Raw genomic sequence first — 55,588 nt, 5'->3', positions numbered from 1 at the left:
CGTCGTGCCGCAGCAGCTCGGCGGCGGCGACATCTACCCGGCGCTCGAGAAGGGCACCATCGACGGCGCCGAGTGGGTCGGTCCCTATGACGACGAGAAGCTCGGCTTCGCCAAGGTCGCGCCGTACTATTACTATCCGGGCTTCTGGGAGGGTGGACCGACCGTCCACGCCTTCGTGAACCTCGAGAAGTGGAACTCGCTGCCGAAGACCTATCAGGCCGCGCTCACCGCCGCCTGCACCTATGCGAACACCCAGATGGCGGCACGCTATGATGTCGTGAATCCGCCGGCGCTGAAGCGACTGGTTGCGGCCGGCACGCAGCTGCGCCCCTTCCCGCAGGACGTGCTGGAAGCGAGCCTCAAGGCCTCGAACGAGCTCTATTCCGAAATTTCGGCGAAGAACCCGGACTTCAAGAAGGCGATCGAGACCATGGCCGCGTTCCGTTCCGACCAGTATCTCTGGTGGCAGGTGGCGGAGCTGAGCTTCGACGTCTTCCAGGTGCGCACGCGCGCACGCTGAACGGCGGACGCCAAATCGTTGTTTCGAAGGCCCGGCATCACGCCGGGCCTTTTTTATTTGGCTGGTTGCCGCGGCGAGCGATCCATTGCGGATTATCGGCCCTGCCCCGCAATCCATGACGAAATTGCATGATTGCCATGCAAATACATCTTGCGCCGACAACCAGACCTGCTTTGCTGGCGTGCGTCAGCAACGACCGGAAAACCGGCGTGCATGCCTCTGAGGGAGAGCAAACTGGATGAAGCGTCGTCTATTCCTGAAGACCGCAGCAATCGGGGCAGCTGCGGGAACTATCGCGAGCCCGGCCATTGCGCAGCCGATGCCGGAGATCAAATGGCGGATCACCTCGTCCTTCCCGAAATCGCTCGATACGATCTACGGCGCCTCGGAAGTTCTGGCCAAGGCCGTTTCAGAAGCGACTGACGGCAATTTTCAAATTCAGGTTTTCGCAGCTGGCGAGATCGTGCCGGCTCTGCAGGCGGCGGATGCCGTGACGAACGGCACCGTCGAGATGTGCCACACCGCCTCCTACTACTATGTCGGAAAAGACCCGACCTTCGCCTTCGGCACGGCCGTGCCGTTCGGACTCAATTCCCGCCAGCAGAACGCCTGGTTTTACCATGGCGGCGGTATGGATTTGCTGAACGAGTTCTACAAGAAGGCGAACATCTACGCCCTGCCCGGTGGCAATACCGGCTGCCAGATGGGTGGGTGGTTCCGCAAGGAGATCAAGACCGCCGCCGACCTGCAGGGCGTGAAGATGCGCATCGGGGGCTTTGCCGGGCAGGTGATGAGCAAGCTCGGCGTCGTGCCGCAACAGATCGGCGGCGGGGATATCTACCCGGCGCTGGAGAAGGGAACCATCGACGCGGCGGAGTGGGTCGGCCCCGCCGATGACGAGAAGCTCGGCTTCAACAAGGTTGCGCCCTATTACTACTATCCCGGCTGGTGGGAGGGCGGAGCCTCGCTCCACTTCTTCATCAACACGGCGAAGTGGAACGAACTGCCGAAGGTCTACAAGTCGCTGCTCACGACAGCCGCCGCCCAGGCGAATATCGACATGCAGGCGAAGTACGACGCCCGCAATCCGGCCGCGCTCAAGCGCCTTGTCGCCGCCGGCGCGCAACTGCGCCCGTTTTCGCAGGAGATCCTCGAAGCCTGCCTGAAGGCATCGAAGGAAGTCTACGCGGAAACCAGCGCCAAGAATCCGGACTTCAAGAAGATCTACGATTCGATGTCGGCCTTCCGCGGCGACCAATATCTGTGGTTCCAGATCGCGGAATACACCTACGACAACTTCCTGATCCGCTCGCGCGTTTCGAACCTGCTCTGACCCAACGGAGCTTCCAGCGCGAGCGACACTTGCCCCGGCGCAAGCCGGGGTTTTTCATCGCATTGCGCCAAGCCACTCCCGCGGCAGCGCGCGCCATGCTAGACGGGATGCCATAGCCGTGCCTTGCTTTAGGGTTAGCAGGCATCGTCGCTCGGAAATCGCCATGCCCCGCACCGTCCTCGCCCTGCTCCTGACCTGCCTTGCGACCGCTGCCACAGCGCAATCGCTCGGCGAGCCCTTGCCGGGGCGCGCCGCTCCTCGCGAATCCTTCAGCAAACCCGCCCCCGCGGCCAGCAAGGGCGCCCGCCCCTGCCCCGAATACGGCGCCGGCTTCGTCCGCCTCGAAGGCTCCTCCCTCTGCGTCCGGGCCGGCGGCTCGGTCCGCGCCGAATTCGGGAAGAGCTCGCGCAACGGTTATGGCAGCCGCGCGGACGGGATGGCCTATCTCGAAAGCCGTGGCCAGACCGCCCTCGGGCCTGTCCGCTCGGTCCTCAGCGTTCGCGGCGGGGTCGATCGCGGCCTGGATTCCGGGCCGTTCCGCTACTGATCTCTTTATTTTCTACCGCGTTGTCGTCACGCGAGCCGGTGTCCGCTGCTCTCAAGGACGCTCTCGCCCTGAGGCTTCAGTAGCCGCGCGACCTCCGCCTGAAGCACGGGAACCAACTCTCGCTCGAACCAGGGATTGCGCTTGAGCCAGGCGTTGTTGCGCCAGGACGGGTGCGGCAGCGGCAGCACGCGCGGATGCACCGGCCGGGCCAGGATCTCACGCCAGTTCGACACCGTCCCCGAGAGATTGGCGGCCTCCTTTGCACCCAGATGCCAGCCCTGGGCATAGCGCCCGATCGCGAGCACAAGCTCGATCCGCGGCAGTGCCGCGAAGACCCGTCCGCGCCAGGCCGGCGCGCATTCCCGCCTCGGCGGCTTGTCTCCGCCCTTCGCGTCCAGCCCCGGAAAGCAATGCCCCATCGGCACGATGGCGACCTTGGCGGCGTCGTAGAACGCCGCCTCGTCGATGCCGAGCCAGCTCCGCAACCTCACGCCGGAAGGGTCGGTGAACGGGCGGCCGCTGGCATGAACGCGCGTGCCTGGGGCCTGCCCGGCGATGCAGAGCCGCGCCGTCGCGGAAGCCTGGATCACCGGGCGCGGCTGGTGCGGCAACGGCGGCAGGTAGAGCGGCGCGTCACGGCAAATCCGGCAGGCCCGCAGTTCCGCCAGCACCTCGTCGAGCGTTTCCGGCGCGCTCATCGCCTTGCCAGCCTGGAACGTCCGGGAGCCTGCGAGATTAGCCCATCGCAGACCCAAGCGGGCTGCTTCGCCGCATAGTCGTGCGGATCGCCTTTCTCGATCCGGGCGAGACCGTTGATGCGGCCGCTCGGACGGTTGCGGATGACATAGAGATCGCCGCTGACCTCGATGGTGAAACAATAGGTCCGGCGCGTTTCCTGCGGACCGTAGTAGTAGCAAACCGCGTCCGCGGTCGTCGTCCAGCAGGCATCCTTGTTCGACACGCCGCGGTTGTGACCGCTCGCGCGACCGTCGGGATGGTGAAACTCGCTGAAGGGCAGGTTGGTGCCGGTATAGACACCGGAGACGGTGTTGCCTTCGAACAGCCGCCGGATCTGCTCACCGTTCAGCCGCTCGGCCGCGCCGGCACCGGTCGCGGCGAGAAGCCCAAGGACCGCGACCGCGATGCCCGAGCACCGTCGCATCAGCGTTGCGCCAGCTTCCGGCTCATCGGCGGCGCCGGGGCGCGCGAGATCAAACCGTCGCAATACCAGGGCGTGCCGTTGTCGGTATGGTTGCGCGGATTGCCGAGTTCGACCTTGGCCAGCGCATTGACCATGCCGTTGCCGACGTTGCGCAGCACGTAGAGGTCGCCGCTCATCTCGACGGTGAAGCAATGCACCGTGCGATCGCTCGGCGGGCCGTAATAGTAGCAGATGCGGTCCGGCTTGGTGATCCAGCAGGCATCGGTATTGGGTTGCCAGCCATTATGGCCGAGCGCCTGCCCGTTCGGATCGTGATACTCGGTGAAGAAGCCGCCATTGGTGTAGCGCCCGGACACCGTGTTGCCGCGAAAGGCGCGTTCGATCGCCTCCCCGCTCAGGCGTTCGACCGCCTGCGCCGCGGTGACCGGAACCAGCAGAGCCAACAGGAACGGGAACAACCGGCGCATCACGCCTTCCAGCTCGGGCGCGTCGACAGCTGATCGTGCCAGCGGCGGATATGGACGAAGTCCTCGGCGAGCGGAATGCGTGAGGGCTTCATGAAGTCGATGGCGATGCCAGCGGTAATATCCGCCACGGAGAGGGCTTCGCCGCAGACGAAGGCGTTGCCGGCAAGCTGCAATTCCAGCAGCCAGAGATGGTCGTCCACGTGGTCCCGATTGGCCTCCGCCCATTCGGGGACCTGGTCCTCAAGCTCTGCCATGGACGGATGGCTGTGGCGGAAGACGGCGGCAACGCTGGCGAACAGCCCGAGCTCGATCCGCCGGTTCCACATCTCGATGGTCGCCTGCTCCTTCGGATCGCGGCCGAACAGCGCCGGCTGGGGATGAAGCGCCTCGATGTAGCGGCAGATCGCGATGGTCTCGGCAAGCGCGGTGCCATCGTCGAGTTCGAGCACCGGCAGGCGCTGCGCCGGGTTGATCCGGGCGAAGGCTTCGGTCCGATGCTCCTTCTTGGCGATGTCGATCGCCACCAGATCCGGCAGCGCCACGCCCTTTTCCGCGAAGAAGATGCGGACCCGCCGCGGATTTGGCGCCCGCCCGCCATCGTAGAGCTTCATCAGATGTTCTCCGTCTCCGGTGCACCGGATCACGGCCCGCGCCGGAAGGTCAACCACATGCTGCGGTTTCGTGACGCCAGCAAGGCGGGCGATGCCGCATCCGGCCGGGAGGGCCCGGGCTCAGCGCGGATGGGCGCGACGCCAGGCCTCGGGCCGCTCGAACTGCAGCGCCCAGAGTCCGCGCCGCGCGGCCCGCGCCTCCTCCTCCTGGGCCCGATAAGCACCATAGGACACCGCTTGGCCGTCGCGGACCATGCGGGCATTGACGTCCTCCTCGCCGACCCGGCAGCGGGCCAGCCCGCGGCCGTAGCGATCGACCTTGCCGATCTCGCAGGTCGCCATCCCCCCGGCCAGCATGGCCTGCAAGGCACGCCGCGCCTCGCGCCCGCAGGCAACCTGCCGGCCGGCCCGGTCGGTGCAGCTCTGGCGATATTCGGGGGCGTCGATCCCCTCCAGCCGCAGCTCCTCGCCGAGCAGCCTCAGCGAATCGCCATCGATCGCCTGCGCCGCTCCGACCAGCGTCCGGGCGGGGCCGAGGCGGTATTGCAGGATCGCACCAGCGAGCGCCAAAAAGCCGAGAAAGCCGAGCGCCACGGCGAAATCCGTGACGCGGCCGACACGGCGCCAGCCGAAGGGGCCGGAACGAGAGCTGCTAAATCCGAAGGGAGCCATCAGGAAGAGCTTAACGATTTGGTGTCCATGATGGCGAGCCGTTTGCGCATCCCGCGCGGCGGCACGAGGATACATCTTTCCGACCATGGCGGAAGTGACGGCCGAACAGGTGCAGCGCGGGCGCGGGCCCGATCCTTCCGTCGTGGCGCGCCGCAAGCACGTTTCACGGGAAGTGAAATCCGTGCGCGAGCGCCTGACGTCCTCGACCGGGCTCGAGCGCGCCTTCGATTCCGAATTGCTGCGCGTCTTCGCGCAATACCGCCTGACCGGCTCCGCCGGCACGCTGGTGCTGGTGATCGGCATCGCCGCAGCCGCCTGTCTGTGGCTGCCGACCATGTATGTCGCGCTGTGGAGCGCCGCGGTCCTCGCCAGCACGCTCATCATCGTCGCCCTGTCGCGCCGCTATCTGCGCAAGCCCGCCGATACGGTCCGGCTGAAACGTTGGCGCCGGCTCTTCACCCTGGCAGAGGGCATTCACGGCTTCTCCTGGGCGCTTCTCCTGCTGCTGTTCGCGCCTGTCGAGGCTCCCGGCGCGAAGGTCTTCGTCACCACGGCGCTGCTCATCGTCAGCGCGCTCACGGTCATGCTCTCCGCCACGATTCCGATCGCGGTCTATGCCGGGCTGACGCCGATCATCGCCGGCATCATGGCGTTCTTCTGGGAACGGCGCGACATGGACAGCGTGACGATGGCGCTGATGGCGGCCTCGGCACAACTCTTCTTCATCTTCCTGGCCAACCGGCTCTATGCCAGCTCGGTCGACTCGATCGGCTTCCGGGCCGAGAAGGACGCGCTGATCGCCGAACTCGAAACCGCGAATGCGAATTCCGACGAGGCCCGGCGCAAGGCGGAGGAAGCCAATCTCGCCAAGTCGCGCTTCCTCGCCACGATGAGCCACGAGCTGCGCACGCCGCTCAACGCCATCCTCGGCTTCTCCGAGGTGATGAAGAGCGAGATCTTCGGCGCGCACGCCAATGCCGCCTACAAGGAATATTCGGCCGATATCCACGGCTCGGGCCAGCACCTGCTGAACCTGATCAACGAAATCCTCGACCTGTCGCGCATCGAAGCCGGCAAATACGAGCTGAACGAGGAGGCGCTGTCGCTCGTCGACATCGTAGAGGACTGCCGGCACATGCTGGCAATGCGCGCCAAGGCCAAGGGCCAGAGCATCCGCACGCTTGCAGAGCCGCAGCTGCCGCGGGTCTGGGCCGATGAGCGCGCCATCCGCCAGGTCGTCCTCAACGTGCTCTCGAACGCGATCAAATTCACGCCTCAGGGCGGCGAGATCACGATCAAGGTCGGCTGGACGGCGACGGGCGGGCAATATGTCTCGGTCGCCGATACCGGGCCCGGCATCCCCGAGAACGAGATCCCGATCGTGATGCAGAGCTTCGGGCGCGGCTCGCTCGCCATCAAAACCGCCGAGCAGGGCTCGGGGCTGGGCCTGCCGATCGTCAAGGGACTGATCGATCTCCACGGCGGCAGCTTCAACCTGAAATCGAAGCCGCGCGCCGGGACGGAAGTGACCATCACCCTGCCGGCCGAGCGCGTGATGGACACGCTCGCCGCCTTGCCCGAGCCGAAGTCGCGGGCGGCATGAACTGCAAATCCGCGGCGGCAACGCCCGAATCTCGCCCCATCGATCGGCAACATCCATAGACGCCTCGCTCGGGGCGCCCACACTCTCCTCTCGGACCCTCGCATCATGAACCGGAAAACGCGCGTCGCCGTGCTCTATGGCGGAAAGTCGGGCGAACACGAGGTCTCGCTGAAATCGGCGGCCTCCGTCCTGCGCTATCTCGACCGGGACCGGTTCGAGCCCGTGCCGATCAGCATCGACAAGCAGGGCCGTTGGCAATGCCACGATCTGCGGCGCATCGAAGCCACGAACAGCGACAGCCTGCCGATCCCGGCGGATTCTCCGGCTATCCGGCTGGAAGCGCGGGGCACGCAGACCGCAATTCTGCCCGCCGACAACACCGCGCCTGCCATCGCGCCGGTCGATGTGGTGTTCCCGGTAATCCACGGCCCGCTCTGCGAGGACGGCGCGATGCAGGGCCTGCTGGAGCTTTCGGGCGCGGCTTATGTCGGTTCGGGCGTGCTGGCCTCCGCGGTGGGCATGCACAAGGACATCGCCAAGCGCCTCGCCGCGCTCGCCGGGCTGCCGGTCGCGCCATATCTTGCCCTGTCGCGCCGCGACTATCGCCGCGACCCCGAGGGCTCGGCGAGTGCGGCGCGCGAGGCACTGACGCTCCCGATCTTCGTCAAGCCCTGCAATATGGGCTCCAGCGTCGGCGTCCATAAGGTCAAGCGCTGGGAGGATCTTGACGCGGCGCTCGCCGATGCCTTCCTGTACGACACCAAGGTGCTGATCGAGCAGGGCATCGATGCCCGCGAGATCGAGGTCGCAGTGCTCGACGGCGATCCGCCGGTGGCGAGCGTCGCGAGCGAGCTCAACGCCGGCCCGCAGCACGAATTCTACTCCTACGAGGCCAAGTATATCGACCAGGACGGCGCAACCGTCGACCTGCCGGCGAAGCTCGATCCGTACCAGATGGCACGCGTGCGCCAGCTCGCCATCGACGCCTTCGTCGCACTGGAATGCAGTGGGCTGGCGCGGGTCGACTTCTTCCTCGACCGCCAGAGCGGCGCCTTCTACTTCAACGAGATCAACACGCTGCCGGGCTTCACCGCGATCAGCATGTATCCGAAGATGATGGAGGCTTCCGGCCTGCCCTACCCCGCGCTAATCACCCGCCTGATCGAACTGGCGCAGGAGCGACACGCCGAGCGGGCGGGGCTGAAGACGGATTATACGGAGTGAGCGGAACGTCATTCTCGGGCGGAGCGAAGCGCAGACCCGAGAATCTCAGAACAAGAGAAGACTGGTTTCCGAGATGCTCGGGTCAAGCCCGAGCATGACTGCTCATCTCAATCCTTCCGCGCGACCTGTGCCTGCTCGAAGGTCGCCATGCCCGAATGGACCGCCGCCGCCGCCTTGACGAGGCCTGCGGCGAGCGCCGCGCCCGTGCCCTCACCCAGCCGCATGTCGAGCGCGAGCAGCGGCACCTTGCCGAGACGAGCGAGCACATCGGCATGGGCGCCCTCAGCCGAGAGATGGCCGGCGATGCAGTGGTCGATCGCGGAGGGCTCGATGGCATGCAGGATCGCCGCGGCAGCCGTCACGACGTATCCATCGAGGATCACCGGGATGCGCTGCGAGCGCGCGGCGATGATCGCGCCGCAGATCGCCGCGACCTCGCGCCCGCCGAGGCGACGCAGCACTTCGAGCGGGTCCTTGAGATGGGCGCGATGCAGGGCCAGCCCCTTCTCCACCGCCGCGACCTTGCGCTTGAAGCCGGCTTCATCGACGCCGGTGCCGTGCCCGCACCAATGCGCGGCGTCGCCGCCATAGAGGGCGGCGTAGATCGCCGCGGCCGAGGTGGTGTTGCCGATGCCCATCTCGCCGAGGCAGAGCAGATCGGTGCCGCCGACAAGCGCTTCCATGCCGAAGGCCATGGTGGCGACGCAGGCGCGCTCGTCGAGTGCATCGGTCTGGGTGAAGTCTCCCGTCGGCAGGTCCAGCGCGAGATCGAAGACCTTGAAGCCGAGATCATAGGCCGCGCAGATCTGGTTGATCGCAGCGCCGCCCGCCGCGAAATTCTCCAGCATCTGGCGCGTCACCGTCTGCGGGTAGGCCGAGACGCCCTGAGCCACGACGCCGTGATTGCCTGCGAAGACGCAGACCAGCGGCCGGTCGACGCGCGGCGGCGCCTTGCCCTGCCAGGCCGCGAGCCATTCCGCGATCTCCTCCATGCGGCCGAGGCTGCCGGCCGGCTTGGTGAGATTGGCGTCGCGGGCGCGTACCGCGTTCGCCGCCGCCATGTCGGGGCCGGGCATCGCGGCGATGAGTTCGCGGATATCGTCGAAGGGCAATCCGGAGGCGGCCATGGGCAAATCCATTACGCAAGGAACCGCATCAGCGCATCGGCATGGCGGCAGGATTGAAGCTGCTGCTATAGGGTCGGGAGCGTGAAGACAATCGAGCAGAACAACGCGGCAGGCATGGCTGAAGCCGAGACGACGACGGAGACGCCCCCGCCGGACTGGCCGGGCTGGACGATCGCGACGGCGATCTGCCTGCGCTTCTGGTCGCGCCTGCCCGTCCCGCCATTGCCCGGCGAGGCCGGCAGCCACGGCATCCCCGACTTCCGCAGCGTGCCACGCGCTCTGCCCTTCGCGGCCCTCGTCATCGCGCTGCCGGCGTCGCTCATCACACTCGGCGCCGGGCTGGCGGGCCTGAGTGGTTTCGTCGTGGCTGCGCTCTCGCTGACCGTGCTGGCGCTGACCACCGGCGCCTTTCACGAGGACGGGCTGGCGGACACCGCCGACGGGCTGTTCGGCGGACACACGCCGGAACGCCGGCTCGAGATCATGAAGGACAGCCGCATCGGCTCCTATGGCGCGCTGGCGCTTGGCCTGTCTCTGCTGCTGCGGGCGAGCCTCATCGCCTTGATCCTCGACCGCTCCGGCGCCTGGGCGGCGGCAGCGGCGGTGCTCGTCGCGGCCCCCTGGTCCCGCGCCGAAGGGCTTTTCCTGCTCGCGACGCAGCCGGCGGCGCGCAGCAGCGGCGCCGCCGCGGCTGTCGGCCAGCCGTCGATCGTCACGGCGCGGATCGCGCTCGCCCTGAGCCTCTTCCTCGCGACCGGGATCGCGCTGTTGGCGCAACTCCCGGTGGCCGGGCTGCTGCTCGGTTTCGCGCTGGCGCATGGTGCCGCAGCCGTGCTGTCGCGGCTGGCGCAACGCCTGATCGGCGGGCAGACCGGCGACATCCTCGGCGCGGCGCAGCAGCTCGCCGAGATCGCGATCTATCTCGGGCTTGCGCTCATGCTGCATCCGAGCGCCTGACCAGCCGCCGCGCCCCCACGCGGACCGCCGCCAAACGTCATGGCGGGAGGCTCGAATGCGCAACGGGACTTGACGGCAACGATTTGTGAGCGCTCGCTCTGCTTGCCTCCCGTCTGCTTACGTTAGGTGACAATGCCATGCGCAAAGCTCTTCTTGGATTCCCGGCCGGACTGTTCGCCGTTGCCGCCGCCTATGCGGTGTCGAGCCTCGTTCTTCCGTCCACGGCCTCCGCCGTGGTCTGTGCCAAGGGCGTCTACCGGGCTGGATGCGCCGGGCCGAACGGCGCTGTCGTCGCACGGCGCGGCTATGTCGCTCCGCGCTCGCACGGCGCCGTGTGCCGACGCTACGGGGTCGTCGGCGGCGTACGCCGCTGCGTCGCCTGGTAGCAGCGGCGTCAATCTTGATCTGAAAGGCATCCGCCCTCCTTGCGACAGGGGCGGAACTTCAGACCGACCAGCCTGTCGCGGGAACAGAACTCAGCTCTTTGATGGCGGATGCATTGCACCGCCCGGAGTAGTCCCGGCTTGCCGCCGGTCCAAGGCGGCAAGAGCCTCTCCGCTCAAACGAAAGAAGAGCTTCTTCGGCTGTGCGGTCGCACCGAGGCTTTCATAGAAGCGCAGCAGGTCCGGGTCGTCGGCATCGGCAGTCCAGTCGATGCGGCGGTGGCCGCGTTCGAGCGCGAGGTCGGCCAGCGCCTCCATCAGCGCGCGCCCCAGGCCGCCACCGCGCGCCGCATCGGCAACGTAGATCTCCTTCAGGAAGAAGCCGGATTTCAGCCCCGGACCCGGATAGAGATTACAGGCAGAGGCGAAGCCGAGCACCGCCTCGCCTTTCACCGCGACGAGGATGTCGACGCCGGCCGGTAGTTGCGCGAGACCGACAAGGATCTCATCGGCCGGCGGACACGGCACCGCGTAGTGGCCCTGCATCTCGACCATCAGCGCGGCCAGCGCCGGATGATCGGCGGGCTGGAGCAGCCGGATCGCGGTTTCGCTCATCGGCCGCCCCACCTGCTCAGTGCAGCAGCGACCAGATGAAGCGGCTGGCGACGAAGAGCAGGAACAGACCGAATGCGACCTCCAGCCGCCGCTTCGAGAGCCGGTGCGCCATGCGCGCGCCGATCGGCGCGGTCCAGATCGAGGTCGGGATGAACAGGATCATGCCGATCAGCGAGACATAGCCGAGCGAGAGCGGCGGCAGGATGTCCATCTTCGGCCAGCCGGCATAGATGAAGCCAAGTGCGCCGGGGATCGAGATCAGCACGCCGAGGCCGGAGGAGGTCGCGACGGCCTGATGGATCGGGCGGCCATAGAAGGTCATGAACAGGCTGGAGAGCTGGCCACCGCCGATGCCCATCAGCGCCGAGAGCACGCCGATGACGCCGCCATAGGCGACCATCAGCGGCTTGCCCGGCATCTCCTCGCCGAACTTCCAGCGATCGGCAGCGAAGAGCAGGCGGATGGCCGAAATCAGTGCCACGACGACGAAAATGATCTTGAAGAGATCGGCCGGCGCGTAGCGGGCGATATAGCTGCCGACGATGACGCCGACCACGACCGGAACGGCCCAGATCTTCAGAATCGAGAGATCGACGAGTCCCTTGGCGCGATGGGCGTTGAAGGAGCGGATCGAGGTCGGGATGATGACGGCCAGCGAAGTGCCCACCGCAAGCGGCATGCGCACCTCGTCGGCCACGCCGATGACGCGGAAGACCTCATACAGCACGGGCACGATGACCGCGCCGCCGCCGACGCCAAAGACGCCGGCAAGAAGCCCCGTGGCCGCGCCGGCGAGCACGAGGGAGACGGCGAGGAAGGCGAGATCGCCGAGAGGAATGCCAGCAAACATGAAAACTCGATCCGGTTGGGCAGCCCGATCTCTCGGCCATTTGCGCGGCCGGGACAAGATGCCACCCCGCATGACGGCTGCGAGAAATCATAGCGCCAAGCCGAACCTCTCCTTGACGCGGTGCGTAGGGATCGACCGTGCCGGCGTTTCTGCTGAGCGTCCCCCTGTTTCGCGGAGGAGACCGAGCGACCGGCAATGTCGGCCGCCGGCCTGACGGCTCACCCCTGCCACAAAACCCTCATTCCAGGGCGAGCCCGGAACGAGGGAGGCTTTCATCCGCCGCGATCACACATCCAGCAGCGGCGCGAAGCCGCCATAGACGACGCGCTTGCCGTCGAAAGGCATCTTGAGCTCCCCCATGCGCGGATCCGCCATCATCTTGCCCCAGGCAGCGGCGCGCGCCTCCTTGGACGGCCACTCGACCCAGCTGAAGACCACCGTCTCGCCGGCTTCAGCCTTCACCGCTCCCTTGAAATCGGTGACCTTGCCATCCGGCACATCGTCACCCCAGGCGTCGACGACGCGGCGGGCGCCGAACTCCTTGAACAGCGCCGCGTGCCCGGCGGCGAAGCTGCGATAGTCGGCCTTGCGATCATTGGGCACGGCAACCAGGACGCCATCGAGGTAGCCCATCGCACCGCCCTCGCCTTCATCGATCAGCGAGGCGAAGCCGCCATAGATCATGCGCTTGCCGTCGAAGGACATCTCCTGGCCCATCATCTCCTTCATGCGCGGATCGCTCATGATCTTCTCATTCGCGGCGTCACGTGTGGCCCGGTCGGGGTATTCGAACCAGGAGAAGACCACGACCTCGTCGGGCGTCGCCTTCACGGCGCCCTTGAAATCGGTGACCTTGCCGTCCGGGACATCGTCGCCCCAGGCCTCGACATGGCGCCTGACGCCGAATTCCTTGAACAGCGGCGCCGCGGCGGCGGCTTGCTTGCGATATGCATCCTTGTTCGCGGCCGGGACCGCGACGACGAAACCATCGACATAAGCCATAGCGTTCTCCTCACTTGCGGCTGCCCGTGCGGCCGCGTCTCAAAACTTTGATATCGACCGACGCTTCCTGCTGTTCGATGCGGAAAAGCGCGCTCAAGCGCAGCAGGAGCCGGTTGCCAGCAGAGGCTGGAAGTTCGCTGCGCCCTTCGGCTCGTCCTCGTAGCGATCGTGGTGACGCATCCAGTCCATGATCCCGTCCTCGTTGCGGCCCTTCGGCATCATGTCGAGGAAGTTGTAGGCACCGATCAGCAGGTCGCCGCCGCGCGCATAGGTCGAGTAGGTGTGGAAGATCTCGCCGGCCGCATTGCGGTAGAAGACACTGAAACCCGGCATCTCGCCGCCTTCGCCTTCATGCGTCTCATAGTTGTATTCGTAGCGGCCGGCCGCCTTCTCCGCCGGGCTCGGCGAGACGTGAAAGTCGTGGTTGAAGTCGCTGCCGGCTGAGGACACCCAGGGGAAATCCCAGCCCATGCGGCGCCGGAACGGCTGGAACTCGGCATAAGGCGCTCGCGAGACCACCACTAGGCTGACGTCGTGGTGTTTCAGATGCTGGTTCGCGCCGTCGAAATGATCGGCGAGCAAGGAGCAGCCCGGGCAGCCTTCCTTGGCGCCCGGCCCGAACATGAAGTGATAGATGAGCAGTTGGCTCTTGCCGTCGAACAGATCGGCCAGCGACAGCCGCCCGTTCGGACCGGCGAAGACATAGTCCTTGTCGATTCTGACCCAGGGCAGCGCGCGCCGCTCGGCCGAGAGCGCGTCGCGTTGGCGGGTGAACTCCTTTTCATGGGCGAGATGGGCCTTGCGGGCCGCAAGCCATTCTTCACGGGATACGATCCTGTGTTCCATCGTCTCCGCTCCCTGTGTTTCCGCCGGCCCACGCCGGCAGCTCTTCCACGCGCTTGCCCGGCGGGGCAGCGCCGCGCTCCTTTTTCAGGCGAAGTAGGCCTCGAGCTTTTCCATGGTTCCGGTCCAGCCATGGGTGTGGCCGCGCACGGCCGCACCGTCGAACAGCTTCTCGTGCAAAAGCGTCAGGATCGTGCCCTCACCATCCGGCTTCAATGTGACGGTGACGCGAGAAACGCGCTCCGGCGTCGTCACCCAGGACCAGCTGAAGACGAGACGCTCGTTCTCGACGACTTCTAGATAGCGCCCGGACACCTCGTGGCGCTGGCCCGTATTCTCGATCATCACGACGCGATAGGCCCCGTCGACGCGCGGATCGATTTCGGCCTCCTGCGCAACGACGTTCTCGGGCCCGAACCAGCGCACGAGCAGCTCCGGATCGGTCCAGGCCGTGTAGACCTCGGCCGGCGACGCGTTGAGGCGGCGCTTCATCGTGAGGCTCGGTGTCACCTGTTGATGCATGTGCCCATCCCTTCAGCCTTCGCCCTTGCGCCGCGCCTCGAGCAGCGCCTCGAGCGCATCGAGCCTTTGGGTCCAGAAGCGCTGATAATGCGCCAGCCAACCCATCGCTTCCTCCATCGGCTCGGCGTTGAGACGACAGGACACGGTGCGCCCCGTCTTCGTCCGCGTGACCAACCCTGCATCCGACAACACTTCGAGATGCTTCATGATCGCCGGCAGCGAGACCGGGAACGGCTTCGCCAGCTCGCTGACGGAAAGCCCGTCTTCCCGCTCCAGCCGCGCCAGCAAGGCCCGCCGCGTCGGATCCGCCAGCGCGGAAAACGTCCTGTCGAGCTGAGCGGCCTGAAACTTAACCATTGAGTTAAGTTTAAAAGCAACCCGTCGACGCCGTCAAGCCCTGCTCGTTCGATGGAAACGGAATGCGCTGTACGGAAAGCTTGTCGGCTGGAGCGGGTGGTTTGTCGAAGCCGCCCGTAGCGGACTTCAACCGCCTTTTCAGATCAGACCAGCCGGCCTCGTCGATCGCCTCGACGCCGGGCTTGGACGCGTCCTTGAGCTTGGGACCAGCACCGGATCCAGCGCGAGCCGATCGGTATTCCACGAGACCACACCCGCGACCTTCGCGCCGAGCGGTTCGGCCATCGCCCTGGCCTCGTCGCGGATCATCCACTCCAGCGGGCCGGTGAAGACCAAGATCTTGCCGGCGACGGAGCTTGCCAAGGGGGCCGCTTCCAGTGGCTGCCGCGAGTCGACGTCAATCGCATGCGAGAGGTTGGTCACATGCGGCCTTTCTCGCGCCCTCCTGCAATCAGCCCTTCCCACTCAACGCCAACGGTTCTTTGATCTTTCCAGATGTGGCAAGCTCGGCGCCCATTGCGGCGTGCGCGCCCCGCTTGCCACTCAGATATCGTCCCAACGCGATCGAAGGCTGCTCGACAAGCCGATACATCATTTCGGCTGCGGGAAACACGATTGCCAGGAACAACAACGCTGTCATCGGCAAACCGATCCTGTCGGCTCCGAGGTGAATGGCCGCGAGCCAGAGAGGCATGTGGATCAGGTAGAGACTATACGAAACCCGGCCAAGCCACTGAGCTGGTGCCGAGAGAAGCAAACGCCAGCGATCGCCATAGGCGACGGTCGTCGCCACGATCCCGACCGCACCCACACCGATGACCCAATCCGACAGATAGCTATGCGTGCTGGGAGCCAGCAGGAGGATCACGGACAGCCCGACGACAACGTGACGGCGGGCCCCGCTGAGCTCCGCGAGCCGGCCGCGCCAGATGGCAAGCGTCTCCGCCATCACGATACCGATGATAAAAAAGATCAGATAGCGGGCGGTAACGATGACGTTTCCCAGCATCGTTGTGGACGATACGTAGATCTGCTGGCCCTCGCCAATCGCCGGCATGAGAAAGCTCGATCCAAGCAGGAGGAGTCCCCCGCCGATCAAAGAACCGACGCGCCAGCGTGTCGCGAGGAGTATCAGGACCGGAAAAATCAGCGCCACGCGAATTTCGACGATGAGACTCCAGATCGGGCTATTGAGACTGATGTCATCAGCTCTGCCGGTGCCGATCAAATGCAGCAGAACGAGCGGCAAGGACAGATCGACATTCCAATTCTCATGCAGCCAAGCGCTGGCCGTCGTCCCGCCGCGATTGCCTGTGAGCCAGAACAGCAAGGCCGCCAATAGAACCGCTACCGCAAACGGCGGATAGAGCCGGGCGAGCCGCTTCACGATGAAATCCTTGAAGACCAGCGACCGGCCGCCAGTGAACGGCAGAGCGACAACGAAGCCGCTCATGACGAAGAATACCAAAACTGCTGCGTGCCCCGCGATGAAAATGCGCAGGGGTGAGTACTTGATAATATTCACCCACTCCGCGCCACTCCCCGTCGGAAACGACAGGTAGATATGCTGGATGACGACGACGGCGGCCATGAGTCCGCGCAACGCATCTATCTGATGTATACGCATTATGGCCGATCTTTCTCCAGGCACCTGTGGTGAACACGAGAGCTCATCGAGTCTTTATGGCCCTGACTTGATCACTGCATTTTCCGGAAATTTGCCTCTCGAGGAACGCCCGGACGACGTGCGTCTTGCGCTCCGTGAAGAGGCTGAAAGCGAAGGCATAGAGGACAAGCGCGACCGTCAGCCCCACGCCCCAACTCACACCCTCCCAGCCGCTGGGCTGCAGGCTCAAACGCGAGTCGGCACGGCCGTTTGCCAGCGCCAGGATGAAGTGCAGTGCGGGAGCATGAAGAACATACAAGCTGAATGAAAATGATGCCAAAAGCGCATTGATGGGTGCAATCTTCAGCAGCACTGGAGAGTTGCTGAACCGCGCGGCAAGAAGGGCGTTCGCAAAAGCCAGACCGAGAACGATCTTCGCGCCTCCCCCCAGCAGCGTGGCCAGAGCCGGAAAACTGAAGCAGGCGGCCACTGCGGCAGCCCAAGCCAAGATCGGGGACGCAAAAATAAGCCTGGGCATGAATCGGACAACCGCCCCAAGCACCCAAATGAAGAAATAATTTATGACTGAAGGATTATTTTTGAACACTATTACAAAATATAATGCAATTATAAATGTGATCCTCAGATCTAAACGCCCCCTCCAGAAAGCGATAAATATGAATGGAAAGGTTAAGTAATAAAACATTTCATATGCGATGCTCCACAACGGGATATTGCTTCCAATCGTCGGCGCAAGAATGGTCTGCAGATTCAAGACATTCAGAATAACCGTAAGAGCGCTATAGCTGGCGACTGTTTCGCCCCCCGCATTGAGGCTAATGCCGAATTGTCCCACCCTGATCAGATCGAGCGTGAAACCCAACGCGAGCGCCGGCAGATACACGGCGTAGATCCGCGATATCCTATTGACCAGATAGTGCCTGCCCTCGAAGCGACCCGAGACGATATCCGAGACCGCACTCCCGCCGACCAGGAACCCGCTCGTGATGAAGAACCAGGTAACCGCTTGGTCGCCACAATTGGTCACGAGATAAACAATCGAAACCAGCGCTGACCGCAGGCTTTCCGATGTGTCGGCGGCCGGAACGAGAACGTTCTCCCGGACGTGGTAGATAAGAACAAGCAGAGCTGCGGCCCAGCGCGTCAGGTCGAGCGCCGAGGCCATGGACGGGCTGATTTCCTTGCTCGACACCGCATGTTCGATGCGACGTCTTGCGGTCCGGGCGATTGACGCTGGCCCTAGCAAGTCAGGCTCCTTCCGCCATGCCACGGCCGTTCACCGGGAACGCGCGAACGATTGAATTGCTCGGCGACGATACGGAGTTCAGCCATCCGACTGCTCCCGCCAACCGCGCCGGCCACGCCAGAGCGCGAGCGCGAAGGCGATTTCGCCCAACAGGATCCCGACGACGGACCAGAGCGGACCGCCGGTGAAGAGCAGGGTTGGAACAGCGATCATCGAGACCGCGGCGGAGACAATACTCGCATGGGCCAGGAGTCGGAACTTGCCCGCCGATTGCAGCAAAGCGCTGTCGGGCGCGCGCAGCATCCTGACACCGACGATAAGCATCCAGAGGGCGACACCCTGCGAGAGATAGCTCAGATCGTACTCGCGCGGGAAAACGAGCCAGGGCGCATAAAACAGCAGCAAGACCGCCGCCATTACCACCAACAACCATGCCGCCACGAGAATATAGCGGAAGAAGGTCACTGCGCGCTCCGCCTCCTCGCTCTGCCTCTCGTTGATGAAGCGCGCGATACGCGGCCGCTCGAACTCCGTCAGAGCATTCATGACCACGGTCAGCGGGCGCGTCAGCAGAGCGCTGGCGGCGATGGCGGCAAACGCGCCCGCGCCGCTCACGAGGGTCACGACATAGGCATGCGCGTTGCCGGTCGCCTCCGTCGTGACGACGCCCAGAAGCGACCAGCCGGAATGCTCCCGCCAGATCCCACTGTAGCGAGACAATTCGGCTCGTGCAGGCCAGCAAAACTGCTGCCGAAGGTAGTCGCGGCCCAACGGGAGCATGCCCAGCGAGCCGCTCAGCAAAAGCGCGAGATAACCAGAGACCGAGTCCGCACGGCCGGCAACCCAAATCGCAAGCATGGCAATGGCGAGCGCCGCACCAGAGACGATATCGGAAGCTGTTGCCCGTAACGGGCGACAAACTGCATAGGAATAGGCGCGACCGAACCAGCGCAGCATCGTCGCCGCTGAGAAGCTGGCGAAAACCGCAGCCTCCAACATGCTTGAGCCGATGGCCAAGGCAATGCCGCCAATCGTTGCGAAAGTGGCTGCGGTGAAGACCAGGTTCATCGCGAACAGGCTCCGCGCCATATTCCGCCGCTGCGCCTCCTCGCCTCGCAGAATCAGCACGGCGATCGGCGCGCAGAACAAGGCGTTCGACAGCCCCATGGCGAGCTGGCTCACAACGAGGAGAAAGGAGAACGTCCCGAAATCGGCCGGCGTCAGCAGGCGAAGCATCTGCAGCGAAAGCAGAAACTGCGTTGCTGCGAGAGCGATCGGCCCGAAGGCGGCGATGCCATAGCGCGAAAGCTGACCCAGCGAGCGCGAAACCCCACCAGCCGCGATGCCGGATCTCCTGAAGCCGTTCACCACACGCGACTCGGTCATGGCCTCGAAACCTCTGGACCATGCGGAGTGGCGCAATCCCGCATCGCCGGCGCCGTCATCGCTCGCCCACCGGCTGTGCAAGGCCGCTGCTTTTCGCGTGGACGCTGACAATCACGATCACCAGCATCAATTGCAGGAACTGGTCGCGGTCCATGATCGTCGTCTCCGTGGCGTTGTGTCCCAGGATGAACACCATCAACGCGAAGAGCAGACAGCCTGATCGGGATCGGAACACCGGATTGCCCAGAAGCGTGACGAATGGCCCTAAGATCAGGGCATAGACGGCCAGGATGATGCCAGGGATGCCGATTTGAGCGGCGAGATCGAGATAGCCGCTGTGGCCGCTGGCCAATGCGGTCAGCCAGCTGCCAGGCTGCGCGTATTCGAAGATCGGGCTGTTCGGGCCGATATTCCAGAACGAGCCATATCCAGACCCCAACAGCCAGTTCTCACCGATATAGCTGAGCAGCGGGCGCCATATCTGTGAACGGCCGGTCAACGTGTCCTGGCGATCGAGAGGCGCGATGATCTGCTCCCAATGCCACATGCCGTAGGCCGTCAGAGCGAGCACTACGAGGCAAGCGGCGATCAGCACGACCCCGCGGTCGCGCTGGCTGTAGAGGGAGAAGAGATACCCCGCAGCCAGGGCGATGACCGTCAGGCCAAATGAGGTTTTCGAATTCGTGAACCAGAGGAAGATGAACGAAAGCAAAATTATAGACAGACGATAGGCGCCACCGGTTCGCGAGAACGAAAACAGCAGTATGGTGATCGCGCAAATCATTCCCGTATAATTTTTCTCAGGAAATATTCCGCGCCAGTCCCCAACCAGAGCTATGGCCCGAAAACTGTCGGCCTGGTGAACGCCGATCGACGGAAGGGCGAATACGGCCGAGAAGTTCAGGAGGCAAACCGCGCCAAGGATCAGGCGAAGTTGCGCGAATGCCCGGTGCGCGCCCAGATGCACCAGACCGAGCGACAGCGTCACGACCACGATCGTCGTCAGCACCAGCCTGCGCACAGCGACATCGGGCTCGATCGCCCAGGACAGGCTCAGCCAGCAATAGCCCAGCACGAGCAGCAGACCGGGCGGAACTGCCTGGAGCTGCCGAAGATCGCGGTGCATCCCGACACCGAAGGCGGTCGCACCGAAGATCGCCATATAGACGAGCTGACGCCACAGCGTGCCCTGCCCCGTCAGGCCGGGGTTCGAAGCCGAAACGGCCAGATCGCTCATATCAGTCGCGATTGGCGCCGTGATCACCATGATGAGAAGAAGGAAGAACGAGATGTCGACGAGTTTGAGACGAGACATCGTGTCCGCCTCGCCCCCCCGCCTGCCGTCCGAGATGTGCGGCATCGCACCAGTCCTAAATCCGGCGCGACCGCGATCTAACAGGTCCATTGAAGTACCAGCCTCTCGTCTCGCCCCAAAAGCAGCGGCACTCGTCGGCGCCCTATTCGTAAGTGATCGATAGGGCATTGATTTTCATCGAGCCCGAGCCCCGCGTGACTTCAACTCCGGTGCCAAGCCCGTTGAACCACTCCTCGCCGGTTATCACGCCCTGCGCGCGCAGCCACAGGAGCATGGCCCGGATATCGACCGATGAAATCCGGACATCCGTCGAGGGCAGCAGGAGGATGTCCGGCACCTGACGGGTGCGATCAATGCTGACCTGCCAGTTGCGACCGGTCTCATCGCGGTATGCCCCGATGGGCGTCGAGGAGCGAACATAGAGTTTCGCGAGATCAGCGGCATGAAAGAAGACCTGCACTTCGAATAGCTGCTGATCATGACGGCCGGCTTCCCGGGTCAGCCATATATTAGTCATGACATTGTACTGATCGAGATTCCCGGCCAGAGCGAAATCGTGATTGTGCTTGAGGACAGCGATGTCTCGCACCTTGCGAGCGCTAATCGGGACAGGAGGCTTGGTGTTATAATAGTTTCCGAAATTGATCGCCAAGAAATTGAACACTCCGGACGCAGGAGGCGTACTCGGCCACGCCCACTCAATCGAAGTCTCTGCCGGAAAGCGATCCGGAAGGATCTTCATCGCGTTCGTATAGTCCTTCCCTTGGATCAGAGCTCCGGCGCCCCAAGGTTCCAGCCACGCCAGCCAGGGTCCCTTCGCGAAAGCCTGACGATCATGCAGTTCAACCACATGCGGTGGGCTCTGCTGGGCCGCTGCCTCGCCGACGGCGAAGCTCGACATCAGAAGTATGGGTGCTGCCCGACACCAGAATTTTTTCAATCGCATCGTCACTCCCTTACGGCACCATGAGACGCTGAACCGACAAACCGAGAGCCTGCCCGAGCCGCAGCTGGTCGAGCGAGCCGAACGACACACCTCCCCGAGACAGACGCCCGAACGCCGCGCGCCTCACCGCGGCCGTGCCCAGGTGCGGCGGCTTGAGTTGAAGATTCCACCCGCTGCAAGCGACCTGACGCAAGATTTGCGCCTGGCATGAGCCTTCGCGACAGGAAACCCTGAAGCCACTCACCCCAGAACCAGCAAGGGTCACATCATCTCGCGCACCCTCGCATCAATCTTCGTCTGCAGGCGCGTGGAGCCCAATATGATCGCCGGCAGCTCGACACCGACCGGCTCCGGCTTGCGGCTCTCGAGCAGGAGCGACAAACCCACGCCAAGGATCAGCCCCGCGGCCGCTCCCAGAATCAAGAACTGGATGCCGTTTGGAAACGTCGCCCGCAGGGGAATTGTCGCCGCCTGCACGACCCGCAGATTCGTCAGCTTGGCAGCTCGCAGATCCGCGTTGATCTGTTCTTCGACGGCGCGCTTAGCGTAGGTTTCAGCATTTAGCGTGGCCAGCGACAGCTCGCGCTTGAGCCGCTCGAATTCAGCCTCCTTGGCGGAGAGCGTGCGCAGCTCGGCATTGAGGCTGCCCATCTCAGTCTGCTGCTGAGCGGAAAGTCCCTCCAGTCCGGCAATCTCTGAATTGACTTTGAACAGCGCAACCATCGCCTCCTGATAGACCTTCACCATCAAGAGCGGCGGATCGTTCGAGGTCGCGTCGCGCCGGGCGCCCGGCCGTGTGGGCGCACTCGCGTCCGAGCCGAGGCTCTCGACGAGGTTGGAGACGAAAGGCGATTGCGTGACAGGCTTGAGAAGCCGAAGCTGTTCCGTCAGCCCCGAGCGTTGTCCCTGCTTCTCCGCGACCGCGATCCGCGTGGCGCTTAAGGAGGCGGAGAGTTCGCTGGCCCGACGCAGCAGCAGACTGCGCTGATCCTGGACCGAGTAGATGGCCTCCCTCCGGGCGAAATCTTCCAGCGCGGCCGAACGGCGTTCGACTTCGGCGTCGAACCGGCCACGCTGACTGCGGAAGAAGTCGGCCGCGCCTGGCTTTTCCGCCAGGTTGAGCTGGCGCGCGATAAAGGAGTCGGTGATCGCATTCGCGAAATCAGCCGCGAGTGCAGGATTGCTGTGTTTGAACGAAATGCGAATAATCTCCGAGTTCGGCTCGGTCCTTACCGTGACGTTCCGGGCCAGCTTCGCTGCGGCCACGTCGACATCGGGAATATTGATCGGAGCCGGCTCCGACTTTCCGTGAACGACAGCCCTTAGCGAGCCGCCAAGACCGTCGAGGATCGATGGTCTTGCGGTGCCGAACCTGTCCAGCCCGACCCGCGTGATCGCATCGCTGATCACTTCCTGGCTTTCCGCGACGCGCGCCTGAGAGCTGACCATCTCGATGGGCCGATTGCCGCTCTCCGGGCCCCCTCCCTGGCTGACGAGCACGGTGCTCGTAGCCTCGAAGACCGGCGTGATCAGCAGATAGAGCGCCACGAATGCGCCTAAACCGACGATCACCGACGTGATCATGATGAGCTTGTGCGACCAGACAGCACGGAGCAGCGCCGCAAACGAGGGGTCCTGGGACCTGAATTGAGCCATTAAAACCCACTCCGCGTTAGAAGTTCCGACACGCGCTCACCAGCAAAGGTCATGCCTGAAGGTAACTTCCAAAAGAAATTGCCCCTGCCGCAAAGGGAACTGCGCCGCATTACCGAAAAATTCCGACACCTCGGTGACGGGGCATGCACCGATTCACGGTGGTGCGGATTGCATGCGTTCAGTCGCGCGCGCGCTCGCCCGCTCCACGAAGCCATTTTCTGCTCCGTTGCGTTCATCCGAGCGAATCCGCCGATCTGCAGGAAGCGGCCGCCGACAGCGCCCAGGCAGCGGGTGGCGGCGCCTTCACGACGACCGCCGAAATCGGCGCGAGGGGCGGTTTGCGTTTGCTTGCCAGCCCGGCCAACAGCCCGAATGCCGTCAGATTCCACGCGACAAACGAGTAAGCTGCTCCCGCGAGCGTGCCGCGGCGAAACCAGAGAAATGCGATGGGTGCGACCAGCGCCATGACAGCGACGATCAGCCAGCCAGCCCGGAACGAACCCGCAATCAAAGCTGCCGCAATGAGCAACCACCAGATCATGATCAAGGCTCCGTTGCGGATCTGACTCAGCCGGGAAACAACCCGGCCGAGATGAGCTCGTCCGAGTGCGCCGCGCAGGACCTCGCCCGCCGCATTTGTGTGTTTCGACCGGATCCTTTTGCGCAGCAGGGCGTAGCTCGCGATGGTATGGCCGAAGTGGCGGACGGCGGGCATGTCAAGCCGTGTGAGCTCCCAGCCACGGCTCGCAAGCCGCGCCGCCAGTTCGAACTCCTCGAAGGCATGCAGATTGCGATCGGCGAAGTAGCCGACCTCGCGAACAGCTGAGCTTCGATAGAGCCCGCCGCAATCCAGCCGGTCGATGCGCGCCGGGTAGAAGGCGCTGTCGGATTGCAGGGCCTGGCGCCGTACGCGGAACTCGTGGTTTGCGGCGTTGACCTCCTCGATCCGCCCGCCCACGCCGGCAATCCGCGGATTGCGCTCCATGAAAGGGATTGCCGCCTCGAGGAACGCCGAATGCAGCTCCATATCGCCATCGAGGATGTAAAAAAATTCACCCTGCGCGTGCTGAAAGGCCAACTGTGCGCCGGCTCCGCAGGACCGGTCGGAGAGGTCGGAGAATTGCACGATTTTTACCGGATAGCGTGCCGCGATTTGCAGCGTGTCATCGGTCGACCCACTATCGGCGAGTATGACCTCACCCCCGAAACGCTCGGCGGCCGCAAGCGCACTCTGCAGCGCTCGCTCGATATGCCGCTCCTCGTTGAGCGCCTTGATGCCTATCGTCAGCTTCATCGAGCGCGTCCCGGGTTCTCCAGCTTTGACGCAGAATTCATCACAACTATACGCCACGATTCTCCGCTCCAACGATTAATCAGGAAAGTAATCGCTGATATTCGAATATTACGCGGTCGAACGACGCAGTTTTTCCCAGCCGCGCCGCGCGCTCGCTCATCTCCTCGTAGAACGGATCATCGTGGAGGAGCCGCCTGATGGCGGCGGCAAGGCCCGCGGCATCGTCCAGCCCCAGAAGAACGCCGCATGCGATCCCCCGATCATCGGTGATGCCTTCGACCTGGACCGGAATATCGGAGACGACGAGGGGAATGCCGAGTTTGGCAGCCTCGATCAACGCCAGGCTGTGCCCTTCAAAGCGGCTCATCTGGACGAAGACATCAGCCGAGGCCAGCGCAGCCAAGGCCTGCTCACGCGCCATGAAGCCATGCAGAGTCACGCGATCGGCGACGCCGCTGGCGTCAATGAAAGCGCGAAGCTGGCCTTCCTCCGGGCCTCCCCCCACGATGCTAATCCGAACGCCCGGCAGTTGCTGTGCCGCGCGGATCAGCACCTCGTAATTCTTCTGCTCCGAGAGGCGTCCTAACGCGACGACATGATCGCGTGGGCCCACGCCCCGCCGCGCGTCGCGGCGCACCTTGAGTGCAGCAAGACAACGCTCGATGCGCGGCGGCAGCGCATTGTGGATGACCCTCTGTTTCGTCGACAGCAAGCTGCCGGCTTTTGCGTAGGAATGCGCGACGGCGGTCGACACGCTGACGGCGGCGGCAACATTGGGCAGCAACCGGACGTAACGGTCGAGCAGCCCCACGGCACCGCTCAAGGTGTCGGCAGGGGTATGATGCGTCGATACGACCCGGATTTTCAGATCCGCGACGCACGCCGCAAGCGGAACGACCAGATTCGCCCCCGGCATGGCGGTGATCACCCAGTCCGGGCGCGTCTCGCGAAAATAGCGAACGAGGTGAAAGAAAAACGCCGTCAGTTGGCCAAACGTCCGGGGCTTGCCTGCGCAGATATGGGTCCATGCGACTGCGCCGGTCGTGGCACTCGCGGCTTCGGGCAGCGGCCAGAACGCGGCGAGCCCACTGTCGTGACCATTTCTGGCGAGCGCACCCGCGAGATCAGCCCAGAGCTCGCCGACGCCGCCCGCCGCCGAATGATTGACCATGAAGCAGACACGCCGCCTTGAGGCTTGTTGAAGGTTCAGCGTCACCAGTCGCCTCTCTCGCCAATCAGCCCTTGTCGCCCACGCACGCAGATCGCTCTGCTTCCGCGTTCCACAGCGCCCCGAGGTCATGCTGCACGCGCGGGCCGCGGCCCGCTCTCGCTGCCTCGCGGTCCCTGCCAAATATGCATCATCCTGGCGATCATCGCGTCATGGCTGAGCTCGCGCCGAAAGGTGCGGTAAGCATTCTCCGCAAGCAATTGCCGCAGAGCCTCATCGGATTCGAGCCGCGCGACAGCATTGGCCAGCGCCGCATGATCTCCGACGGGGACGAACAGACAGTCAAACCCGTCCTTGAGCGTTTCTGGGATCGCCCCCACCGGCGTGGTCACCACTGGCAGATGCGCGGCGAATGCCTCGATGATCGACATCGGGAAGCCCTCTTGATGCGAGGGCACGATCATGATGTCGGCTGCGTCGATAACGCTCCACATCCGCGTTCTGTCGATCCAACCGAGGAAGTCGCAGCAGTCTTCCACGCCAAGTTCGCGGGCCATCTGCTCGAAATGGGCGATCATTCCTCCGCCAGCGAGGGTCAGCCGCACATTGAGGCCGGCCTTCCGTAGCTCCGCAAGCGCAAGCAGAGCCTCCCGGACGCCCTTTCGCGGCGTCAGGTTCGCGAGCAGTACCAGTTGGAGCGGCTGCCCCGGCTCGCGCCGAATGTTGCGCGGCTTTCGCCCAGCAAGCCTGATAGCATTCTGAACGAGCGCGATCTTGTCGTCAGCGATATTAAGTTTGTCCCTGAGAACGCTTTTCCAGACATTGCCGAGAACGACGTTGACGCTTGCCGCCTGACAGACCTTTCGGGCGATCCGCTTCCACAGCGGCGAAGCCGTCTCGATGAAATCAGGAAACTCGGCACCGTGATGATGCAGGATGACACGCGTTCCGAACGCCCTGGCCAGCAGCACAAACATGCCTTCGCGCAGCACGCTCAGCCTTTGCGTCAATTGGACATGTACAACGCTTCGCCGATTGACCATCAGCAATGCGGTGAATGCTGCGGCAGCTGCAGGTGTCTCGTAGAGCGACTTCAGGACGGTCCCCTCGCTGCGCGTGTTGAGAACATGCGTGCGCTTGCCGGCCGCGATCAGCCCCGCTTCCATTTCACGCGTCATCGTGCCGAGCCCCCCGCCTTGGAGACGCCCGCCCGGCGACACGAAGATCACCTGTTGAAACTCTGCCACGCCACGGGCTCCCACACGTAAACAAAGCATCTTCGATAAGCTGAAGGACCGCGCGCCCCCAGCTCAGGCGCGGGTTTTGGTCAGCAAATGAAATGCCGCGATCGGGTTCGTCGAAAGATAGCGCGGCCCCAGGCGACGCGGCTCCTGCCGCATTCGATGGAGCCATTCGAGGCCGGCCCCCTGCATCCAGATCGGCGCCCGTGGAACATTGCCTGCGACATGATCGAACAGACCACCGCAGGTTCTGATCCAGGCCAGCCCGGCCAGCTTGGCCTGCCAGCGGGTCGCAAGACGCTCTTGGGCAGGGCTACCCAGACCGAGCCAGAGGATATCTGTGCCTGCATCCGTGATGGACCGACGGATCGCTTCCTCATCCCCTTCGCCAAAGTATCCCTGACAACAGCCGACGACCCGCAGTTGCGGGTATTGGCGCGTAAGCCGCTCTGCCGCCTGCTCCGCGACCCCGGGCTTTCCGCCTAGGAAAAAGAAGCGGATGCCGTTTTTGGCTGCCAGTGCAGCGCAGTCATGGATCAGGTCCGTCGTCGCAACACGCTCGGGCAGCGGGCGATTTGTCAGCCACCGCGATGCGATCACGAGGGGGGCGCCATCGGCATCGACGATGTCCGCCTGCGTGACGAGCTGCCGGAACTCCCCGTCACCGTGATAGCGCGCGATGACCGATCCATTTGACGCGATAACGACTCTGGGATGCGCCAACGAACCGGCTCGCGCCGCGCCGCAATCGCGAAGCATCAACTCAGCGAGCTCCTTGCGCGTGACGCGTGCTGTCGGAATCCCGCCGACGACCATCGTGTCGAGCGGCTTGGCACCCCTGGTCGCTCCCAAGTGGATCGGAATGCGATCGCTTGCCGGCTTCAACCATTTTTTTCTCTGCATTCCCTCACCTCGAGAAGTCAGAACCCAATGTCGATCGGAGAATCGAATAGATTCTCTTGAATTCAATGATATTAAATCGAGTGATTGATCTGATTCCTTAGTAAGCATCAGATTTTTGACTTATCTCCATGGAGATCGTCGTCAGAATTATACGTATATCCAGCCAGATAGACCTGTTTTCGACGTACCATATATCGAGATTTACGCGCCGCTCCATGCTCTCGACGGTTGGAGTCGGGCCACGAGAGCCATTGACTTGAGCCCAACCTGTAAGCCCCGGCTTGACAGAAAAGCGCCGCGAATAGGCAGCAATCCGCTGCCCGTAGTAGTCATCATGCGCTAGCGCGTGAGGGCGCGGCCCGACGAACGCCATCTCGCCACGCATGACGTTCAATAATTGCGGCAATTCGTCGAGGCTCGACCTACGAAGGAAGCGCCCAACTGCAGTAACGCGATGGTCGACGCGCTCTGCTTGGCGCACGACCGGGCCGTTTTCCTGCACATACATGGAGCGAAATTTGTAGATCTGGAACTTGCGACCGTTGAGGCCGGTTCGCAATTGCCGGAATAACACAGGCCCTTTGCTGTTAGCCCGGATCGCAACGGCGATCATGAAGAAGAGCGGCGTGAGAACCAGAAGCGCCATCACTGCTGACAGCGAACTCACAGCGCCGCGCAAATCTGACGACAGTCTCCAGTTGAATCGATTGACCCTGGGATTGACGGCGAGAGCGGGACCAGCGCCTGCCCTAACGTCGCCCGGTCCTGTACCGTCCATGCGACCCTCAATTCATTAATAATCTATTAATTATACGTTTCTCGCAGTGCAGCATTGATGTCAAGCCGCAGAATTGTGCATAATAAAATAATAATGCTCAATTCGGTGTCATATAATTGTTATCATTAAGCGCTATACCGCAACGTAATTTTCGCATGGCTATTTCATGTGCCCGCAATTTAGCCAACGACATATTTCACTTAATTATCGATCGACGCATATTCTGGTTTATTATTGTAATGTCTTTGATCCATGTTGGACATAAGTTCATATTGCGCGAGTCCATAAGTATCGTACACTGGTTATATTTCACGATTAGCTGCTATTAAATCCCATGATCCAACGTCAGATTTAGCCTAAATATCAGGCAATCTGCATTTTGTACTTGAATAACGTGAAACTCGCGGCAAACTGACGTGCCGAGAAACCGACAGAGCCGCCGAATAATGTTGCAATCACCGCGCGGACTGCCTCACAGCGATTATACGCGGCGGATTGATGGATTTGACGGACTTCGAGCAATCGCGGCACTGATGGTTGTGGCCAACCACAAGACGGCAATTGCGCATGAATTTAATATATACAGTGGATCTTACGGAGTAACTCTGTTCTTTATTTTGAGCGGATTCCTGATCGTAAATATACTTAGAAATTATAAATATAACATCGACATGGGAGTCGGAATTTACAACGACTATATCTATAATTTTTATCTGAACAGGTTACTCAGAATCTGGCCACCATACTTCTTGACGATTGCATTGGCGTTCACGATGGGCGTGATCGGGATATGGAATCCGCTGACGCCATCCGAGCTGGCGGGCTCCCTGACGTTCACGATGAATGTCTTCCAGGCCTACTACTGGGCTGACTATCCCGAGCATATTGGCGCGCTTTGGAGCATCGCAATCGAAGAGCAGTTCTATCTCTGGGCAGCACCGGTTTTCCTCCTGAGCCCGAGACGTTATTTTCCCGCCATCTGCATGATTGTCATCGTCATCGCAGGCCTATCTGTCCCGCTGAACTGGCTGCTTGGCCTCCCCAGTCGAGCCATCTATGTCGGTTCCGCAGTCAATTTCGGTTTCATGGCTCTCGGCGGGCTCTGCAGCATCGCCATCAGACCATCCCCCATCTACGCAAGGGCCGCGCCGTTTGCCCTGATAGCCTTCCTTCTTCTGCCCATTGCAGCTTCCCATTACCCGACCAATGGTCTGCCGGCGTTGCTATTGAGAGCGTCGACCGCGCCGATCGTCGCTGTGCTGCTGCTCGGAATAGTCAGTGATCAAAAGAGCCTTTTGGTTCGGGCCCTCAGCCTCAAGCCGTTGGTCTATGTCGGACAGATCAGCTACGGCCTCTACCTCTATCACGGCCTCGTGGATCTCAGGCCGCTACCCATTGAGCCTCTTTGGCTTGGCCTCGTTGAAACCCCGATTGCATTCGCCGCCGCGTCGCTATCGTGGCGCTACATGGAACGCCCATTGATTGGGCTGAAAGGGCGCCTCCGGCGGGAACCGACGGCCAGCGCGCCCGCGTCATCGCGTATAAAGGGCGAGAGGAGCTGAAGCGGGGGCGTCAGCCTGTCTATGCAGCTCTTCGTCTTCGCGATTGCGGATGATCGTGATCGATCGAGGTTGGAGCGCCTTACCGCAAGATAGAGCCATGAGAAATGCGATGTGGAATCCCACATCGCGATCGCTCGGGTGCTTCGAGGGATAGACGTCATCAACGAAAATAAATCGCGATACGGTCGCCGGCGATCTCGTGGATCGCCATCTCGACATCGTAGATCGCGCCCATGACCTCTGCCGTTATGATCGCTTCCGGCGGCCCTTGATGCAGCACCCGGCCGTCGCGCATCGCGACAATCCGATCGGCGTAACAGGAGGCGAAATTAATGTCGTGCAGCACGACGACGACTGTCTTGCCGAGTTCGTCGGCCATGCGGCGCAGGAGGCGCATCATGCCGCGGGCATGTTTCATGTCGAGATTGTTGAGTGGCTCGTCGAGCAGCACGTAATCGGTGTCCTGGCACAGCACCATCGCGACGTGCGCGCGCTGGCGCTGGCCGCCAGAAAGCTCGTCGAGGAAGCGATCGGCCAGCGGTTCGAGTGCGAGGAAGGCGAGTGCGCGCTCGACATGGTACCTGTCCTCCTCGGTAAGCCTGCCCTTCGAATGCGGATAGCGGCCGAAGGCGACGAGGTCGCGCACGGTCAGCCGCGCGGCGATGTGGTTGTCCTGCCGCAGGATCGAGAGCCGCCGCGCCAGATGGTCGGAGGGCGTGCGCAGCACATCGAGCCCGTCGACCAGGATCTGCCCGCCGCTCATCGGGATCAGCCTGCCGATCATGGAAAGCAGCGTCGACTTGCCGGCGCCGTTGGGGCCGATCACCGCGGTGACGCCGGCCTTCGGCAGGGTAAGGCTGACGCCGTCGACGACGAGCGTCTCGTCATAGTGCTTGCTGGCGTTGCGGATCTCGATCACCGGACACTCCCCCGGACCAGCAGGATGATGAAGACGATGCCGCCGAGGAATTCGACGATAATCGCCAGCGCCGTGTCGAAGGCGAAGACGCGTTCGAGCATGAGCTGGCCGCCGACCAAGAAGAGGATGGCGAGCAGGATCGCCGCCGGCAGGATCAGGATGTGCCGGTGCGAACGGATCAGCGCATAGGCGAGGTTGGCGACGAGCAGCCCGAAGAAGGCAACCGGCCCGACCAGAGCCGTCGACACGCTGACAAGGAGTGCGATCACGAGCAGGAGCCGCGTGATCCGGCTGCGGTAGTTGATGCCGAGTGCGATGGCGCTGTCGCGCCCGAGCGCCAGCACGTCGAGCTCGTGACGGCTCCGCCAGGCGGGAATCGAGGCCAGCGCCGTCGCCAAGGCGGCGATGCCGAGCAGCGTCGGATCGACCGTGTTGAAGCTGGCGAAGAAGCGGTCCTGCAGCACGACGAAGTCGTTGGGGTCGATCATCCGCTGCATTACGGACGACAGGCTGCGGAACAGGATGCCGAGCACCGCCCGCCAACGCCGCCTTCCAACGCGCGACCGTGGCTGGAGGCTCATGGGTGACGAAGCGGATATCGAGCCGCGCCGACTCGCCGAGTCGGCTAAAGGCGGATCGGGGCCTCGCCTCGCCCAGGATCGCCCTGACGATGCGTCGCACGGCCAATCCGTCGCGCGGGGCGTTCAAATGTCGGCCCATTGCCGCAACAGGTTGTGATAGGTATTCGCCAGCGTCAGCACGGAGGGGTGATCGTCCGGCAGGTCCTGCCGCAGGCGGATGATCGCCAGATCGAGCTGGTGCAAGAGGCCCCGGTTGGCCTCGTCCTTGATCATCGACTGGGTCCAGAAGAAGGAGGCCCAGCGGCTGCCGCGAGTGATCTCGTTGACGCTGTGCAGGCAGGTGGTCGGATAGACGATGAGGTCGCCTGCCGGCAACTTCACCTCGCGCGTGCCGTAGGTGTCCTCGATCACCAATTCGCCGCCGTCATAGTCCTCAGGCGGAGTTAGAAACAACGTTGAGGAGATGTCGGCGCGCATCCGCGCCCCGCCCGCGGCGGAGCGCACCGCGGCATCCACATGGCTGCCGAAACGCATGCCGATATCGTAGCGGTTGAACATCGGTGGCAGCACTCGCAGCGGCATGGCCGCCGAAGTGAAGGTCGCATTGCGGCCCAGCCCATGCAGCACGATTTGGCCGAGCTCGCGCGCTTGCGGTGAATCCACGGGAAGTTGCAGGTTGTTCTTGACCTTGCGAGCCTGCTCGCCGGCCGTCACGGAACCGTCCGTCCAGGCCGAAGCCTCAAGGACGGAGCGGCAGTGTTGGACCTCCTCGGATGTCAACAGGCCGGGAATGTGTACGAGCATGTCGTGTTCTCGACAGAAAGAGATGGAAGGACCGGGACCGGCCTTCCATCCAGATCAAGGCTGCGTTGATCGCTGGCTCAGAAGGTGGCTCCCACCGTCAGCACCACTGTGCGTCCAGCTGACGGTATTGCACGCGCCGTATTCAGGTTTTCGCCTTGGAAGAACGAGTCGTAATTCAGCCGGTCCGTAAGATTGTAGCCGTTGAGCGCCACGCGCCAGTTTCTGTATTCATATGAAATCAGCGCATCGAGCGAGAAGCTATGCGGAAGCTCTGCCATCTCGTCGTTGCGGATATACATCTTGTCGCGATAGGTGAAGCCGCCCCCCACCAATAGACTTCCCGGCACCGCGCCTGCGAAAAGCGTCGCAACATCATACGTCGTCCACAGCGAAACCGAATTCTTTGGCACGCCCGGCACCGGGTTGCCCTTATTGGCTACGACGTTCGTGCCGACGATCTCGCTGTCGAGATAGGCATAAGCGAGATTGACGGCCCAGGCATCGGTCACCTTGCCGGAGAGGCCCGCTTCGAAACCTCGAACCCGCTGCTTTTCTCCTGTCTGCGTCAGGACGCCACTCGTCGGGTCGGAGTAATAGGCATTGTTTTTCGTCACTTGGAATACAGCCGCGGTTAATCCGAGGCGCCCGTCGAGAAGACCGATCTTTGCACCAAGCTCAAAAGTGTCGGTCGTCTCGGGATCAAGATTTGTGCGTGCGGCGACGATCGGATTGACGTCGGAGGCAACATACTGCCCGAAGGGCAGGTTCGCTGCCGACGCAAACGAAGCGTAGAAGGTGCAGTCCTTGGTCGGCTCCCAGATCAGACTTGCCTTCGGACTCCAAAAATTGGCATCCGCATCCGTGATTGTTCGCCCCGTCGCTGCGGTTAAATCGTATTTGGAACGGAAATAGTCCCAGCGAACGCCGCCCAGGATCGAGAACTGGTCGGTGAGCCACACACGGTCGCTCGCGAAAAGCGCGACATCGTCGGATTCCGAGCGTTTCACATTGTTCGGATTCGGCAAGATCGCATAGTTCGCCCACGTATTCGGGGACCAGAGGCGCGGAATCGGATTCTTCGCGGGAGAGTATGAAAAGCCCTGCCGCTTGTCGTCCTGGTGGTTCAGGTCGAGCCCGAAGATCAACTCGTGGCGCAGGAAGCCGGTGTGGAACTTGGCGATGCCGGTGGACACATTCTGGATGCCCCAGGCCTTCTGCTCATAAGTTGGGCCGCCGCCGGCACCGTAGACGATGATCGGGTTTCCACCAGCGAAGAACGTGTTTGCGCAAGCCTGGTCGCAGCTTGGGGTCGTCGCGCTGAATCGGCGATCGTAATGTGAGAGCCTCGTGTCGTTGCTGAACGTCAGCCAATCCGTCACCTTCGTCTTGAAACGCGAGGTGATCATATCGACGTCGGAGACGTCCTCATCGCTGGATTTTCCGTAATAGAAGTTCCGCGGAATGCCGAATTCGGTCACCGGTCGACGTATGGTCGAGGCAGTCCTACCGATCATCGGAACTCCATAGTCCGGCGTGCGGTCATTGTGCTGGTGGAAATAGTTCAGGTGCCAGGTCGTATCCGTGCCCAGCCCCATGGCCAGCGAGGCGGCAAGCCCCCACCGATCTGACTTGACGCCATCACGGTCGGCAATGTCTTGCCGATTTGCCATCCCATTGATGCGCAGCGCCGTTGTTTCGTTGATCTGCTTGTTGACGTCGAACGTTCCACGGGCCAACGCGCCGGTGCCAAACGAGCCATTCACGTCATAACGATCACCAAGGCCTGCTTGCTTCGAGGTCGTGTTGATCGCGCCACCGGAGGTACCGACGCCAAAGCTCTCGGAAGACGGCCCTTTGAGCACTTGCACCTGCTCGTAGTTGAAGCTGTCGCGGACATAGACGCCAAAATCACGTAGACCGTCGACATAGTTGTCGCCGAACGCCTCAAAACCGCGGATGCGGAAACGGTCGCCGTTCGGCCCGCCATTGGCCTCCCCGATCGCGACGGTGATGCCCGGGACGTTGCGGAGGGCTTGTTCGAGCGTCGTGATCCTCTGCTGCTGGATGATCTCCTGCGGCACAACGTTGACAACCTGCGGAATGTCCTGGACGCGCCCGGGCAGACGGTCGACACCGGTTTGCGCTTGCAGCGTGTTCCCTCCGGCACCGCCCTGCACGTCGATCGTCGGCAGATCAATTGATGCTTCACCAGCCGCCTGAGCCATGACCTCAAATGGAACGAGTGCGGCGGCGCCCACGGTGAGCCCCAAAACCCACGTGTTCTGGGAGGAGGATTCGCGATCCCTGTCCTGGTTCATCTTCGGCGCACCCCAAGCCCGCTTTTCAGCAATCCAAAAGGCTATAAGGGTTGGAAAACTGCGGTCGCAACACCGATGTTTCAGGTCACGTCTAAGTTTTGTTTTGCGCATTTTAGAGCGATTATAAAATCAAACTTCATGCTGAATTCGACTTGAGTGAGGCATATACGATCTCCCAACATTCTCCGGCGATGCAACGAGATCGAAACAGTGAACACGACTTCCCGTCTCTCGGACTTGATTGATGCTCAGTTGCTTTTCAAGCCTGCGTCAACTCGCGAGGTGGGCGCGCCCCGTTCAAGCCATCTGCGCAGATTGCGCCTTCTCATGGCGCTGGACGTCCTATTGGTTACAGGCAGCGTCAAAGGAGCAGCTGCTCAACTCGGCTTGAGCGCACCTGCGATGAGCCGCCTTCTGGGACAGATCCGCGCAGAGGTCGGCGATCCGATCTTTGTGAGAACCGGACGCCAATTGGTTCCCACACCACGGGCGGAAGCGATGCGCCTGGCCTTACGGAATCTTGCATCCGACGTGGAGCGCGTGCTCGATCGCAATTACGATTTGCCAGCCGCAGAGCAGAATGAGCACCGTGGCTCCAAACCGCTGTCGCGCCGGTCCCCTCCCCTGGGAATCCGGCCAAGCGTGTTGCTCGATGGTCAGCCCACTCCTGTGGAATTCGCAAAAGGTTTGGCTGAGCTCGCGAATACCTCTGATCCCCGACGACGCCTGGCTGGCTATCTGGCTTTGATGGGGCGTGGCATCGGCAACTCCCGGCCATTGACCCAAACAGAGGCTGACGATGCCTTTGAGATCATTCTCAACGGGCAAGCGGATCCGCTTCAGATTGGTGCGTTTCTCCTCCTGATGCACTATAGGCGCGAGACCGCGCCTGAACTTGCCGGCATGGTCTCGGCAGCTCGTCGTGTTAGTCAAACAGCAGGGCAATCCCCTGATCATGTCGATCTCGACTGGCCGGCCTATCTGCCCAGGCAGTCGCCGCGTCCACCGTGGTTCCTTCAGGCAGCACGCCTTGTCGCCAATGCCGGATATCGGGTCCTTCTGCACGGACCGACGACTGACGCAGCCAGCAGTCTCACGGAACTCGGTTTGGAAAAATTGGGCATTCGAAAATGTTCATCGCCATCCGAAGCCCGAAAGAAACTCAAGTCCGACGGTATTACCTTCTTGTCGCTTCGGTCACTTGGAGCTCAATTACAAAATCTACTGGACCTTTACCCAGTGTTCGAGTCTCGGACTCCCATCCATTCAGTGGTGCACATGCTCAATCCACTGGGAGCCGATGCCATTTTGGCAGGCGTCGCCCGCATCACTTACCATGGCATGCATCGGGATGCTGCCCATCTACTGCAATGGCCGGGAATGTCGGTCCTAGCCAGCGCCCGAGATGTTGCCGAGTTCAATCCGTTCAAGACCGCCAAAATCTATCGCCTCAGCGACGGTATCTCGGACGAGGTGATACTTCCCATGCAGAACGAGATCAGGTCGCCACCTCGCTCGATCTATTCAGTCATGGAAAACTGGGAAGCGGTTTGGGCGGGGGCAGAACGCGACGCGCGCGCGGTCGAAGTGGTTGTCAACACGGCGGCGGTAGCGCTTCTGACCATTCGCAAACAGGGAGTTGATGACTACCCACGCGCTCTGGAGGAAGCACGCCTCCTTTGGCAGGAACGTTTCAGTTAGCTGGAGTGTGGCCCTGCGGGCAGACAGGATCAGGTTGCGGTTTTGACCAAAAGCCGGGCGTGTCGATCCTCGAACTGCTGCCGGCTGAAAAACAGCCGAGCGCGGGAGTGCAGTCGACTTGGGCTGCTGCAGCTCTCGCCGTCGGGACAGAGCGCTGGTTCGGCGGCGCTCGATCAGCGGAGACTTTGGAGGCTTGCCGAAGAGCCGACCCTGCACAGGCCCATTTCCTGCAGCGCGTAGGCGGCTCTCAGGCAAATGTCCTCCCGCCACGGCGGTGCGATGAGCTGGACCCCGATCGGAAGTCCGCCGCCCCGGACCGGCACGACCGCGACGGGCAGCCCGATGCAAGAGATCGGCTGTGTGAACAGCCCCAGGCTTGGGCGCAGCGGAAGGGTCTCGCCCCTGACCTCCAGGGTCTTTTGACCGATGAGCGGCGCCGGGCATGGCGTGGCCGGCGCGATAATGAGATCGACTTCGGCGAAGCATCGCATCATCTCGTCATGGAACCAGCGGCGAGCACGTTGTGCCTGGACATACCACGCAGCCGGCAGCAGGGCGCCCGCCAGGAAGCGATCGCGCGTTTCGGGATCAAAATCATCGGCCCGTTCGCGCAGGCGCGGCAGATGGAAGGTCGAGCTTTCCGCATTGGTGATCAGGAAGGCGGCGGCGCGTGCGATCGCGGCGCCCTCCATGACGAGGCCCGGCTTGCCGCCAAGCGCCTTGGCCACCGCTGCAACTGCAGCGTCAGCTTCCGGCATGCCGTCGGTCGCGAAATAGCCGGCCGCCACGGCGATGCGCAGCCCCGAGAGCCCATCATGCAGATGCGGCATCACCGGCTCGACCGGCCGCTGTGCACAGGCCGGGTCGCCCGCATCGGGGCCCTGCATCAGGTCGTAGGAAAGCGCGAGATCGGTTGCGTCCCGCGCCAACGGTCCGAGATGGTCGAGGGAATCGCAGAAGGGAAACGAACGCGTGCGCGGCAGGCGCCCATAAGTCGGCTTGAGCCCGAAAACCCCGCAAAGCGAGCCCGGGACGCGGATCGAGCCGTTGGTGTCGGAGCCGAGCGCGATCGGCACGAAGCCTGCGGCAGTCGCTGCACCGGAGCCCGAGGAGGAGCCACCGGCCATCCGCGCCAGATCGTACGGGTTCCGGCAGGGGCCGTCATGGGCGTTCTCGCCGGTGAAGTCATAGGCATATTCGCCCATATTGAGGCCGCCGAGCAGGATCGCGCCGGCCGTGGCGAGGCGCTCGACGAGCACCGCGTCCCGCGTGGCCGGCCGCCGCTCTCGGTTGATCTTCGAGCCGGCGCGCGTCGGCAGGCCGGTGATGTCGAACAGGTTCTTGGCGGCGAAGGGCACGCCCGCCAGCGGCCCAAGCGGCTCACCGCGCGATCGGGCAACGTCGACCACGCGTGCCTGCTCCAAGGCGCGCTGCGCCGTCAAGTCGGTGAAGGCGTTCACATGCGGATCGAGCCTTGCGATGCGGGCGAGCGCCGCTGCGACCCCCTCCTCGGCGGTAGCCTCCCCGTCGCGAATCCTGCGGGCGGCCTCGTGAGCCGGGGCGAAGGCGTCGCTCATCGGCCGCCTCCCGGCAAGCCGGGGCGGAAATTTGGCGCCAGCTCCAGCCTGTCGTCGGCCAGCGGCGTCGCGTCGACGATCCGCGCCATGTTGTGGGCGATGGTGAGGAATTGCAACACGACCGGCTTTTGCGCCTCGCTGATCGCCAGGCCCAGCGTCGGTGCCATCACCTCGAGATGGCGGGCGGGGTCGAAGCCTCCGGGCGAATTGTCTGCCGTCTTCATGCTTCCGCTCTCTCCATGCGAACGAGCGCTGCCACAAAGGCCGCGCCGATCTCGGCGCTGGTCGTGACGCAGCCGAAGATGCCGCCCTGGGCCGCGATCATCCGCAACCCGACCTCGTGGAATTCCGGGACGTAAGAGGCACAGGCGTCGCCGGGTACGAGGCAACGATAGCCGCGATCATTTGCTTCGCGGATGGTGGTGTGGACGCAGACCTCGGTGGTGACACCGGCGACGATCAGGAAGGTGATGCCGCGATTGCGCAGCATCAGGTCGATATCCGTCTGGTAGAAGGCACCCTTGCCGGGCTTGTCGACGACGGGTTCGCCGGAAAGCGGAGCGAGCTCGGCAATGATGTCGTGGCCGGGCTCGCCGCGGACGAGGATGCGGCCCATCGGGCCGCAGGCGCCGATCCGCTTGTCCGGAGAAGAGCGCTCCAGCTTGGCGGGCGGCGCGTCCGAGAGATCGGCGCGATGGCCTTCGCGCGTGTGAATGATGAAAAGACCGGCCTCTCGCGCAGTGTCGAGCAAGCTTTGGCATGGGGCAATGGCGGTGCGGAGCCGCGAGACGTCGTTGCCGAGTGCCGTGCCAAAGCCACCGGGTTCGAGAAAGTCGCGCTGCATGTCGATCATCAGCAAGGCGGTTCGCTCTGGCTCGAGCGCGAAAGGCGCGGGCTGAGCCGGAATGACGAGACGACCCATAGCGACTCCCTGGGCGACAGATGCCGAAGGCTCTGCAAGGCGCGTGCCCGCCCGCTCCGGCGCGGCCGTCATCGGCGATCGCCGGGTTTTCGGCGCGGCCGGCCGCAATGCCGAACCGCGCGCACAACTCTTGCATACATGCCGATGGGAACTGCCTGCCCTTTGGGCACTATGATGGAGGCCGCCGCGTGCAAACCCTGACCGAGCTTTTGGCCGCGCATCTCGCGGGAGCCCGGCGCCTCAGCGAGACCGTGACGGGCTGCTATGCGCGCTGGCGGGCGCATGGCGACCCGGCGATGTTCATCACGCTGCGCCCTGAAGCAGAGGTCGTCGCGGAAGCCGAGCGCTTGCAGGCGGAGGGACCGCGAGGCCGCAGGCTCTGGGGTATGCCGATCGCCGTCAAGGACAATATCGACGTCGCGGGCCTGCCCACGACCGCCGCCTGTCCCGCCTTCGCCTACACGCCGACACAAGATGCGAGCGCCGTCGGGCGGCTCCGGGCAGAAGGCGCGATCGTCATCGGCAAGACCAATCTCGACCAGTTCGCGACTGGGCTCAACGGCACGCGCTCGCCCTATGGGACGCCACGCAACGCGCTGCGGGCCGACCTCGTTCCCGGCGGGTCGAGCTCCGGCTCGGCGAGCGCGGTCGCGGCCGGAATCGTGCCGGTTGCGCTCGGCACGGATACGGCCGGCTCGGGGCGCGTTCCCGCAGGCTTGCAGAATATCGTCGGGCTCAAGCCAAGTGTCGGGCTGGTACCGAGCGCCGGCGTCGTGCCGGCCTGCCGCACGCTGGACTGCATCTCCGTCTTCGCGCTGACGGTGGAAGATGCCTGGGCCGTGCTCGATGTCATGGCGGGGCTCGATCCGGCCGATCCGTTTTCGAGGTCGCTGCCGCTCGGCCGCCCCGGCGCCGCGCCGCCCTCGATCCGGCTCGGCGTGCCCGGCCCGGCCGATCGCGATTTCGCCGGTGATCGCCTTGCCGAAGCGAGCTACGCGGCGGCGCTCGAGCGGGCGGCAGCGCTTGGAGCCGAGATCGTGCCGCTCGACTTTGCGCCCTTCTACGAGACCGCGCGGTTGCTCTACGATGGCCCCTGGGTCGCCGAACGCTGGCTCGCCATCCGTGATCTCTACACGAGCGATCCAGATGCGATCCTGCCGGTGATCCAACAGGTCATCGCCGGCAAGCCCTTGCCGGATGCCGCAGCCGCCTTCGCCGCGCGCTATCGCCTGGCGGAACTCGCGCTCGCGGCCAAGGCCACGATGAAGGCCGTCGACGCCCTGATGGTGCCGACGGTTCCCCGCCCGGTGACCATGGCCGAGATGGCGGCTGATCCGATCGGCGCCAACTCCATGCTTGGACGCTATACCAATTTCGTGAACCTGCTGGATCTTTGCGCACTCGCTTTGCCGGTCAGCGTCGCAAGCGACGGCACGGCGGCCGGCGTCACGCTGATCGCGCCAGTGGCACAGGATGCGGCTCTTGCAGGCTTCGGGCGCGCCTTCCATGCCGCCAGCGGCCTGCCGCTCGGCGCAACCGGCCGTCCCATGCCGGCGGCGCCGGATTGGCCGACTTCGGGCGAACCCGGCGGCATCGAGATCGCGGTCGTCGGCGCCCATCTTTCAGGCATGCCGCTCAATGGCGAGCTGACGGCTCTGGGCGGCAGTTTTATCCGCGCGACGACGACGACGCCCGACTACCGGCTCTTCGCCTTGCCGGGTGGCCCGCCGATGCGGCCGGGCCTGGTGCGCGTCGCGAATGGCGGCGGAGCCATCTCGCTGGAGGTCTGGTCGCTGCCGCCGGAGGGCTTCGGCCGCTTCGTCGCCGGTATTCCCGCGCCGCTGGGGATCGGCACGCTGGGGCTGGCCGACGGCACGCTGGTCAAGGGCTTCCTGTGCGAGGCCGTGGCGACGCAGGACGCGCGGGACGTCACCCACTTCGGCGGCTGGCGCGCCTTCGTCGCGGCGCAGTCGGCTCAGCGCGCCCCCGCATAGCTGCGAAAGGCATCGCGCACGAAGCCGATATGGGCCCGCATCGCATCAGTGGCGGCCTGCCGGTCACCGCGCAGAATCGCCTGCACGATCACGTCATGTTCCTGCCAGGAGCCTCCGAGCCGCCCGGTCGTGCGGAACTGTGCCCGCCGGAACGGCGCGACGCGCTTGCGCGTCATCAGCGTCATCTCGGCCAGATAGCCGTTATGGGTGCCGGCATAGATCGCGCCGTGAAAGGCCTCGTTGCGTTCGTGGTAGCGCAGCGGATCGCCCTGGTGCACCAGTCCGCGCAACTCCAGATGGATCGCCTCCAGCCCGTGGCGCTCGGCCGTGTCCATGTTGTGGGCGGAGAGCCCGGCGCAGAGCGCTTCCAGCTCTGCCATCGCCTCGAACATGTCGTGGAGTTGCTCCGGTGTCGGCAACGCGACGAGCGCGCCACGATGCGGCCTGACCTGCACCAGCCCGGAAGCGGACAATTGGCGGATGGCTTCGCGGACGGGCGTGCGCGATACGCCGAAGCGCTTGGCCAGCTCCTGCTCGTCGAGCGCCTGGCCGGGCGCGAGCAGGCCGGAGACGATCTCGTCGGCTAGCTGCAGGCGCAGGCTCTCGGTGCGGGTGAGCGCACCCGCTTCGGCATCGGGTTGGGTCGCACTGCGTCGCATGGCGGCCGGTCGTGGAAGCGCAGCCGCCGGGGCGCCCGGCCTAGCGGGCAAGATTCGCTCGGTCATCCCCGCCGCTCATTCGGCGATGATGCTGACATGAGCGGCCACGACGCGCCAGCCTTCCGGAAACCGGACCCAGCTCTGGCTCTGGCGCCCGATCTTGCCGGTCATGCCATCCCGGCGAAACAGCGTGTTCGCGGTGGCGAAGTCATCGCCATAGGTGGTGATCCGGGTCCGTTCCAGCGCCCGCATCAGCCCTACGGGCGAGCGCCCTGCCCGGAAGGCCGCGATTTCCGCATAGCCATAAAGGTTCTCGCCCACGCCGTAGCGCAGGGTTTCAGGGGCGTTCCTGAAAAGCTTGTCGAGCGTTTCCACATCGTTCGTGGTCAGCGCTTTCTCATATTCGGCGAAAGCGGCTTCTACTTCCGCAAGGATGGCGGGATCGTTGATCTTCATGGCCCTGTTGCTTCGACGTGCGGGTGAAGGAGGCGTCATGCCGGCGGGTGCGGAATCGCGGTGAGCAATTCTTTCGTATACTCCGCCGTGGGCGCGCCGAGGACGGCCTCGGCCGTGCCCTGCTCGACGATCTGCCCGCTGCGCATCACGATCACCCGGTCGCAGAGCAGGCGCACAACGTTGAGGTCATGCGAGACGAAGATGTAGCTCATGCCGAGCCGCTGCTTGAGCTCCTCCAGCAGGTTGAGCACGACGGCCTGGACGGAGACGTCGAGCGCGGCAGTCGGCTCGTCGAGGATGACGAGATCGGGGTCGAGCGCGATTGCCCGCGCGATGCCGACGCGCGCTTTCTGGCCGCCCGAGAGCTGATGCGGGAAGCGGTCGATCAGCTCCACCGGCAGGCCGACGAGCTGCGCCAGCTCCTCGCAGCGGGCTCTGAGCGCGGCGCGGCCCCGGACACTCCCCATGCGCAGGATCGGGTCGACGATAGCCCGCTCGGCCGTAAAGCGCGGATTGAGGCTGTCGGTCGGATCCTGGAACACCATCTGGATACGTCGCCGGAAGGGCGATGCGGCGAACTGTTTCGCCGGAATCGCGCCGATATCCTGCCCGGCGAAGATGATGCGACCGGATGTCGGATCGAGCAGCCGGTTGACCATCATCGAGGTCGTCGATTTGCCGCAGCCGGATTCGCCGACGAGGCCCAGCGTCTCGCCGCGGCGCACCTCGAACCCGATGCTGTCGACGGCACGGAAGGCCGGCTGGTCCGGCTCCGCCTTGCCCATGAGCTTGGCGAGGAACGAGCCCTTGGCCGGGCGAGGATATTCCTTGACGAGATTCTCGACGACGAGAAGCGGCGTTGCGCCGGCGGAGCTTGGCGGTGGGCGCGCGCTGGAGCGCGCGGCCGGCTGGGTGGCAGCCGCCCGCTTCGCCTGGTCCTCCGGCAAAAGATCGCGCAGGCTCATTCCGATGCGCGGCGTCGCCTTCATCAGCCTGCGCGTATAGGGATGCTGCGGATTGCGGAAGATGTCGGCGGCGCTCGCCGTCTCGACGACGCGGCCCTTCTCCATCACGACGACCTTGTCGCAATAGGCGGCGGCGAGGCCGAGATCATGGGTGATCAGGATGGTCGACATGCCGCGCTCGCGCGTCAGCTCGACGATGAGGTCCATCACCGCCTTCTGCGTGGTGACGTCGAGGCCTGTGGTGGGTTCGTCAGCGATCAGCAGCTGCGGCTGGCAGGCCAGCGCCAAAGCGATGACCACGCGCTGGCACATGCCGCCGGAAAGCTCGAACGGATAGGCGTCATAGCGTTCGGCCGGGCGCGCGATCCTGACCTTCTCCAGCGCCTCGATCGCCTTCTCCCGCGCGGTCGCGCGCGTCGCCTGGACATGCTGGACGAGCACGTCTTCGATCTGCTTGCCGACCTTGCGAATCGGATTCAGCGCGGCCCGCGGATTCTGGAAGATCATCGAGATCTCGCGGCCGCGCAGGTCGCGCATCTGCGCCTCGGTCGCGGAGACCAGATCGACGCCGGAGAAGGCGATCGAACCTTCCGCAACCCGGCCGGCCCGGTCGAGGATGCGGACTACCGCGTAGGACGTCACGGACTTTCCGGAGCCGGATTCGCCGACGATCGCGACCGTCTCGCCCTTGCCGACGCTGATGTCGATTGCTTTCACGGCCTGCACCGTGCCACGGCGGGTCGCGAATTCGACGGTGAGGTTGCTGACATCGAGGAGAGGCGTGCTCATCGTCAGTTCCTCCGCTGCGGGTCGACGAGGTCGCGTACGCCGTCGCCGAGCAGGTTGAAGCAGAACACCGCGGTCATCAGCGCAAGGCCCGGAAAGAAGGCGACCCACCACTCGCCCGAGACGATGAAGCTCGCGCCTTCGGCGACCATGATGCCCCATTCCGGGGTCGGCGGCCGGACGCCGAGGCCGATGAAAGACAATCCCGCCGCGTTCAGGATGGCGTAGCCCATGGTCAGCGACATCTGCACGGCCATGATCGGCATGATGTTGGGCACGATCTGCGTCAGCAGCAGCCGCCATTCCGAATTGCCCGAGAGCCTCGCCGCCTGCACGAAGCCGGCCTCGCGGCGGATATTCGCCTCGGCGCGGGCGACGCGTGCGTAGAGCGGGAAATTGATGATGGCGGTGGCGATGACGATGTTGGTCACGGAGTTGCCGAGCGCCGCGACGATGCCCATCGCCAGCACGAAGAGCGGAAAGGCCATGATCGTGTCGGCGACGCGCCCGACCAGCGTGTCGACCCAGCCGCCGAAGAAGCCGGCCATGACGCCGGCAAGCCCGCCGAGCAGGAAGACCAGTGCGACCGAGGCAACGGCGATCGAGAAATCGAGCCGCGTCGCCGCGACCACGCGGCTGAAGATGTCGCGGCCGAGTTGGTCGGTTCCGAACCAATGCGCCGCGCTCGGCCCCTGAAGGGCCGCATTCGTGTTCGAGGCCAGCGGATCATAGGGCGTGAGCCAGGGGCCGAAGACGGCCGCCAGCAGGATCAGCGCGAACAGCCCGAAGGCGAAGCCGGTCACGGGGTTTTCCGCGACGATATGCCGGGCGTGGGCCAGCAGCGTTGTCGAGGGCGGAGCCTCGAAACGCAGTTGGGCGGGCTCGATCTTGCTCAACTCGTTCATGACTCAGCCCTCCAGCCGGACACGGGGGTCGATGACGCCGTAGAGGATGTCGATCATGAGGTTCAGCGCGACGTAGAGGATCGCCATGGTCAGCACGAAGCCCTGGATCGGCGCGTAGTCGGAGGCGAGCAAGGCCTCGACCGCATAGGAGCCGACGCCCGGCCAGGCGAAGACCTTCTCGACCAGCACATTGGCGCCGAGAAGGAAGGAGAAGACCATGCCCAGCGTGGTGACCACCGGCAGCATGGCGTTGCGGAAGGCGTAGGTGCCGATGACCTTGCGGCTCGACAGGCCGCTGGCGCGCGCCGTACGCACGAAATCGGCGCCGAGCACGGCCAGCATCGAGGCGCGTGTCATGCGCGTGATCGGCGCCAGCGAGAAGATCGCGAGCGTCAGCGCCGGCAGCAGCAATTGCGCGAGCACGGCCCGGAAGATCTCGAGATCGCGCGCGATCAGGCTGTCGATCAGCAGGAAGCCGGTGACGCGCGGCGGCTCCGAGAAGAAGACATCGAGCCGCCCGAGCGGAGCCGGCGCCCAGCCGAGGATGAAATAGAAGACGTAGACCAGAAGCAGCCCGGTGAAGAACACCGGCAGCGAGACGCCGGCTGTCGCGACGATCCGGCAGAGATGGTCGATCCAGGAGCCTTGTCGGACGGCCGCCAGCACGCCGAGCGGCAGCGCGATCGCCATCGAGATCAGCAGCCCTATGAGCGTGAGTTCGGCCGAAGCCGGCAGGCGCTGCGCCAGATCGACTGTCACCGGCTGTCCCGTCGTCAGCGAGGTGCCGAGATCGCCTTTAACCAGCGCTGTCACATAGGACGCGAACTGGACCGGCAGCGGCTGATCGAGCCCAAGCTTGCCGCGGATATCGGCGATGGCCTCCTTCGAGGCGGCGGGGCCCGCAAAATAGGCGGCGGTGTCGCCAGGCAGCACGCGCGTCAGCAGAAAAGTCACGATGATGACGCCGATCACCGAAGGGATCGTCGTCTTCAAACGGGCGGCGATCATGCCTAGCATGTACAGTTCCCCCGAGATTGCTTGCGTCATTCTCGGGCGGAACGCAGCGCAGACCCGAGAATCGCTTGATCGAGATGCTCGGGCCGAGCCCGAGGATGACGAGCAGGCGCATGGCACCTGCTCGTGAAAACACCCCTCACCCCTTGGTGAAGTAGCGGAAGTCCGGCTCGCGGCAGGGCTGGAACTGGTAGCCGCCGATCGACTTCTGCATCGCGACGTCGTGGGTCGGCTGAGAGATCGGGATCATCGGCACTTCGCGCTCGACCAGCTTGACGAAGTCGACCACGAACTTCTGGTACGCGGCTGTGTCCGTGGTGAAGCGGGCGGCATTGATCAGCTTGTCGAGCTCCGGGTTCTGGTAATTGGCGATATTGAAGATCGAATTGTTGCCGTGCATCGTCCAGAACAGATAATAATCGGGATAATCGAGCCAGCCGGCGAAGCGGTTCAGCGTCATCGGATTGGTTTTCTTGGCGATCTCGGTGCGGAAATTCGCGCCGGGAATCTTGGCGATCTCAACCTCGATGCCGATCGCGCCCAGCGCTTCCTTGATGAGCACGGACATCGGCTCGGCCACCGTCGCGTTTCCGGCATCGAACTGCAGCGTAGTCGAGAAGCCGCCACCGGCGGACGCGACGAGCGCCTTCGCCTTCTCGACATTGGTCTTGTAGGCGAAGGGCGTCGGCCAGGCCGGCGGCGGTGTCTCAGGTCCCCCGGACATGTCGACGCCACGACCAAACAGCGAGGCCTGCAGCATCTTGTCGTAGGGCAGCACCCATGCGACGGCCTGGCGCAGACGGGCATCCTTGAACGGCCCGACCTGGCTATTGAGATAGAGGCCCCAGACGCCGTTGGGAATGGGAACGCCGACGACGTTGATCTTGCCGCCGTCGAGCAAATCCTTGAAATCCTTAGGGGGCAGACCGTAGGAGACGTCGGCGTCACCGCGCTCAATGAGCGCGCGGCGCGTCGAAGGCGAGGCGATGTCGCGCGCGATGATGCGCTTGAGCTGCGGCAGCTTCCCGCTAGCCCAGGCGTCATTGCGCACATAGATCGTCTCGACGCCGGGCTTCCAGCTCTCGACTTTGAAGGCGCCGGAGCCCGCTACATTGTTCTTCAGCCATTCCTTCGCGAGCGGATCGCCGCCGCTGTTCTTGATCGCCAGTTCGGAGTCGAAGACGAAGGGGATCGTGACCGCCAGATTCGGCATGGTCAGCTTGTCCTTGCGCAGGAAATCAATTCGGAAAGTCTTGTCGTCGACGGCGACGAACTGCTCCGGCTTCTCCAGCGAGCCGGCGTTCATCTGCGTGGTGGCGAAGCCGCCGATGGTGACGGCGCGGTCCAGCGACCACTTCACATCCCTGGCCGTGACGGGGCGGCCGGAATGGAATTTGGCATCGCGCAGTTTGAAAGTGCAGCTCATGCCGTCGGAGGCGACCTGCCAGCTTTCCGCAAGCTCGCCTTCGAGCTCACTCATCGAAACCTGGTTGCCGCCACCGCCGGGGATCGGCACGGGTTTGAAGCGCAGCAGACGGTCATAGCAGTTGAGCGCCACGCCGTTCACAGGTTGCGAGGCGCCGATGCCCTGCATGTCCAGGCTGTTCGGCCCATATTCCTGCACCAGCAGCAAGGTTTCGGCGCGGCTTGGTGATTGCGCGCTGGCGCGCCCCGACATCAGGAATGGCGCGGACAGGCCTCCGGCAATGGCGGCGCGACGCGTGATGGCCATGGTGCTCTCCCGAGATAGCCGACGCCGCTCTGCGCCGGACGCTTCCGTTCGGGAGGGGCAATGCAGTTACCGTGCCGGGCTTGAAGCGCTCCCGTGCCGGGGATGGGCACCGATTGCGGCGGGCAAACGCGCAGTCATGCATACAATTTGAGATCCCTCGCTCAATAATTCGCCAATTTATACGCTGCCAGTAATTTCACCACGGCACATGGCCAGATGTGCTCCATCGCGAGCGCTCGCCCGGCGTGACCAGGAGCGGCGCAGAAGCGCTGCTATCGATACTTCACTGATTTACGCGGCAGATCGGCTGCCAGCGCAGCAAACGTGGCTGTCCCGGCAGTCCGTCCAAGCACCCGGATTCATGTCGGCGCAGGCAGCTGGCGGGCGAGCCGTGGCGGCGGACGAGCATCGATGGCCCGCTCTCGATTCCGCATCGGCCGTCGATCGGGCCCGGCGTCAATTTGGCTGGCGATGGCGCGAAGACGATCTCCACCCGCGCACGTCGCAATGCAGAACCTACGAAGCCCGCCTCGGTCATAGACTAAAGGATGACAACGACGCTGTTCAGACAGAGGCGTAGATATTTCATCATGACGGCAATCGGGCGCTCAGATCCGATCTAATCCATTAAATCGGGAGGATAACGATGCACCTGACCCGTCGCGGGTTTACGACCGTTCTCGCCGGTACCATTGCCGCCCCGGCCGTCATGCGGACTGCCTACGCCCAAGGCGCCACCGTCAAACTCGGCATGGTCGTGCCGATGACCGGCGCCGCCGCCGAATCCGGCTCCTTCGCCCAGACCGGCGCCAAGATCGCGCTCGAACAGGTCAACAAGGCCGGCGGCGTGCTCGGCAAGCCGCTCGAACTGATCTTCGAGGACGACCAGACCACCAATCCCGGTGCGGTCCTCGCCTTCTCCAAGCTCGCCAGCCAGCCCGACATCGTCGCCTTCATCGGCTCGATCCGCTCCACGCAGATGCATGCGATGGCGCCCGATATGCTGAAGATCGGCAAGCCCGTCGGCTTCGGCGGCACGGACCCGAACCTGACCAAGCTCGGCAATCCCTGGCTCTTCCGCTTCCGCCCGAACGATTCCTATTCGGGCAAGGTGATCGCGCAGTTCGGCGTCAAGGAACTCGGCAAGAAGAAATGGGCGATCGTCCATTCGACCGACGCCTTCGGCACGGCCGGCGGCAAGGCGCTTGCCGATGCCCTGCCCGACAACGGCGCGACGCTCGCGCTCGACCAGGGCTATGCCAACCAGAGCCAGGATTTCACGCCGGTCGTTCTGGCGGTGCGCCAGTCCGGTGCAGACATCCTCGGCACCTACTTCACCTTCGAGACCGATCTCGGCATCTTCGCCCGTCAATTGCGCCAGCTCGGCGTCACCATCCCTTGGGTCGGCTCGCCCTCGATCGTCAACATCTCGGCGCTCAAGCTCGCCGGTCCGGCGCTCTACAACACCTATGGCGTGGCGGACTATGCCGAGGACTCGAGCGATGCCTCCAAGGCCTTCGGCAAGGCCTATCGCGATGTCCGCAAGGTCGCGCCCGACAACCAGTCGTCCTGGACCTACGACGCCGTGACCTGCCTCGCCATGGCGATGAACAAGGCGGGCTCGACCGAGCCCAACAAGGTGCGCGAGGCCATGCTGGCGATCCGCGGCCATAACGGCGCCGAAGGCCAATACAACTTCGACAAGAACGGTGACGGCCTGCACGGCTACAACATCGTCAAGAACGACAAGGGCGACATCAAGTTCGACAACCGGCTCGACTTCACGCCGGACCTCGGCTGATTCCCGCCGAGGCGCGCCGGCTTCTCTGCGAAGCGGGGATCCGGCAGCCGCGCGGGGCTCGACAACGAACCTCGCACGGCGAAAGCCGCACGGCGCATCTCGTACCACGCCTTTCGAGGCGGGCGGCCTCGCGCCGTTCGCCGCGAAGGACCGATCGGCTCCACGCAAGCGCGGTAGACAGATGGATCTCGTTCTTCAGCTTCTTTTCACCGGGATCGGCATCGGCTCGGTCTATGCGCTGGTCGCGCTCGGCTTCGTCCTGATCTTCCGGGCCACCAATGTCGTGAATTTCGCCCAGGGCGAGTTCTCGATGGTGGCCGCCTTCCTGATGGTGGTCTTCTCGGTCAAGATCGGCCTGCCCTACTGGATGGCTTTCATCATCGCTCTGGTCTGCATGGCGGGGCTCGGCACGGTCTTCAATCTCGCGGTCTATTATCCGCTGCGCCACCGCACCTACCTGCCGGTCATCATCTCGACGATCGGCGCCTCGATCTTCATGGCCAACACCACGCTCGCGATCCACGGACCGGAGCCGGAGGTGCTCTCCGGCTGGTTCGACACGCCCGGCTTCATGCTCGGCCCGGTCTATCTCGACAACCAATACGTCCTGATCATCGTCGTGACCGCACTGCTGGTCGCGCTCCAATACTGGTTCTTCGAGCACACCCTGCTCGGCAAGAAGTTGCAGGCGACCTCGCAGGACAAGGAGACGGCCTCGCTGCTCGGCATTCCCGTCGCAGTGATGATCATGATCACCTTCGTCTATTCGGCGGTGATCGGCGGGATTGCGGGCATCCTGGTCGCGCCGGTCCTCTTCGTCTCGATCGGCATGGGCGCGACCATCGCGCTTAAGGCCTTCGCAGCCACCATCATCGGCGGCTTCGGCGACGTAACGGGCGCGATCATCGGTGGCCTCGCGCTCGGCGTCATCGAGACTTTCGGCGCCGCCTATATCTCCGTGCCCTACAAGGACGGCTTCGCCTTCCTGGTGCTGATCGCCTTCCTGATCTTCCGGCCGCAGGGCATCTTCGGCGAGCGCGTGGCGGAAAAAGCATGAGCACGACCGAAACCACCGCCGCCACAGACGACATCCGGCCGCGTCTGCGCTGGGGCGTCCCGGCCTATATCCTGCTCGTCCTCGCGGCGATGACGCTCGCCATCATCGTCCCCAAGACCGGCTATATCCTCAACATCTCGATGCAGGCGACGACCTATGCCATCGCCGTGCTCGGGTTGACGATCGTGCTGGGGCTCTGCGGCCAGATCAATCTGGCGCAGGCTGCCTTCTTCGGGCTCGGCGCCTATGCGGTTGGCCTCGGCCAGACCGATTACGGCCTGAATTTCTGGGTCTGCCTGCTGGTCGGCACCGGCCTTGCCGCCGGCTTCGGCGCGCTGCTCGGCGCCTCGACGCTCCGGCTCGGCGGCCACTACCTCGCCATGGTGACGATCTCCTTCCAGCAGATCGTCACCCTCGTCCTGATCAACTGGATCCCCGTCACCAAAGGGCCGGACGGTGTCCGCGCCATCCCGCGGCCACCGCTATTCACGGACGGCTCGACCTATCTCGCGCTCTGCATCGCGCTGCTGGGCATACTCGGCTATCTGGTCTGGCGCCTGCGCGACACCAAGCTCGGCCGCGCCATGCGGGCGGTGCGCGACAACGAACTCGCCGCCGGCGTCGCCGGCATCGACGTCTACCGCACCAAGGTCACGGCCTTCGCCCTCTCCGCCATCCTCGGCGGCATCGGCGGCGGTCTCTTCGCCGGCGGCTTCGCCTATGTCAGCCCGGACCAGTTCTCCTTCGCGGAGTCGGTGGTGTTCCTGACCATGGTGCTGCTTGGCGGCGTCGCCTCGCCGGTCGGCGCCGTCATCGGCACGGGCCTGCTGATCCTGATCCCGGAATGGCTGCGCTTCCTCAAGAGCATCCCCGGCCTCTATCTCGCGATCTATGGCGCGGCGGTGATCCTGATCGTGCTGTTCATGCCGGACGGCATCTGGGGCTTCCTGCGCGGCCAGCTCGACCGCTTCAAGCGGGCCGTGCTGCCCGGCCGGACGGCCGCGACGCTGCAACTGTCGGGCGGCGGTGAAGGCACCGAGACCGTGATGGAGGTGCGCGGGCTCTCCAAGCATTTCGGCGGCCTCAAGGCGGTCGACGAGGTCGATCTCACCATCAAGCGCGGCGGCGTGCATGCTCTGATCGGCCCGAACGGGTCCGGCAAGACCACGACGCTGAACGTCCTCTCCGGCCTCTACCGGGCGACGGCCGGAACCATCAAGCTCAACGGGCAGGACATCACCGACCTGCCGCCGCATGCCCGCACCAGGGCCGGGCTCGGCCGCACCTTCCAGAACATCCGGCTCTGGCGCTCGATGACGGCGCTGGAGAACGTCATGGTCGGTGCCGAGCGCCCAGGAAGCCCGATCGGCAACGACCCCGCCGCGCTGCTGGCGCGTGCGCGGGCGGCGCTCGCCTTCGTCGATCTGGAGGACCGGGCTGACGAGGTTGTGGCGAATTTTTCCTATGGCCATCAGCGTGCGGTCGAGATCGCCCGCGCTTTGGCCGGCGATCCCGTCCTGCTCCTGCTCGACGAGCCCGGCGCGGGGCTCAACTCCTCGGAGAAGGTCGAGCTGCGCAATCTGCTCAAGCGCATCTCGGCCCGCGGCCTCACCATCCTCATCATCGACCACGACATGACCCTGGTGAGCGAGGTCGCGCAGCACATTACCGTGCTGAACTTCGGCCGCCGCATCGCCGACGGCTATTCCGCCGACGTGCTGAAGCATCCCGACGTGATCGCGGCCTATCTGGGAACGGCACCCGATGTCCCTGCTTGAACTGAAATCCCTCGTCGTTCGCTACGGCGAGGTCGAAGCCGTCGACGGCATCTCGCTCGTCGTCGAGGCCGGCGAGGTCGTCACCCTGCTCGGCTCGAACGGGGCCGGCAAATCCACCACGCTGCGCGCCATCTCCGGCCTCGCGAAGCCGGCCTCGGGCGACATCCTCTTCGAAGGTCAGTCGATCGTCGGCCTTAGGCCCGAGGCGATCGTGCGCCGCGGCATCGCCCATGTGCCGGAAGGCCGGCGCGTCTTTCCGGGGTTGAGCGTGCGCGAGAACATCATGCTCGGCGCCTCGAACCGGCCCGGCCTGAAGACCGCCGCGATCAGGCGCGAAGCGGACGAGATGTTCGACCTGTTCCCCGATATCCGCCGCTTCGCCAATGCGCTGGGCTGGACGCTCTCGGGCGGCCAGCAGCAGATGGTGGCGGTCGCGCGCGGCCTGATGGCGAAACCGCGCATCCTGCTGCTCGACGAGCCGTCGCTAGGATTGGCGCCGGTCATCGTCCAGGCGGTGTTCGCGATCATCGCCGAGATACGCCGGCGCGGCACGACGGTGCTGCTGGTCGAGCAGAACGCCCGCATGGGCCTGTCGGTGGCCGATCGCGGCTATGTGCTGGAAACCGGCAAGCTTGTACTCTCCGGCACGCCGGAACAGCTCTGGTCGAACGAGGAAATCCGCGCTGCCTATCTCGGCGGACGCACCGCCGCAGCCTGACAGCCGGAGCGCTTTTCGAAAGGAAACGCAATGACGACTGCCAAGAACACGATTTGCCTCTGGTACGATAAGGACGCCGAGGCCGCGGCACGCTTCTACGCTCAGACCTTTCCCGACAGCGCCGTCGACGCGGTCTTCCGTGCGCCCACCGATTTTCCTTCCGGCAAGGCCGGCGATGTGCTGACGGTCACCTTCACGGTTCTCGGCATACCCTGCCTCGGCCTCAATGGCGGCCCCACCTTCAAGCACAGCGAGGCCTTCTCGTTCCAGGTCGCCACCGACGACCAGCAGGAGACCGACCACTACTGGAACGCCATCGTCGGCAATGGCGGCCGGGAGAGCGCCTGCGGCTGGTGCAAGGACAAATGGGGCATCTCCTGGCAGATCACGCCGCGGGTGCTGTCGGAGGCGCTGGCCGTCGGCGGCGAGGAAGCGAAGCGCGCCTTTGCCGCGATGATGACGATGCGGAAAATCGATGTCGCCGCGATCGAGGCGGCACGACGCGGCTGATCGCCCCGCTCGACCTGCAGCCGTGACCTGAACGCCGGCTCAGGCCGCCACAGCAGCCTCGTGTCGCGAGACATGCGCGACGGCGGCACGAAGATCGTCCAGCGTCGCATCCGCTCCCACGCAGCGCTCTGCGAGATGGCGGCGGAAGAGGCGTGCGCCGGGGCGGGCCGGAAACAGTCCGACGAGGTGGCGGGTGAAGGCGTGCAGCCGCCCGCCCCGCTCGAGACGCGCGGCGATATGCGGCTCCAGCGCTTCCAGCATGGCGAAGGCATCCGGCACGGGCGCATCCGAGCCGAAGAGCAGCGGATCGACCTGCAGCAGGATTTCCGGGTTCTGATAGGCCTCGCGGCCGATCATCACGCCGTCGAGCTTCTCCAGATGCCGCGGCCATTCGGACGGCGCCTTGATGCCGCCGTTGATGGCGATCGGCAGATCGGGGTTGGCAGCTTTCAGCCGATAGGCTCGCTCATAATCGAGCGGCGGGATCTCGCGGTTCTCCTTGGGCGAGAGGCCCTGCAGCCAGGCCTTGCGAGCATGGACAATCAGCGCATCGACGCCAGCGGCGTGGACAGAAGCAGTGAGAGCGTCGAGCGCCACTTCCGGGTCCTGATCATCGACCCCGATGCGGCATTTCACGGTCACGGGAATGGAAACCGCGGCCTTCATCGCCGCGACGCAATCGCCGACCAGCGCCGGTTCGCGCATCAGGCAGGCGCCGAAGGCACCGCCCTGCACCCGGTCGGAGGGGCAGCCGCAATTCAGGTTGATCTCGTCATAGCCGAAATCGGCACCGATCTTCGCCGCTTCGGCCAGGAGCTTTGGATCGTTGCCGCCGAGCTGTAGCGCGACCGGGTGTTCCCCGGCATCGAAGCCAATCAGACGCTGGCGGTCGCCGCGGATCACCGCCTGCGCCGTCACCATCTCGGTGTAGAGCAGCGCATGGCGCGACATCAGGCGGTGGATGATCCGGCAGGCGGAATCGGTCCAGTCCATCATGGGTGCCACAGAGAAGCGCATGTTCGGGAGCGGCAAGTTCATGGCCGCTCCCCTAACGCATCCGGCGCGATTTTGCACGCCGGCTCGTCGGCTCACTTCTTGGCGCGGGCGACGATCTGCGTTGGGTTGACGAAGCGCAGAGCGATGATCAGCCAGATCAGCGTCGTGATCATGTAGATCACGGCCATGGCGTCGATCGACTGTACCGCGCGCACGCCGGCAGCGAAGACCGCGTAATACAGCGCGACGACGAGTGTCTGGCTGGTCGGGCCGGCCGTCAGGAAGGTCAGCTCGAACATCGCCAGCGTCCGCACCAGCACCAGCAGCAATGCAGCGAGGATGCCGGGCATCAGCAGCGGCAGCAACACATGCACGAAGAGCTTGAAGGTGTTGGCGCCGAAGACGCGCGCCGCCGACTCGATCTTGGTGTCGATCTGCTCGATGAAGGGGATCATCACCAGGATGACGAAGGGCACGGTCGGCACGAGGTTCGCCAGCACCACGCCCGACATCTGGCCGGCGAAGCCGGTCTGGTAGAGCACGGTCGCGAGCGGAATGCCGAAGGTGATCGGCGGCACCAGCAGCGGCAGCAGGAAGAGCAGCATCACCAGCTTCTTGCCCGGGAAATCCCGCCGCGCCAGCGCATAGGCCGCGGGCACACCGATCAGCCCTGAGAGCGCCACCACCAGGAAGACGATCTGGAAGGTGACCAGCAGCACGTCGTGGAGCTGGAATTCCGACCAGGCGGCCGAATACCAGCGCGTCGTCCAACCGGCCGGCAGCCAGGTGCCGAGCCAGCGCGTCGCGAAGGAGGACGTCACCACCGTCGCGATCATCGCGAAGAGGTTGACGATGAAGAAGCCGATTAGCGTCCAGTTGGCGGCTGCCCAGAGCTTCGTCGAGAGACGTGTATCCTTGACCATCGGCTCAGCCCTTTCCGCCGCCGGCAGGGCCGCGATAGAGCAGGCCGCGCGCCGCCAGCACCACGACGACGATGGCAAGCTGAACCATGCCCATGATCATCGCGACGGCGGACGCCATCGAGTAATCGTATTCCTCGAAGGCCGCCTGATAGGCCGCGATCGAGATCACGCGGGTCGGCCCGGCCGGCGCGCCGAGCAGCACCGCCGAGGGGAAGACCGAGAAGGCCTGCACGAAGCTCAGGCAGAAGGTGATGGCGAGGCCCGGCAGCAGCAGCGGCAGGAGAATGTGCTTGAAGCGCTCCCAGGGGCCGGCGCCCAGCGTCGCGCCCGCCTGCTCAAGCGCCGGATCGATGCCGGAGAGGTAGGAGAGCGTCAGCAGGAAGGTGAAGGGGAAGCCGGTGATGACCAGCGACAGCATCACGCCCCAGTAGTTGTGAAGCAGCTTCACCGGGGTCGAGATGAGGCCGAGCGTCATCAGCGTGCGGTTGAACCAGCCTTGCGGGCCGAGATAGTTCAGCAGGCCTTGAGCGACGAGCACGGTGCCGAGCGTGATCG

The 55,588-nt window shown here is 64.0% G+C and carries 55 protein-coding genes (2 of these 55 running past the window's edge); 15 read left to right on the top strand and 40 right to left on the bottom strand.

Going from position 1 to position 55,588, the window contains the following annotated elements:
* The 3 genes from AB4Z16_RS15870 to AB4Z16_RS15860 form a co-directional block, all read left to right on the top strand.
* A protein-coding gene (locus AB4Z16_RS15870) for a TRAP transporter substrate-binding protein (protein ID WP_441512324.1) crosses the window boundary here: on the top strand, positions 1–520 show its final stretch. Its footprint begins 566 nt before the window's first position; the window shows 520 of its 1,086 coding nt (coding positions 567–1,086); its start codon lies off the left edge, out of view; its stop codon occupies positions 518–520.
* 238 nt (positions 521–758) lie between these two features.
* Positions 759–1,853, top strand: a complete 1,095-nt coding sequence (locus tag AB4Z16_RS15865; protein WP_441512323.1) for a TRAP transporter substrate-binding protein — start codon at positions 759–761, stop codon at positions 1,851–1,853.
* A 163-nt stretch (positions 1,854–2,016) separates the two neighbouring features.
* Positions 2,017–2,400 (top strand): porin family protein, encoded by a 384-nt coding sequence (locus AB4Z16_RS15860; protein WP_441512322.1) that lies wholly within the window; start codon positions 2,017–2,019, stop codon positions 2,398–2,400.
* 26 nt (positions 2,401–2,426) lie between these two features.
* On the opposite strand, the gene AB4Z16_RS15855 is transcribed toward AB4Z16_RS15860, so the two are convergent.
* The 5 genes from AB4Z16_RS15855 to AB4Z16_RS15835 all read right to left on the bottom strand — a co-directional run bounded on the left by AB4Z16_RS15855 (position 2,427) and on the right by AB4Z16_RS15835 (position 5,312).
* Positions 2,427–3,098 carry a uracil-DNA glycosylase family protein gene (locus AB4Z16_RS15855; RefSeq protein ID WP_441512321.1) on the bottom strand — a complete coding sequence of 224 codons (672 nt, stop codon included), beginning with the start codon at positions 3,096–3,098 and terminating at the stop codon, positions 2,427–2,429.
* A complete protein-coding gene (locus tag AB4Z16_RS15850) occupies positions 3,095–3,562 on the bottom strand; it encodes a hypothetical protein (protein ID WP_441512320.1) in 468 nt (155 codons plus the stop codon). Before AB4Z16_RS15850 ends, AB4Z16_RS15855 begins: the two co-directional genes overlap by 4 nt.
* On the bottom strand, positions 3,562–4,029 hold the full coding sequence (locus AB4Z16_RS15845) for a hypothetical protein (protein ID WP_441512319.1): 468 nt from the start codon (positions 4,027–4,029) through the stop codon (positions 3,562–3,564). Before AB4Z16_RS15845 ends, AB4Z16_RS15850 begins: the two co-directional genes overlap by 1 nt.
* The gene (locus tag AB4Z16_RS15840) at positions 4,029–4,640 is read right to left on the bottom strand and encodes a glutathione S-transferase family protein (RefSeq protein WP_441512318.1); all 612 of its coding nucleotides are present in this window, start codon (positions 4,638–4,640) and stop codon (positions 4,029–4,031) included. Before AB4Z16_RS15840 ends, AB4Z16_RS15845 begins: the two co-directional genes overlap by 1 nt.
* Before the next feature lie 120 nt (positions 4,641–4,760).
* Positions 4,761–5,312 carry a thermonuclease family protein gene (locus AB4Z16_RS15835; RefSeq protein WP_441512317.1) on the bottom strand — a complete coding sequence of 184 codons (552 nt, stop codon included), beginning with the start codon at positions 5,310–5,312 and terminating at the stop codon, positions 4,761–4,763.
* 85 nt (positions 5,313–5,397) lie between these two features.
* Here AB4Z16_RS15835 and AB4Z16_RS15830 point away from each other — a divergent pair, with 85 nt between their 5' ends.
* Positions 5,398–6,915, top strand: a complete 1,518-nt coding sequence (locus AB4Z16_RS15830) for a sensor histidine kinase (protein ID WP_441512316.1) — start codon at positions 5,398–5,400, stop codon at positions 6,913–6,915.
* 105 nt (positions 6,916–7,020) lie between these two features.
* Positions 7,021–8,139 (top strand): D-alanine--D-alanine ligase family protein, encoded by a 1,119-nt coding sequence (locus tag AB4Z16_RS15825; RefSeq protein ID WP_441512315.1) that lies wholly within the window; start codon positions 7,021–7,023, stop codon positions 8,137–8,139.
* A gap of 107 nt (positions 8,140–8,246) precedes the next feature.
* Here the strand turns inward: AB4Z16_RS15825 and cobT are convergent, their stop codons facing one another.
* The gene (cobT, locus tag AB4Z16_RS15820) at positions 8,247–9,266 is read right to left on the bottom strand and encodes a nicotinate-nucleotide--dimethylbenzimidazole phosphoribosyltransferase (protein ID WP_441512314.1); all 1,020 of its coding nucleotides are present in this window, start codon (positions 9,264–9,266) and stop codon (positions 8,247–8,249) included.
* Positions 9,267–9,380: 114 nt separating this feature from the next.
* Here cobT and AB4Z16_RS15815 point away from each other — a divergent pair, with 114 nt between their 5' ends.
* Positions 9,381–10,223 carry an adenosylcobinamide-GDP ribazoletransferase gene (locus AB4Z16_RS15815; protein WP_441512557.1) on the top strand — a complete coding sequence of 281 codons (843 nt, stop codon included), beginning with the start codon at positions 9,381–9,383 and terminating at the stop codon, positions 10,221–10,223.
* 137 nt (positions 10,224–10,360) lie between these two features.
* Entirely contained in the window at positions 10,361–10,609 is a 249-nt protein-coding gene (locus AB4Z16_RS15810; protein ID WP_441512313.1) for a hypothetical protein, read from the top strand.
* Between the two features lie 90 nt (positions 10,610–10,699).
* On the opposite strand, the gene AB4Z16_RS15805 is transcribed toward AB4Z16_RS15810, so the two are convergent.
* The 18 genes from AB4Z16_RS15805 to AB4Z16_RS15720 form a co-directional block, all read right to left on the bottom strand.
* Entirely contained in the window at positions 10,700–11,221 is a 522-nt protein-coding gene (locus AB4Z16_RS15805) for a GNAT family N-acetyltransferase (protein ID WP_441512312.1), read from the bottom strand.
* A gap of 16 nt (positions 11,222–11,237) precedes the next feature.
* The gene (locus tag AB4Z16_RS15800; protein WP_441512311.1) at positions 11,238–12,071 is read right to left on the bottom strand and encodes a sulfite exporter TauE/SafE family protein; all 834 of its coding nucleotides are present in this window, start codon (positions 12,069–12,071) and stop codon (positions 11,238–11,240) included.
* Between the two features lie 285 nt (positions 12,072–12,356).
* Positions 12,357–13,073, bottom strand: a complete 717-nt coding sequence (locus tag AB4Z16_RS15795) for a DUF1428 domain-containing protein (protein WP_441512310.1) — start codon at positions 13,071–13,073, stop codon at positions 12,357–12,359.
* Positions 13,074–13,166: 93 nt separating this feature from the next.
* Positions 13,167–13,919, bottom strand: coding sequence for a DUF899 domain-containing protein (locus AB4Z16_RS15790; RefSeq protein ID WP_441512309.1), 753 nt, complete (start codon positions 13,917–13,919; stop codon positions 13,167–13,169).
* A gap of 84 nt (positions 13,920–14,003) precedes the next feature.
* Positions 14,004–14,438 (bottom strand): SRPBCC family protein, encoded by a 435-nt coding sequence (locus AB4Z16_RS15785; RefSeq protein ID WP_441512308.1) that lies wholly within the window; start codon positions 14,436–14,438, stop codon positions 14,004–14,006.
* Between the two features lie 12 nt (positions 14,439–14,450).
* Positions 14,451–14,795, bottom strand: coding sequence for an ArsR/SmtB family transcription factor (locus tag AB4Z16_RS15780; protein ID WP_441512307.1), 345 nt, complete (start codon positions 14,793–14,795; stop codon positions 14,451–14,453).
* Between the two features lie 138 nt (positions 14,796–14,933).
* Positions 14,934–15,218, bottom strand: a complete 285-nt coding sequence (locus AB4Z16_RS15775) for a hypothetical protein (protein ID WP_441512306.1) — start codon at positions 15,216–15,218, stop codon at positions 14,934–14,936.
* A 28-nt stretch (positions 15,219–15,246) separates the two neighbouring features.
* Positions 15,247–16,422 carry an acyltransferase family protein gene (locus tag AB4Z16_RS15770; protein WP_441512305.1) on the bottom strand — a complete coding sequence of 392 codons (1,176 nt, stop codon included), beginning with the start codon at positions 16,420–16,422 and terminating at the stop codon, positions 15,247–15,249.
* 43 nt (positions 16,423–16,465) lie between these two features.
* Positions 16,466–17,587 (bottom strand): acyltransferase family protein, encoded by a 1,122-nt coding sequence (locus AB4Z16_RS15765; RefSeq protein WP_441512304.1) that lies wholly within the window; start codon positions 17,585–17,587, stop codon positions 16,466–16,468.
* Between the two features lie 159 nt (positions 17,588–17,746).
* On the bottom strand, positions 17,747–18,835 hold the full coding sequence (locus AB4Z16_RS15760) for a polysaccharide biosynthesis protein (RefSeq protein WP_441512303.1): 1,089 nt from the start codon (positions 18,833–18,835) through the stop codon (positions 17,747–17,749).
* 274 nt (positions 18,836–19,109) lie between these two features.
* Entirely contained in the window at positions 19,110–20,414 is a 1,305-nt protein-coding gene (locus AB4Z16_RS15755) for an O-antigen ligase family protein (RefSeq protein ID WP_441512302.1), read from the bottom strand.
* Positions 20,415–20,511: 97 nt separating this feature from the next.
* Entirely contained in the window at positions 20,512–21,315 is an 804-nt protein-coding gene (locus tag AB4Z16_RS15750) for a hypothetical protein (RefSeq protein WP_441512301.1), read from the bottom strand.
* Between the two features lie 261 nt (positions 21,316–21,576).
* Positions 21,577–22,971, bottom strand: coding sequence for a GumC family protein (locus AB4Z16_RS15745; RefSeq protein ID WP_441512300.1), 1,395 nt, complete (start codon positions 22,969–22,971; stop codon positions 21,577–21,579).
* A 232-nt stretch (positions 22,972–23,203) separates the two neighbouring features.
* Entirely contained in the window at positions 23,204–24,265 is a 1,062-nt protein-coding gene (locus AB4Z16_RS15740) for a glycosyltransferase family 2 protein (protein ID WP_441512299.1), read from the bottom strand.
* Positions 24,266–24,344: 79 nt separating this feature from the next.
* Positions 24,345–25,481: a glycosyltransferase gene (locus tag AB4Z16_RS15735; RefSeq protein WP_441512298.1), complete on the bottom strand. Its 1,137-nt coding sequence runs from the start codon at positions 25,479–25,481 to the stop codon at positions 24,345–24,347.
* An 80-nt stretch (positions 25,482–25,561) separates the two neighbouring features.
* Complete coding sequence (locus AB4Z16_RS15730) at positions 25,562–26,680, bottom strand: glycosyltransferase family 4 protein (RefSeq protein ID WP_441512297.1); 1,119 nt, start codon at positions 26,678–26,680, stop codon at positions 25,562–25,564.
* 63 nt (positions 26,681–26,743) lie between these two features.
* Positions 26,744–27,577 carry a WecB/TagA/CpsF family glycosyltransferase gene (locus AB4Z16_RS15725; protein ID WP_441512296.1) on the bottom strand — a complete coding sequence of 278 codons (834 nt, stop codon included), beginning with the start codon at positions 27,575–27,577 and terminating at the stop codon, positions 26,744–26,746.
* 97 nt (positions 27,578–27,674) lie between these two features.
* Positions 27,675–28,355 (bottom strand): sugar transferase, encoded by a 681-nt coding sequence (locus AB4Z16_RS15720; RefSeq protein WP_441512295.1) that lies wholly within the window; start codon positions 28,353–28,355, stop codon positions 27,675–27,677.
* Between the two features lie 446 nt (positions 28,356–28,801).
* On the opposite strand from AB4Z16_RS15720, the gene AB4Z16_RS15715 reads away from it, so the two are divergent.
* Positions 28,802–29,917 (top strand): acyltransferase family protein, encoded by a 1,116-nt coding sequence (locus tag AB4Z16_RS15715; RefSeq protein ID WP_441512294.1) that lies wholly within the window; start codon positions 28,802–28,804, stop codon positions 29,915–29,917.
* Positions 29,918–30,077: 160 nt separating this feature from the next.
* Here the strand turns inward: AB4Z16_RS15715 and AB4Z16_RS15710 are convergent, their stop codons facing one another.
* The 4 genes from AB4Z16_RS15710 to AB4Z16_RS15695 all read right to left on the bottom strand — a co-directional run bounded on the left by AB4Z16_RS15710 (position 30,078) and on the right by AB4Z16_RS15695 (position 34,539).
* Entirely contained in the window at positions 30,078–30,836 is a 759-nt protein-coding gene (locus AB4Z16_RS15710; protein ID WP_441512293.1) for an iron ABC transporter ATP-binding protein, read from the bottom strand.
* Positions 30,833–31,369, bottom strand: coding sequence for an iron chelate uptake ABC transporter family permease subunit (locus AB4Z16_RS15705; RefSeq protein ID WP_441512292.1), 537 nt, complete (start codon positions 31,367–31,369; stop codon positions 30,833–30,835). The genes AB4Z16_RS15710 and AB4Z16_RS15705 overlap by 4 nt, the downstream gene beginning before the upstream one ends.
* A gap of 171 nt (positions 31,370–31,540) precedes the next feature.
* Complete coding sequence (locus tag AB4Z16_RS15700) at positions 31,541–32,221, bottom strand: Fe2+-dependent dioxygenase (RefSeq protein ID WP_441512291.1); 681 nt, start codon at positions 32,219–32,221, stop codon at positions 31,541–31,543.
* Between the two features lie 77 nt (positions 32,222–32,298).
* Positions 32,299–34,539 carry a TonB-dependent receptor gene (locus tag AB4Z16_RS15695; protein ID WP_441512290.1) on the bottom strand — a complete coding sequence of 747 codons (2,241 nt, stop codon included), beginning with the start codon at positions 34,537–34,539 and terminating at the stop codon, positions 32,299–32,301.
* A 210-nt stretch (positions 34,540–34,749) separates the two neighbouring features.
* Between AB4Z16_RS15695 and AB4Z16_RS15690 the strand changes: the two genes are divergently transcribed.
* On the top strand, positions 34,750–36,240 hold the full coding sequence (locus tag AB4Z16_RS15690; RefSeq protein WP_441512289.1) for a glycosyl transferase family protein: 1,491 nt from the start codon (positions 34,750–34,752) through the stop codon (positions 36,238–36,240).
* Positions 36,241–36,413: 173 nt separating this feature from the next.
* Here the strand turns inward: AB4Z16_RS15690 and AB4Z16_RS15685 are convergent, their stop codons facing one another.
* The 3 genes from AB4Z16_RS15685 to AB4Z16_RS15675 are packed head-to-tail and all read right to left on the bottom strand — an operon-like array spanning position 36,414 to position 38,739.
* Positions 36,414–37,817 carry an AtzE family amidohydrolase gene (locus tag AB4Z16_RS15685; protein ID WP_441512288.1) on the bottom strand — a complete coding sequence of 468 codons (1,404 nt, stop codon included), beginning with the start codon at positions 37,815–37,817 and terminating at the stop codon, positions 36,414–36,416.
* Entirely contained in the window at positions 37,814–38,041 is a 228-nt protein-coding gene (locus AB4Z16_RS15680; RefSeq protein WP_441512287.1) for a DUF4089 domain-containing protein, read from the bottom strand. Before AB4Z16_RS15680 ends, AB4Z16_RS15685 begins: the two co-directional genes overlap by 4 nt.
* The gene (locus AB4Z16_RS15675; protein WP_441512286.1) at positions 38,038–38,739 is read right to left on the bottom strand and encodes a cysteine hydrolase family protein; all 702 of its coding nucleotides are present in this window, start codon (positions 38,737–38,739) and stop codon (positions 38,038–38,040) included. The genes AB4Z16_RS15680 and AB4Z16_RS15675 overlap by 4 nt, the downstream gene beginning before the upstream one ends.
* Positions 38,740–38,927: 188 nt before the next feature.
* Here AB4Z16_RS15675 and atzF point away from each other — a divergent pair, with 188 nt between their 5' ends.
* A complete protein-coding gene (atzF, locus tag AB4Z16_RS15670) occupies positions 38,928–40,733 on the top strand; it encodes an allophanate hydrolase (RefSeq protein WP_441512285.1) in 1,806 nt (601 codons plus the stop codon).
* On the opposite strand, the gene AB4Z16_RS15665 is transcribed toward atzF, so the two are convergent.
* The 6 genes from AB4Z16_RS15665 to AB4Z16_RS15640 all read right to left on the bottom strand — a co-directional run bounded on the left by AB4Z16_RS15665 (position 40,715) and on the right by AB4Z16_RS15640 (position 47,250).
* Positions 40,715–41,392 (bottom strand): GntR family transcriptional regulator, encoded by a 678-nt coding sequence (locus tag AB4Z16_RS15665; protein ID WP_441512284.1) that lies wholly within the window; start codon positions 41,390–41,392, stop codon positions 40,715–40,717. The two genes, atzF and AB4Z16_RS15665, sit on opposite strands and share 19 nt — an antisense overlap.
* A 75-nt stretch (positions 41,393–41,467) precedes the next feature.
* A complete protein-coding gene (hpxZ, locus tag AB4Z16_RS15660; RefSeq protein ID WP_441512283.1) occupies positions 41,468–41,848 on the bottom strand; it encodes an oxalurate catabolism protein HpxZ in 381 nt (126 codons plus the stop codon).
* A 35-nt stretch (positions 41,849–41,883) separates the two neighbouring features.
* On the bottom strand, positions 41,884–43,602 hold the full coding sequence (locus tag AB4Z16_RS15655) for a dipeptide ABC transporter ATP-binding protein (protein ID WP_441512282.1): 1,719 nt from the start codon (positions 43,600–43,602) through the stop codon (positions 41,884–41,886).
* 2 nt (positions 43,603–43,604) lie between these two features.
* The gene (locus AB4Z16_RS15650) at positions 43,605–44,504 is read right to left on the bottom strand and encodes an ABC transporter permease (RefSeq protein WP_441512281.1); all 900 of its coding nucleotides are present in this window, start codon (positions 44,502–44,504) and stop codon (positions 43,605–43,607) included.
* 3 nt (positions 44,505–44,507) lie between these two features.
* Positions 44,508–45,521, bottom strand: a complete 1,014-nt coding sequence (locus tag AB4Z16_RS15645) for an ABC transporter permease (protein WP_441512280.1) — start codon at positions 45,519–45,521, stop codon at positions 44,508–44,510.
* Between the two features lie 136 nt (positions 45,522–45,657).
* On the bottom strand, positions 45,658–47,250 hold the full coding sequence (locus AB4Z16_RS15640; protein ID WP_441512279.1) for an ABC transporter substrate-binding protein: 1,593 nt from the start codon (positions 47,248–47,250) through the stop codon (positions 45,658–45,660).
* A 646-nt stretch (positions 47,251–47,896) separates the two neighbouring features.
* Between AB4Z16_RS15640 and AB4Z16_RS15635 the strand changes: the two genes are divergently transcribed.
* The 5 genes from AB4Z16_RS15635 (at position 47,897) to AB4Z16_RS15615 (ending at position 53,114) form a co-directional block, all read left to right on the top strand.
* On the top strand, positions 47,897–49,051 hold the full coding sequence (locus AB4Z16_RS15635) for an ABC transporter substrate-binding protein (RefSeq protein ID WP_441512278.1): 1,155 nt from the start codon (positions 47,897–47,899) through the stop codon (positions 49,049–49,051).
* Positions 49,052–49,232: 181 nt separating this feature from the next.
* Complete coding sequence (locus AB4Z16_RS15630; protein ID WP_441512277.1) at positions 49,233–50,108, top strand: branched-chain amino acid ABC transporter permease; 876 nt, start codon at positions 49,233–49,235, stop codon at positions 50,106–50,108.
* Entirely contained in the window at positions 50,105–51,886 is a 1,782-nt protein-coding gene (locus tag AB4Z16_RS15625) for a branched-chain amino acid ABC transporter ATP-binding protein/permease (protein ID WP_441512276.1), read from the top strand. Before AB4Z16_RS15630 ends, AB4Z16_RS15625 begins: the two co-directional genes overlap by 4 nt.
* The gene (locus AB4Z16_RS15620; RefSeq protein WP_441512275.1) at positions 51,873–52,604 is read left to right on the top strand and encodes an ABC transporter ATP-binding protein; all 732 of its coding nucleotides are present in this window, start codon (positions 51,873–51,875) and stop codon (positions 52,602–52,604) included. Before AB4Z16_RS15625 ends, AB4Z16_RS15620 begins: the two co-directional genes overlap by 14 nt.
* 30 nt (positions 52,605–52,634) lie before the next feature.
* Positions 52,635–53,114 carry a VOC family protein gene (locus AB4Z16_RS15615; protein WP_441512274.1) on the top strand — a complete coding sequence of 160 codons (480 nt, stop codon included), beginning with the start codon at positions 52,635–52,637 and terminating at the stop codon, positions 53,112–53,114.
* A gap of 39 nt (positions 53,115–53,153) precedes the next feature.
* Here the strand turns inward: AB4Z16_RS15615 and dusA are convergent, their stop codons facing one another.
* The 3 genes in view from dusA to AB4Z16_RS15600 are tightly spaced (at most 50 nt apart) and all read right to left on the bottom strand, a layout consistent with a single transcriptional unit that may run on beyond the window.
* Entirely contained in the window at positions 53,154–54,152 is a 999-nt protein-coding gene (gene dusA, locus AB4Z16_RS15610) for a tRNA dihydrouridine(20/20a) synthase DusA (RefSeq protein ID WP_441512273.1), read from the bottom strand.
* A 50-nt stretch (positions 54,153–54,202) separates the two neighbouring features.
* Positions 54,203–55,033, bottom strand: coding sequence for an ABC transporter permease (locus AB4Z16_RS15605; protein WP_441512272.1), 831 nt, complete (start codon positions 55,031–55,033; stop codon positions 54,203–54,205).
* 4 nt (positions 55,034–55,037) lie between these two features.
* On the bottom strand, positions 55,038–55,588 hold the 3' portion of the coding sequence (locus tag AB4Z16_RS15600; RefSeq protein WP_441512271.1) for an ABC transporter permease. Its footprint extends 340 nt past the window's final position; the window shows 551 of its 891 coding nt (coding positions 341–891); its start codon lies beyond the right edge, outside the window — the gene reads right to left on this strand; it ends in the stop codon at positions 55,038–55,040.

Source organism: Allobosea sp. TAF32 (genome assembly GCF_052113585.1).
GTDB lineage: Bacteria > Pseudomonadota > Alphaproteobacteria > Rhizobiales > Beijerinckiaceae > Allobosea.
Note: the sequence above shows the minus strand (reverse complement) of the source record. Positions and strands in the feature narration are given on the sequence as shown.

Excerpts from the sequence above, each read along its gene's own strand:
- AB4Z16_RS15865 (WP_441512323.1), top strand. The coding sequence starts at position 759 with ATGAAGCGTCGTCTATTCCTGAAGACCGCAGCAATCGGGGCAGCTGCG.
- AB4Z16_RS15860 (WP_441512322.1), top strand. The coding sequence starts at position 2,017 with ATGCCCCGCACCGTCCTCGCCCTGCTCCTGACCTGCCTTGCGACCGCT.
- AB4Z16_RS15855 (WP_441512321.1), bottom strand. The coding sequence starts at position 3,098 with ATGAGCGCGCCGGAAACGCTCGACGAGGTGCTGGCGGAACTGCGGGCC.
- AB4Z16_RS15850 (WP_441512320.1), bottom strand. The coding sequence starts at position 3,562 with ATGCGACGGTGCTCGGGCATCGCGGTCGCGGTCCTTGGGCTTCTCGCC.
- AB4Z16_RS15845 (WP_441512319.1), bottom strand. The coding sequence starts at position 4,029 with ATGCGCCGGTTGTTCCCGTTCCTGTTGGCTCTGCTGGTTCCGGTCACC.
- AB4Z16_RS15840 (WP_441512318.1), bottom strand. The coding sequence starts at position 4,640 with ATGAAGCTCTACGATGGCGGGCGGGCGCCAAATCCGCGGCGGGTCCGC.
- AB4Z16_RS15835 (WP_441512317.1), bottom strand. The coding sequence starts at position 5,312 with ATGGCTCCCTTCGGATTTAGCAGCTCTCGTTCCGGCCCCTTCGGCTGG.
- AB4Z16_RS15830 (WP_441512316.1), top strand. The coding sequence starts at position 5,398 with ATGGCGGAAGTGACGGCCGAACAGGTGCAGCGCGGGCGCGGGCCCGAT.
- AB4Z16_RS15825 (WP_441512315.1), top strand. The coding sequence starts at position 7,021 with ATGAACCGGAAAACGCGCGTCGCCGTGCTCTATGGCGGAAAGTCGGGC.
- cobT (WP_441512314.1), bottom strand. The coding sequence starts at position 9,266 with ATGGCCGCCTCCGGATTGCCCTTCGACGATATCCGCGAACTCATCGCC.
- AB4Z16_RS15815 (WP_441512557.1), top strand. The coding sequence starts at position 9,381 with ATGGCTGAAGCCGAGACGACGACGGAGACGCCCCCGCCGGACTGGCCG.
- AB4Z16_RS15810 (WP_441512313.1), top strand. The coding sequence starts at position 10,361 with ATGCGCAAAGCTCTTCTTGGATTCCCGGCCGGACTGTTCGCCGTTGCC.
- AB4Z16_RS15805 (WP_441512312.1), bottom strand. The coding sequence starts at position 11,221 with ATGAGCGAAACCGCGATCCGGCTGCTCCAGCCCGCCGATCATCCGGCG.
- AB4Z16_RS15800 (WP_441512311.1), bottom strand. The coding sequence starts at position 12,071 with ATGTTTGCTGGCATTCCTCTCGGCGATCTCGCCTTCCTCGCCGTCTCC.
- AB4Z16_RS15795 (WP_441512310.1), bottom strand. The coding sequence starts at position 13,073 with ATGGCTTATGTCGATGGTTTCGTCGTCGCGGTCCCGGCCGCGAACAAG.
- AB4Z16_RS15790 (WP_441512309.1), bottom strand. The coding sequence starts at position 13,919 with ATGGAACACAGGATCGTATCCCGTGAAGAATGGCTTGCGGCCCGCAAG.
- AB4Z16_RS15785 (WP_441512308.1), bottom strand. The coding sequence starts at position 14,438 with ATGCATCAACAGGTGACACCGAGCCTCACGATGAAGCGCCGCCTCAAC.
- AB4Z16_RS15780 (WP_441512307.1), bottom strand. The coding sequence starts at position 14,795 with ATGGTTAAGTTTCAGGCCGCTCAGCTCGACAGGACGTTTTCCGCGCTG.
- AB4Z16_RS15770 (WP_441512305.1), bottom strand. The coding sequence starts at position 16,422 with ATGCGTATACATCAGATAGATGCGTTGCGCGGACTCATGGCCGCCGTC.
- AB4Z16_RS15765 (WP_441512304.1), bottom strand. The coding sequence starts at position 17,587 with ATGGCCTCGGCGCTCGACCTGACGCGCTGGGCCGCAGCTCTGCTTGTT.
- AB4Z16_RS15760 (WP_441512303.1), bottom strand. The coding sequence starts at position 18,835 with ATGGGGCTGTCGAACGCCTTGTTCTGCGCGCCGATCGCCGTGCTGATT.
- AB4Z16_RS15755 (WP_441512302.1), bottom strand. The coding sequence starts at position 20,414 with ATGCCGCACATCTCGGACGGCAGGCGGGGGGGCGAGGCGGACACGATG.
- AB4Z16_RS15750 (WP_441512301.1), bottom strand. The coding sequence starts at position 21,315 with ATGCGATTGAAAAAATTCTGGTGTCGGGCAGCACCCATACTTCTGATG.
- AB4Z16_RS15745 (WP_441512300.1), bottom strand. The coding sequence starts at position 22,971 with ATGGCTCAATTCAGGTCCCAGGACCCCTCGTTTGCGGCGCTGCTCCGT.
- AB4Z16_RS15740 (WP_441512299.1), bottom strand. The coding sequence starts at position 24,265 with ATGAAGCTGACGATAGGCATCAAGGCGCTCAACGAGGAGCGGCATATC.
- AB4Z16_RS15725 (WP_441512296.1), bottom strand. The coding sequence starts at position 27,577 with ATGCAGAGAAAAAAATGGTTGAAGCCGGCAAGCGATCGCATTCCGATC.
- AB4Z16_RS15720 (WP_441512295.1), bottom strand. The coding sequence starts at position 28,355 with ATGGACGGTACAGGACCGGGCGACGTTAGGGCAGGCGCTGGTCCCGCT.
- AB4Z16_RS15715 (WP_441512294.1), top strand. The coding sequence starts at position 28,802 with ATGTTGCAATCACCGCGCGGACTGCCTCACAGCGATTATACGCGGCGG.
- AB4Z16_RS15700 (WP_441512291.1), bottom strand. The coding sequence starts at position 32,221 with ATGCTCGTACACATTCCCGGCCTGTTGACATCCGAGGAGGTCCAACAC.
- AB4Z16_RS15695 (WP_441512290.1), bottom strand. The coding sequence starts at position 34,539 with ATGAACCAGGACAGGGATCGCGAATCCTCCTCCCAGAACACGTGGGTT.
- AB4Z16_RS15685 (WP_441512288.1), bottom strand. The coding sequence starts at position 37,817 with ATGAGCGACGCCTTCGCCCCGGCTCACGAGGCCGCCCGCAGGATTCGC.
- AB4Z16_RS15680 (WP_441512287.1), bottom strand. The coding sequence starts at position 38,041 with ATGAAGACGGCAGACAATTCGCCCGGAGGCTTCGACCCCGCCCGCCAT.
- AB4Z16_RS15675 (WP_441512286.1), bottom strand. The coding sequence starts at position 38,739 with ATGGGTCGTCTCGTCATTCCGGCTCAGCCCGCGCCTTTCGCGCTCGAG.
- AB4Z16_RS15665 (WP_441512284.1), bottom strand. The coding sequence starts at position 41,392 with ATGCGACGCAGTGCGACCCAACCCGATGCCGAAGCGGGTGCGCTCACC.
- hpxZ (WP_441512283.1), bottom strand. The coding sequence starts at position 41,848 with ATGAAGATCAACGATCCCGCCATCCTTGCGGAAGTAGAAGCCGCTTTC.
- AB4Z16_RS15655 (WP_441512282.1), bottom strand. The coding sequence starts at position 43,602 with ATGAGCACGCCTCTCCTCGATGTCAGCAACCTCACCGTCGAATTCGCG.
- AB4Z16_RS15650 (WP_441512281.1), bottom strand. The coding sequence starts at position 44,504 with ATGAACGAGTTGAGCAAGATCGAGCCCGCCCAACTGCGTTTCGAGGCT.
- AB4Z16_RS15645 (WP_441512280.1), bottom strand. The coding sequence starts at position 45,521 with ATGCTAGGCATGATCGCCGCCCGTTTGAAGACGACGATCCCTTCGGTG.
- AB4Z16_RS15640 (WP_441512279.1), bottom strand. The coding sequence starts at position 47,250 with ATGGCCATCACGCGTCGCGCCGCCATTGCCGGAGGCCTGTCCGCGCCA.
- AB4Z16_RS15635 (WP_441512278.1), top strand. The coding sequence starts at position 47,897 with ATGCACCTGACCCGTCGCGGGTTTACGACCGTTCTCGCCGGTACCATT.
- AB4Z16_RS15630 (WP_441512277.1), top strand. The coding sequence starts at position 49,233 with ATGGATCTCGTTCTTCAGCTTCTTTTCACCGGGATCGGCATCGGCTCG.
- AB4Z16_RS15625 (WP_441512276.1), top strand. The coding sequence starts at position 50,105 with ATGAGCACGACCGAAACCACCGCCGCCACAGACGACATCCGGCCGCGT.
- AB4Z16_RS15620 (WP_441512275.1), top strand. The coding sequence starts at position 51,873 with ATGTCCCTGCTTGAACTGAAATCCCTCGTCGTTCGCTACGGCGAGGTC.
- AB4Z16_RS15615 (WP_441512274.1), top strand. The coding sequence starts at position 52,635 with ATGACGACTGCCAAGAACACGATTTGCCTCTGGTACGATAAGGACGCC.
- dusA (WP_441512273.1), bottom strand. The coding sequence starts at position 54,152 with ATGAACTTGCCGCTCCCGAACATGCGCTTCTCTGTGGCACCCATGATG.
- AB4Z16_RS15605 (WP_441512272.1), bottom strand. The coding sequence starts at position 55,033 with ATGGTCAAGGATACACGTCTCTCGACGAAGCTCTGGGCAGCCGCCAAC.